Origin of the sequence: Microbacterium sp. MYb45 (assembly GCF_002979655.1) — a bacterium.
Taxonomy (GTDB): Bacteria; Actinomycetota; Actinomycetes; order Actinomycetales; family Microbacteriaceae; genus Microbacterium.
The window spans coordinates 220,661-276,355 of the sequence record NZ_PCPG01000002.1; the positions used below are offsets into that span (position 1 = coordinate 220,661).

Below are 55,695 nucleotides of genomic sequence, written 5' to 3' on the forward strand. Positions count from 1 at the left end.
GGCGTGGTGTCGTGGATCGGCATCCGCCGCAACCCGGCCGAACCGGCGCCGGCCGACGTCGCCGCGTCCGGCGCCCCGCAGTGACCGTGCCCTCGGGGACGCGCCGGGGCGGGGCGCTGCTCGCCGCCGCCATGCTGGTGCTGGCGCTCGGCGGATGCGCGGCGCCCGCCGCTCCCCCCGCGTCCGGCGAATCGTCGGCACCCGCCGCGTCGTTCAGCCTTCCGCCGTCCGGCGCGACCCCCGACTACCAGCTCGGCGGTGCGTACGAACCGGCGTCCGAGGTCGGGATCGTCGGCCGGGACCGGAGCGCGGAGCCGGCCGAGGGCGTGTACTCGATCTGCTACGTCAACGGGTTCCAGACACAGCCCGACGAACTCGACTCCTGGCCCCGCGACCTGCTGCTCCAGCGCGACGGCGAGGTGGTCTTCGACCCGGACTGGCCCGACGAGGCGTTGCTCGACACCTCCACAGCCGAGCGCCGCGACCGGATCGCCGCCACCGTGATCCCGTGGATCGAGGGGTGCGCGGATGATGGCTTCGACGCCGTCGAGTTCGACAACCTCGACTCGCACACCCGGTCGGACGGCGCGCTCTCGTTCGACGACAACCTGGCGCTGGCCACGCTGCTCGTCGACGCCGCCCACACCGCCGGCCTCGCGGCCGGGCAGAAGAACACGGCCGAGGATGCGGCCGTGCTGCACGAGCGGGCCGGCTTCGACTTCGCTGTCACCGAGGAGTGCGCGGTCTACGTCGAGTGCGGCGCCTACGCGGCGGTCTACGGCGATCACGTCATCGACATCGAATACGCCGACGAGCTGCCCCGCCCGTTCGCCGAGATGTGTGCGGACCACGACTCCCCGGCATCGATGGTGCTCCGCGATCGCGACCTGGTCACCCCGACCGACGACGACTACGTGTTCGAGACCTGTCGCTAGGCTGACGGCGTGACGAGGACAGGCGGAGTGGTCGATTCCGTACGCCAGGCCGCCTCCGGTGCCTTCAGCCGTGCGGCGGTGCCGCTCTGGGCCGTCGTGGTCGCGATCGTCGGCCTGCTGGGCGCGTTCGTGGCATTCGGCGGCCTCGCTCCGGCGACGACGCAGCCGTTGCTCGTTCCCGTCGGCAGCGAGGTGCGCACCTCGCTGTACACCGTGACCGTGATGGACGCCGAGGTCACCGACGAGGTCGAGGAGCAGTATCTGGAGGCGGAGCCGGGCGAGACTCTGCTCATCGTCACGGTGCGACTGGAGAACCTGTCCGACCGCGCGGTCGGGGTGGAGGGCACGGCCGACCAGGTCGCCTCACGGCTCCTCTCGTCGAGCGCACCGCTTCTCGAACTCTCCGGGGTGACCGTGACCGACACCGCGCGCTCCTGGCGGACGGACGGTTCGCTGCGCGCGGTGGTGCTGCAACCCGGCGTCCCCGCCGACGTGCGCATCGCCTTCCCCGTCGCCGACGATGCGCTGGACGAGCACGAAGCCCACCTCGATGTGTACGACGCCAGGGAGCAGTCCGGCCAGGTCATCCTCTCGCCGTCGGCGATCACGTGGCGGCGGACCGACCTGATCGCCCGCACCCCCGTGGAGGTCGATCCGTGAGCGCGCGCGGCGGATGGGTTCCGTGGGTCGCGGGTGTCGCACTCGTCCTCGCGGCCGGCGTGGTGACGGCGGTTACACCGCCCGAGGATGCGCTGACCGATCCCTTCTTCACGAGGGTGGCCGTCGACGATACGGCGACTTCCCGTACCCTCATCGCCGCGGTGCAGGAGACCTCGTTCGCCGACAGATTGACGGTGGCGGACAAGTGGGAGGCTGACGGGAACTGGCTCGTGATCGAACTCGCCGTGTCCGCACCGACGACGGAGGAGGACGCCGTGATCGGCGTCGCCAGCCTCGTGGTCGACGGGCAGGTATTCCTGGCGAGCGAGCGTCCGCCGACATCGCTGCTTCGGGCCAAGCTGCGAGTGGGCACCGACACCGTCGGGACACTGGCGTTCGAGCTTCCGGAGGGCCTGCGGACCGGGAACGGAGAGCTGCGCCTCACCGGTGAGTACCCGACGCCGCGTCTCGACGACGTCATCACCTTCCCGCTCTCGCTCGATGAGGTGCCGCAGGAGACCGACAGGGAACTCGACGAGCCGCGATTGGGGGCGCCATGACCTGGTGGCGGACACAGCGCTTCGCGCTGGTGGCGCTCGTGGTGGCCGCGGCCGCCGCGATCGCTGTGCACGTCTGGTTCGATGTGCTGCCTGCCGCCCCGAAGAGCACGCAGGTGCAGGATGCGGAAGAAGGGAGGGCCGAGGTCGCCGGGCAGACACTCCGTCTGGACTCCGCCCGCTGGGATGAGTTCGAGGCACCGGCGGGATCGCGGACACTCAGCATCCGGATCGATGCCAGGGCGGAGGGCGAGTCCGCCGGATGCGGGATGTTCACCCTCGCCGAGACCGACGGCGCGCGCGTCTGGACCAACGCCCGGTCCGTGCTCGACGTGCCCTACGACGAGGGCGAGTCGGGCTGCCAGAAGGAGTCAGGCTCCTCCGTCATCCTCGCGGTGTTCCTGCTCCCCGACGACGCCGACGGGCCGTTCGTGCTCGACATCCCCGGCACCGACGAGATCGCGCGCTTCCCCATCGAACCCTGATTCGCGTGTGCCCATCCGTGCTTCCGGGCGACCCACCACGGTGTCGAAGGCGGTCGCCACGATCGCGACACGCAGCGGCTCAGCTACGGCGGCCACGGCGACGAGGAGAAGCGGGAAGAAGCCCGACCAGAACGCGGTGTCGTGCGCGCCGATGAGTTGCAGAACGCCGCGCGAGCCGACCTGCTCGGCCCACGACCACACGGCATACGCCAGTGCCGTGCAGCCGAACACGACGGGGCCGCCGCGCCAGATCAGGGCCAGTGCCGCCCACAGCCCTTCGAGGCGGAGTGCGAGGTTTCGCGCGAGGTTCGACACCGCACCAGGGGGCGCTTGCTCGATACGCCCCAGCACCGCCGGAGTCGCGTCGAAGGTCGTGCCGTAGATGACGCCGGCCACGGTCAACCATGCCGCGGGCACGACGACCGCGGCGACCACCAGTCCGACCAGCCACAGCACCGTCTCCCACAGCGTCGCCACCGGGAGCACGTGGGCTCCGAACCAGTCGCCGATGCCCTCGAACCAGGCGATGCCCGCTCGCTCGGCGATCCACTCCTTGGCCTGCGCCCACCACTGGCCCACCAGGGTGAAGAGCATGAAGGTCCAGACCACCTCGGCGTACGCGGCGAGCGCGAGCGTCCACGACGGCAGTCTCCCGCCGATCCGAGCGAGGAGCACGCGCACGACGAGCGCGATGACCAGCACGGCGACCGGCAGCACGCCGACCGCGATGAGGCCGCCGCGGTCGCCGAGCTGGGCGGCGTCGTAACTGGCGTCGCGCAGGGCGATGCCGCTCGCGATGTTGAAGAACGCCTTAATGTCGACGTCGAGCATTCCCCAGGCGGCATAGAACGCGAAGAACGGCAGGATGGCGACCAGCGTCGTCTGCGCGAACTGCCGGTAGCCCGGGCGGTGGTCGGATGCGCTGTGCGGCAGCGACCGCTGCACCGTGAGGTACATGGCGACGTACGACACCAGGCGCGCGGCCACGGCGAGCGGCAGGAGCAGGAGTCCGCCGAGCGTGGTGAGTCCGCCTACGAAACCCGCGAGCTGCACGAAGATCTCGTGAAGAGCCTCGCCGGCGAGATACCAGGCCGCCAACGCGAGACCGTGCCGTGCGAGGAGGCGCCCGAAGGTGCGCACGGCCGGGATCATGCCCCCACGGTACCGGTTCGCTGACCGCCCCTGCGGAGCGGATGTCGACACCCCGCCCGCGCCGCGGCGCGTATGCCCCGCACGCCCGTCTGCGTCAAGTCCCTGGAGCGGATGATCCACACGCGGCAGGATGCGAAGCATCGCACCGATGGGAGCCCTGTTCATGACCGTATCCGCCCCGGCATCCGCCCCGGCCGCAACCCTCCCCTTCGTCGACAGAGGGCCGCTGAGTCACGCCGTCATGTCGCACCTGACGGGCGACGACGACGCCGCTGCCGCCGACCACACGGGCCTCGCGACCGCTGCCGTGGCGGCGAGCGCTGACGTGGTGCGCGACGACGACATCCAGCTCGCGCTCTTCGTCCTCTACGCCTCGTCCTACGGATCGCTCCCGCAGCTCGATGCCGACCTGGAGTGGGACCCCGCCCTTCTCACCACCCGCCGGATCCTCGAGGAGGCGTTCGAGAGCGCGCTGCGCGCGAGGGTGCCGATGCCGGAGTCTCCCGAGCCGACCGTGGACGCCGTCGGCCGCGCGCTCTTCGCCCTGGCCGCCGCCGACACGGGACCGAGCCTCTCGCGGCACATCGCGAAGAAGGCCACCAGGGAGCAGGCGGAGGAGACCCTCATCCAGCGCTCGGTGTACACGCTGCGCGAGGCGGATCCGCATTCCTGGGCCATCCCGCGTCTGGAAGGACGCGCCAAGGCCGCCCTCGTCGAGATCCAGTCGGACGAGTACGGCGGCGGGCGACCGCAGCGCGTGCATGCCGAGCTCTTCGCCCGCGCGATGCGTGCCGCGGGCCTCGATTCCACGTACGGGGCGTACGTCGACGATGTGCCGGCGATCACTCTCGCCTCGCACAACATGATGTCGATGTTCGGGCTCAACCGCCGCCTCGTCGGCGCGATCGTCGGGCACCTGGCCGCATTCGAGATGACCTCGTCCATCCCCTGCCGCCTGTATGCCGACGGCCTGCATCGTCTGGGGTTCGACCCGGATGTGGCGGCCTATTTCGAGGAGCACGTCGAGGCGGATGCGGTGCACGAGCAGATCGCCGCGCGAGACCTCGCAGGGAGCCTCGCCGAGGACCACCCCGAGCTGCTGCCCGACATCCTGTTCGGCGCGGCGGCGTGCCTGACGGTGGACGGTTGGGGCGGCGAACACATCCTGGAGTCCTGGCAGGCGGGCACCTCGTCGCTCCGGCCGCGGGTGGCGTCATGAGCGCCCGGACCGAGCCGCCGTCGATCACGCCGTATCCCGACGGACCGCTGCTCGTGCGCGGCGACGTCGAACTGCGCACCGCCGACGGTGAGCCGATCGAGCCGCATCGCCGCACCGTGGCCCTGTGCCGCTGCGGGCTCTCGACCCTCAAGCCGTTCTGCGACGGCACCCACAAGGCGGCGGGTTTCCGCACCGACGACTGATCGCCGCGCCGACGTCGTCGCCGGTCAGGCCTCGGGCCAGTAGTAGCTGTCGGGGAGGGCGCGGGCGCCGAAGATCGCCTGTCCGACGCGCACGCAGGTCGCCCCCTCCTCGACGGCGATCTCGTAGTCCCCCGACATCCCCATCGAGAGCTCGCCGGTGCCGATCAGGTCGGGGGCGTCTTCCCTGGCCTGGTCTCGCAGTGTGCGCAGGAGGGAGAAGCATTCACGCACACGGTGCTCGTCGGGCGTCAGGATGGCGAGCGTCATGAGTCCACGCACGCGAAGGCTCTGATACGAGGGCAGCGCCTCGAGGAACGTGGGGAGTTCCTCCGGCGGCATCCCGAACTTCGAGTCCTCCGCCGAGGTGTTCACCTGCACGAAGACGTCGAGGCTGCGTCCTGCCGCCTGCAGGCGCCGGTCGAGCGCTTCGGCGACACGCAGCCGGTCGAGGGCCTGGAACTCCGTGGCGAACCCGGCGACGTCCCGTGCCTTGTTGGTCTGCAGATGTCCGATGATCGACCAGGACACGTCGAGGTCGGTCGTCTCGCCGTGCTTGCGCACCGCCTCCTGCACCTTGTTCTCTCCGAGCAGCCGCATGCCGGACTCGATGGCGACCCGGACGCGCTCGGTGGGGACGGTCTTGCTCACCGGAAGCAGCGTGATGTCGTGCGGGTGACGCCCCGCGCGACGGGCCGCCTCGTCGATGCGTGCGCGGACCGCTGCGATGTTGGAGCGGAAGTCTTCGACGGTGAACGCCGTGGGGTATCGATCGTCGGCCCCGTCCGGCCGTTCCATTTTTGACATAGGCCAAAGACTAACATAGTCTTAGGTCGATCTGATGCGAGGCTGGATCGCCTCGCGCCACACCCGACAGATCGCTCCGGATCCTCACCACCCCCGAAAGAACTCCATGCCCACGAAGATCGCCATCAACGGACTCGGGCGGATCGGGCGCAACCAGCTCCGCCTTCTCATGACGCGCAGGTCCGACCTGGAGCTGGTCGCGCTGAACGACCCGCGCGGCGCTCGCGGGATCGCCGACCTCCTCGAGAGCGACCGGGGAAGCGGCCGGCCGACAGCCGCGACCCGACATGACGACAAGCATCTCTTCCTCAACGGCCACGCGATCCGGGTGTACGCCGAACACGACCGCCGATCCCTGCCGTGGGACGAACTCGGCGTCGACATCGTCATCGAGTCGACCGGCCAGGCCGCCCGCGCAGACGCCGCGAGGGAGCACCTCGCCGCCGGCGCCGAGAAGGTGATCATGACGTCGCCCGCTGCCGGCGACGACGGGACCTTCGTGCTCGGCGTGAACGACGGATCGTACGACCCCGACCGGCACCACGTGATCTCCAGCGGCTCGTGCACCACGCTCTGCCTGGCGCCGGTGCTGCAGGTGTTCGATGACGCCTTCGGGATCGACGCGGCGCTGATGACGACGGTCCACTCAGGCTCCGTGGACGACTGCGTCCAGGACATCCCCCACGCCGACCTGCTGCCCGCGGGAACCCGAGACGCGAGGATCACCGCGAGCAGCCTGGGCGCCGCCGAGGCCGTCACCCGCGTCCTCCCGCACCTCGACGGGCGGCTCGAGGGCACGGCGCTGCGGGCTCCCACGCTCAGGGGGTCGATCACGCATCTCACCGTCACGGCGACGCGGACCGTGACGGCCGACGAGGTGAGAGTGGCCTTCCAGACGGCTTCGGAGGGAAGACTCAAAGGGATCCTGCGCTGCGCCGACGATGAGATCGCCGTCTCGGACTCGGTCATCGACCCGCACTCGTCGATACTGGACACCACGCTGATCCGCGCGACCGGCTCCCAGGTGAAGATCTCGGCCTGGTACGACGACGAGTGGGGATACTCGCATCGTCTCGCCGAGCTCATCGCGCACGTCGCAGAAGGACGGACACCATGACGATCGATTCCTCGCGGTCGCGCAGCGCCCTCGCATTCCGGCACGTCCACTTCGAGGATCTGGGAATCCTCGAGCCGCTCCTGATCGAGCGCGGGTATCACGTGGAGTACGTCGACCTCGGCGTGCAGGCGATCGACATCGAGCGGGTCGACGACGCGGATCTGCTGATCGTGCTGGGCGGTCCCATCGGGGTGTACGACACCGTGCACTATCCGTTCCTGCACGCGTCGAAGGAGGCGATCGCGCACCGACTGCGCCAGGACCGGGCGATGCTGGGCATCTGCCTGGGCGCACAGCTGATCGCCGAGGAGATGGGAGCAGTGGTCGCTCCGACCGGGTCCGTGGAGATCGGCTACGCGCCGCTCGAACTCACGGCCGAGGGGCTCGACTCTCCCCTGCGCCCCCTCGACGGGCTGCCCGTCCTGCACTGGCACGGCGATGCCTTCGCCATCCCAGAGGGCGCCCGCCAGCTCGCCCGCACTCCGGACTTCCCGAACCAGGCGTTCGCCACCGACACCGTGCTCGCACTGCAGTTCCACCTGGAGGCCGACCATCGCACGATCGGGAACTGGCTCATCGGGCACGCGCACGAGCTGCACCACCACGACATCGACCCGCGCACGATCCGCGAGCAGGCGAGGATCCACGGCCCGCGGCTCGAGACCGCCGCTCGCACCGCGATCGCCGCCTGGCTGGACGAGGTCGACAGCCCAGCGCACCACGCCGACGCGAACTGAGACGGCACGACGAAGGGCCGGGACCTGATGGTCCCGGCCCTTCGTCGGTGGCGGATCAGCTCGCGCGGCGCAGTGCCACGCTCGGGAAGTCCACCGGCACATCGAGGGCGATGTTCACGTAGTTCGTGAACAGGTTCAGCGCCACCTGGCCGATGGTCTCGACGATCTGCTCGTCGTTCCACCCCTGCGCGCGGACCGCGTCGACATCGGCCGAGGACACCTGTCCGCGGGCGTCGACGAGCTTCAGCGCGAATGCCAGCAACGCGGCCGTGCGCGGATCGTCGGACTCGCCGACCTGTGCTGCGGCGAGCGTCTCGCGCGTCAGACCGGCCTTCTTGCCGAGTGCGGTGTGCGCCGCAAGGCAGTAGTTGCACGAGTTGCGGTCGGCGACCGCCACGGCGATCTGCTCACCGAGGGCCGCCCCGAGGGTGCCGCCGCCGTACGCGCCGAATGCGCTCCACATGCTCGTGAGGGCAGCCGGGGAGTTCGCGACGGCGCGGAACATCGCCGGCACGGTCCCGAAGGCCCCGGCGATCTGGTCGAGCTGCTCCTTGACGGGTCCGGTGGCCGATTCGCGTTCGATGAGAGAGACGTTGGGCATGTGATGCTCCTTCGTTAGCAGGATGAGGCCGATCGGCCTCACCTCAAGCCTTCCGGGAATCGCCGGACGATGCGCACCAGAACGTCTTGCATTCATGACTGATCGTCCAGATACTGGAACCATGCCCTCTGTCGACCGCCTCACTCCGCTGCTCGAGCGCTTCCGCGTACGCACGCGCCTGTTCCACACCGGCCCCCTGTGCGGCACGACCGCCTTCCCGGCGAGCAGCGGTCACGGCTACCTGCACGTGCTGCGTCGCGGAGAGATGGAGGTGACCCACCGTCGCCCCGACGGCAGCACCGAGCGCGAGGTCATCACGCGGCCGAGCCTGCTGTTCTTCCCGCGTCCACTCGATCACACCTTCCTCAACGCGCCGACCGACGAGTCGGACTTCGCGTGCGCGACGTTGGACTTCGACGGCGGGGCCACACATCCGCTCGTGCGCACGCTTCCTTCGACGATCGTGCTGCCCCTCGATGAGGTCGCCGCGCTCGCCCCGGCGCTCGACCTGCTGTTCTCCGAGGTCGACAACGTCCGCTGCGGACGCCCGCTCGTCGCCGACCGCATGTTCGAAGTGGTCCTGATCCAGCTGCTGCGGTGGATGCTCGACAACAGCGGGCGCCTCGACCTCCCGCCGGGCCTGCTTCCCGGGCTCGCGGACGAACGGCTCGCCCCGGCACTCGTCGCGATGCACGAGGCGCCCGGCGATCCCTGGAACCTGGAGTCGCTGGCGCGCCGGTCGAACATGTCGCGGAGTGCGTTCGCCGCGCGGTTCAAGGACGTCCTCGGACGATCGCCCGGGGACCACCTCACCGAGTGGCGTCTCACCGTCGCACAGGAGCAGCTGCGCGCCGGGATGCCGGTGAGCACCGTCGCCGCGGAGCTCGGCTACGCCAGCGCCTCGGCCTTCTCTCGGGTGTTCGCCCAGCGCATCGGCCATTCGCCGAGAGCGTGGCTCGCCCTGGCCGCCTGACCCGCAGCGGAACCCCGGCGATCAGCCGCCGGCCGACATCACGGCCTCGAGACCGTTGACGACCCGGTCGAGGTCCTCGCGCGTGAGCGACGGGTGCACCGGGATCGAGAGCACCTCCTGCGCCGCCCGCTCGGTCTCGGGCAGGTCGGCCCCGGGGGCGTATCGCTGCAGCGAGGGCAGCCGATGGTTGGGGATCGGGTAGTAGACGCCCGCCCCGACCGCGTGCTCATCACGCAGAGCATCTCGCACCCGGTCGCGCTCGCCCCCGGCGATGCGCACCGTGTACTGGTGATACACGTGCTCGGCGCCGTCGGCGACCCGCGGGATCGTGAGCCCGTCGATGCCGGCGAGAGCCGCATCCAACAGCGCCGCATTCCGCTGACGCTGCCGGGTCCACTCCCCGACCTTCCGCAGCTGCACGCGTCCCACCGCGGCGTGCACCTCGCTCATGCGGTTGTTGTATCCGACGATCTCGTTCGCGTACTGCGTCTCCATCCCCTGGTTGCGCAGCAGCCGCATGGTGCGGGCGATGTCCTCGTCGGCGCACGCGACGATGCCGCCTTCGATGGCCGTCATGTTCTTGGTGGGATACAGGCTGAACATCCCGAATGCGCCGATGGTGCCGGCGGGACGACCGCGCCAGGCCGCGCCGTGCGCCTGCGCCGCATCCTCGTAGATCGCCAGACTGTGCTCGGCCGCCACCGCTTCGATCTCGTCGACGAGGAACGGATGCCCATAAAGGTGCACCGGCATGATGCCCTTCGTCCGCGGCGTGATCGCCGCGCGTACCCGTGCCGGATCGAGGGTGAAGTGCACCGGCTCGATGTCGACGAAGACGGGGGTCGCGCCCGCGAGGACGACGGAGTTCGCGACCGCCGCAAACGTGAACGACGGCACGATCACCTCGTCTCCCGGTCCCACTCCCGAAGCGATCAGGCCCAGCAGCTGCCCGCTCGTGCCGGAGTTGACGGCGACCGCCGTGCGCCCCTGGAGGAACTGGTCGGCGAACTCCGCCTCGAACGCGGCGACCTCCGGGCCCTGGGCGAGCATCCCGCTGCGCAGTACGCGCTCGACAGCTGCCACCTCCTCGTCGCCGATGAGCGGTTTGGCTGCGGGAATGAATGCGCTGTCCATGGCGGGATGCCCTTCGTCGGCGTCGGCTCTCTCGAGCCCGGTCTGAGGTGGAGGCAGGAATCGAACCTGCGTGCACGGTCTTGCGGACCGCGACCTGGCCACTCGGTCACTCCACCGGGTCGGAGGCGCTCAGCCCCCTGGCGGTGAGTATCCGCTCAGGAAGGAGCCGAAGCGCCGGAGAGCATCGGTGAGCACATCGGTCTCGGGGAGGAAGGCGATCCGCAGGTGATCGGGGGTGCGCAGGTGGAACGCCCTCCCGTGCACGAGGAGGATGCGCTCCGTGTCGAGGAGGTCGAGGACCAGCCGTTCGTCGTCGTCGATGCGGTGCAGCTCCGGATCGAGGCGCGGGAAGAGATACAGCCCACCACCCGCGACCTGGGTGCGGACACCCGGAATCGCGTCGAGCGCGTCGAGCGCTGCGTCCCGCTGCCGCGTGAGCCGGCCATCGGATGCGACCAGCACGTCGAGCGAGTCATCCTGCGTCAACGCGGCCGTGATCGCGTGCTGCGCGGGAACCGACGCACACATCCGCATGGATGCCAGCAGTCGCACGCCGGAGAGGAACTGGTCATCGGCATGGAACCCGGTGGCCGTCATCCAGGCAGCGCGGTAGCCCGCGACGCGATGGGTCTTCGACAGCCCGGCGAACGTCACGCAGGGCACATCCGGCGCGACCTGCGCGGTGGAGAGGTGCTCGAATCCGGGATAGACGACGCGGTCGTAGATCTCATCGGAGAGCAGGAGGAGCCCATGTCGTCGCGCGAGCTCGGCGATCTGCTCGAGCACCTCGCGCCCGTAGACCGCACCGGTCGGGTTGTTCGGGTTGATGACCACGATCGCCGCGGTGTGCGGGCCGATCAGCGCCTCCATAGCCGCGATATCCGGCATCCAGCCGTCGGACTCGACGCAGGGGTAATGCACCGGCTGCCCTCCGGAGAGCACGGTCGATGCGGTCCACAGCGGATAGTCCGGGCTCGGGATCAGCACCTCGTCGCCCGGCTCCAGCAGCGCCTGCAGCGTGAGCCCGACGAGCTCGGAGACGCCGTTGCCGACCGTGATGTCGTCGATCGAGAGAGCGGGGAAATCGCGGCGGTGGGCGTAGTGCGCGGCGATGGCCTCGCGGGTCTCGGGCAGACCCGCCGATTCCGAGTAGCCGTGCGCGTGCGGGAGCGCGGAGCGCAGTGCCTCGACGATGGCCGCCGGAGCCTCGAACCCGAAGGGGGCCGGGTTGCCGATGTCGAGCCGCAGGATGGACTCACCACTGCGCTCGAGTTCGGCTGCGCGTGCCGCGACGGGGCCGCGGAGGTCGTACAGCACGCCCTCCAGCCGGGAGGAACGCCCGATCCGGTACTCGGCGCCCGCCATACCGCCCGCCCTCACGCCCCCTCCCCCGTCGCACGGACACCGGCGATGGCCGTGGCGAGGTCGTCGACGAGGCGCTGCGTGTCGGCGTCGTCGAGGTCGTGCACGGTCAGGCGCAGGTGCGAGTCACTCGTCGAGCCGTCCGGATCGAGCGCGAACTCCGCACCGGAGCGGGCGAGCCAGCCCCGCAGGGCGAGACGACGGGCGGCCTCGGCGGTATCGCCCTGGACATCGACCCAGACGTTGAGTCCGTCGTCGCCCTGCGCGTGCACTCCCCGCTCGGCGAGCAGCGCGACGAACGCGCGGTTGCGTGCCGCATAGTGCGCGCCGGAGTCGGCGATCAGGTTCTGGGTCGCCGTATCGCGCAGCATCCCGGCGGCGAGCCGCTGCATCACATGGCTCACCCACATCGTGCCGGGGCTGAGTCGCAGGGCCAGCCGGTTCGCGGTGACCGGATCGGATGCTGTGACCGCGAGGCGCATGTCGGGTCCGAGGAACTTGGACACCGAGCGCACCAGCGCCCATCGGTGATGGGTGGGAGCGATGATGCTGGAGTAGGGCGTCGTCGAGAGCAGCGAGAAGTGGTCGTCTTCGACGATCAGGACATGCGGGTGCTCGGCGAGCACCTCGCGAAGCGCCATCGCCCGCGCCGCACTGATGCCGACACCGGTCGGGTTGTGTGCGCGCGGCGTGCAGACGATCGCGCGGGCGCCGCTCTCCAGTGCGGTGCGCAGCCCCTCGACGGTCATCCCCTCGCGGTCGACGGGGATCGCGACGGGCGCGTACCCCGCCAGGCGTGCGGTGTGGATGCTGGAGAGGAAGCACGGGTCTTCGAGGCCGACGCGGTCGCCCTGCACCAGGCTCTGGGCGAGCAGGCGTTCGACGGCGTCCACGGCCCCGGCGGTGATCGACAGACGGAAGGGTCGAGGGTGGTCGGCGGCGATCCACTCCGTGGCCCATTCGGCCAATGCGGGATCGATCACGGATTCGCCGTAGAGCACGTGGGCGGGCTCGACACCGGCGAAGGCGGCGGCGAGATCGGGCAGATGCGCGGCATCGGGGTTGCCGCTGCCGATATCGCGGAGCACGGTCCCCGCGGTGAAGCCCTCGTCGGGGTTCTGCGCAGGACCGAGCACCGTCGTACCGGTGCGACCGCCCGTGATAGCGATGCGTGCGGTGACCAGCGCGCGGTAGGCCGCGAGCACCGTGTTGCGGTTGACGCCGAGACGCGCGGCGAGGGCCCGGACCGAGGGGAGGTGATCGCCCGGGGCGAGCTCTCCGCGATCGACGAGATCGCGCACGCTCTCGGAGATCTCGGCGGCGGTGGAGCCCGCGATGCGGTCGGAGACGTCGTCGCGATCGCGTGCCTGAGCCATGGCTCGACGCTATTCGAGATTTTGGCCTATGTCAAAGTCACGCCGGCTCGACAGAGGAGCGGGTCCGGCATCGCCGGCCCCGCTCCTCCCCTGCTCCCGCGCCGTTACGACGCGACCAGCACCGCCTGCGCCGCTTCGAGCCCGCTGGAGTGCGCGCTCGCGATCGAACTCTTGATCGCGCCGGCCCAGAACAGCGTGTCCTTCGCCGGCCGGTAGATCGTGTCCTGATCCCGCTCGCCGGTCGCATACGCCCCGAGGGCGAACTCGTCGTCGCGCCAGTCGTAGTTCGACGCGTTCACGTAGTTCAGCCCCTGGTCGCCGGCGAGCTTGCGCACTCCGGCGAGCGCCGCGTCGAACCGCTCCTTCTCCGGAAGCGCGAGCAGCTCCCGCGCACGATCCCCGGCGTCCCAGGCCACGATGAGCTGGCCGTCGTAGCCGGGCATCCCGGTGGACTCGTCCCAGAACTGGCAGGGACCCTCGTCGTGCTGGTTCACCATGTCGAAGCTCTCCGGGCGCACCGGGTGGTCGAACTCGAGGATGGTCTTGTACGCGACGGTCTGCTTCACCGCGTCGATGGCCGCCATCCGGTCGTCCTCCAGCGGCGGCGAGAAGGCGATCGACTTCTGCTGCAGCACCCCGATGGGCACCGTGACGACACAGGCATCCGCCTCGAAGGTCTCGGATCCCGCCTGCACACTCACTCCGGATCCGGAGTAGTCGATCGTCTCGATCGGCGTCTCCAACCGCACCTCCACGCCTTCCCCCACGGCGTTCAGGATGTCGACGTACGGCGCGAGCAGCTTGTAGTCACCGGCGTACCCGTCGGGCTCGATCACCCCGGTCTTCGACACTGTCAGGCAGGCGGTCAGCGTGTCGACGACACCGTAAGCCGGGTAGACGGCGAACTGCTCGGTGTCGACCTGGATGCCCAGGAGCGCGAGCGGGTAGTTCGTCGGTGCGATGCCGAGGCGCTCCAGGTACTGCAGCGCCGACTCCTTCGCCGTCGGTTCCGGCAGCGGCACCACGAGCGCGGGCGTGCCCTCGGGGAAGGCGTAGAAGTCGGGGGTGTCCCAGCCGACCCACGGCGTGCTCGGGCTGTAGCGGGAGAACTTGTTCTCGAACTTGCGCCCCTCGATGCCGAGCTTCTGCGCCCAGGCCCAGGTCTCGGTGTCCGGCCCGCCGTGACACAGCGATGCACCGCGCTCGTGCGGGATGCTCATCAGGGTGCGGTCGGTCCACAGGCGTCCGCCCACGCGGTCGCGCGCCTCGAGCACGATCACCTTCTTGCCGGCGTCCATCAGCTCCCGCGCGGCGGCCATGCCGGCGGAGCCCGCCCCGATGACGATGACGTCGTAGGACCCTCCTCCGCTTCCCGCGGACGGCGAGGGCGATGCCTCATCCGGCCCGCACCCGACGAGCATGATCGCGCCCGCCCCGAGCATCCCGCCCAGCACTGCACGCCGCGAGAAGACGACGTCACTCATGCGCTTCTCCATCAACGAACTCCTTTGATCGTGGAAGACCGAAAAACTGCTGTGTGCCTGACTGCAGCCCCCTGCAGTCCCCCAGATCTGAGCGAGCGCCGCATCCGGCGACGCCCGCGTCCGCGTCAGTCGCGCTCGTCGACCTCCTTCCCGAGCCGCTGTGAGATCCACACCGGGATGAAGGACGCGACGATGACGACCGTCGCGACGACGTTGACGACGTTGGCCTCATTGGGCCGCGCCATCTGGTTCATGATCCACAGCGGCAGGGTGTCGACGCCGGGAGGAGCCGTGAAGATCGTCACGTACACCTCGTCGAAGCTGAGGGCGAAGGCGAGGATGGCGCCGGCGATGAGCGCGCTGCGGAACTGCGGCAGCGTCACCAGCACGAACGTCTGCCACGGGCTCGCCCCGAGGTCTTTCGACGCCTCCTCGATGCCGGGGTTCATCCGTCGCAGCCGCGCGAGCACGTTGTTGAACACCATGACGATGCAGAAGGTGCCGTGCGCGATGATCATGCCGTAGAACCCGACCTGGATGCCGATGGGCTCCAGGATCTGGTTGTACGTGTTGTTCAGGGCGACGCCGGTGACGATGCCCGGCAGGGCGATCGGCAGCACCACGAGGAGATTCACGGCGCGCTGACCGAAGAACGAGTACCGCTGCAGCGCGAAGGCCACGAGCGTTCCGAGGATCACGGCGATCACGGTGGCACCGGAGGCGACGAGGACCGAGTTCAGCAGAGCCGCGCGCACCGGCTCGCTGGTGAACGCCTTGCCCCACCATTCGAGCGAGAACCCGGTGACCGGCCAGCTCACGATGCGCGCGGAGTTGAACGAGTTGAGCACGACGAGCGCGAGCGGGATGTACATGAACGCGAGCACGATCGCGACGATGATTCCGAGCACGACCTTGGAGGTGCGGGACAGTCTCAGCATGCGCGACTCACATCCTTTCCAGAGCACCGGTGCGCTGCACGCTCACCAGGTAGACGACGACGAAGGCGATCGGCACGAGCGAGTACGCGGCCGCCAGCGGCGGGTTCAGGTTGATGTTCGACGCGATCACGCTGCCGATCATCTGCGTGTCGCCGCCGACGAACCGGGCGACGAGGTAGTCGCCGAGGCTCAGGGAGAACGTGAACACCGAACCCGCGATGAGGGCGGGCTTGATGAGCGGGAGCACGACCGAGACGATCGTGCGCCACGACCCCGCACCGAGGTCGGCGGAGGCGTCGAAGAGGTTGGGCGGCAGCTGTCGGATCGCGGTGTAGACGGGCACCGCCATGTACGGCAGCCACAGGTACGTGAGGGTCAGCACGACGGTCAGGATGCTGAAACCGGGGCCGGAGAGCCCGAGGGGTGCGAGCAGCCAGTTCGCGAAGCCCTGCTCGGTGAAGGTGATGCGCATCGCGAGCACCTTGACCAGGTAGCCGGCCCACAGCGGCAGGGTGATCGAGACCGCGAGGAGTGCCCGCAACCAGGGCGAGGCGACCTTCGCCATGAAGATGCCGAGGGGGACGGAGATGAGCACGGCGAGCAGCGTCACGGCGAGCGCGATCCCGAGGGTGCGCAGCGACGTCGACAGGTAGGCGGGGTTGACGAAGAGCTGCTCGAAGTTGCGCAGCGTGAAACCGGGCTTCACCTTCGAGGTGAAGGGGTCGGTGATCCAGAAGGCGGTCACGAGGAGCATGACCAGCGAGAAGATGTAGATCCCGATGAGCCAGGTCATCGGAAGAGCGAGGAGCCCGGCGATGCGGAGGCGGCGCTTCATGTCGATCCCGTTCATGGTGGCGGAAGATCTGCGGAGGTGAGGGGCGGGCCGGAAGACCCGCCCCTCGATGCGGCTCAGCCCTTGACCGAGAGCCAGGCGTCCGTCCACTGCTGGAAGTTCGTGCAGGTGACGTCGGTGCGGCCGTCGATGCACTGCTCGATCGGCGTCGTCCAGAACCAGACGTTCTTGAAGTACTCCTCGTCCGTGGCGTTGAAGTAGTCGCAGTGCGCCTTCGCCTCGTCGCTGGTGTCGCAGAAGGCGGCGTTCGCGGGCGCCATACCGAAGTTCATCGCGATCGCGCCGTTCACCTCCGGCGAGGACGAGTAGTCCATCCACGCGTAGGCGCAGTTCGGGTTCTTCGACTCGGTCGCCATCATCCAGGCGTCCGACCACCCGGTCGAGCCCTCTTCCGGCAGCACACTCTTGAACTTGTCATCCTCGGTGAGCTTGCGCAGCACCTCCCACGACGTGCCGAGCACCGTGGTGCCGCCCGCAAACGAGGTGATCTGCGCGGCCGGGTCGGACCAGTACTCCGAGACGATGTCGTTCTGCTGCTTGAGCAGGTCGATCGCCGCATCCAGCTGCTTCTGGTCGAGCGCGTACGGGTTCGTGATGCCGAGGTCGGGCTCGTGCGCCATCAGGTACACCGCGGCGTCGGCGATGTAGATCGGGGCGTCGTAGGCGATGACCTTGCCCGCGTAGGGGCTGTCCTTCTCCCACGCGATGTCCCAGCTGGTGGGTTCCTCGGTCACGACCTCGCTGTTGTACTGGAGGATGTTCGCGCCGCGACCGATCGGGATGCCGTAGGACTTGCCGTTGATGGTGTCGTAGATCTGGCCCTTCATGCCCTCGACGATGTCGTCGCCGAAGTTCGGGATGAGCTCGAGGTTGAGCGGCTGCACGTCGCCACCGGCGATCAGGCGCAGGCTCGCGTCGCCCGAGGCGGAGACCAGGTCGTAGTCGCCGGTGCGCATGAGCTGGACCATCTCGTCGCTGGTGCCGGCGACGCGGCGGTTCACGACGCAGCCGGTCTCGGTGGTGAAGGCGTCGCTCCAGGCGGGCTCGACGAATCCACTCCAGGCGACGATGTTGACCTCGCCCTCGTAGTCGCCGAGCTCCTCCTGCATCGCGATGTCGGGAACGTCGATCTGGAGTCCGCCGCCCCCTTCGGCCGGCGTCTCCTCTCCGCCGGTGGAACAGCCGGACAGTGCCAGGGCGGCGACCGCGGTCATCGCCGCGGTGGCCAGGATCTTCTTACGCATGGATCGCTCCTTCGTGATCGGTGCTGCTGTGTTCTCAGGTGTTCGGGTGTTGCGGTGTTTCACGTGCGGTTCTTCAGGGAAGCCGGGCCGCGTGGTCGGGTGACCAGACGGCACGGACGTGGTGTCCGCGGGCGAGGTCGTCGTCGGCGGAGTGGCGTGCGTTCGGGCGTTCGGCGATGAGGTCGAGGCCCGCATCGGTCGTGACGAGGTAGCGGGTGGCGGGGCCCGTGTAGACGACCTCGCTGATGGTGCCGGTGAGCGAGACCTCGCCTGCGGCGAGCGCCGCATCCGGTCCGATCAGCCGCATCCGCTCCGGGCGCACACTCATGGTCCGCCGGTCGCCGGTCAGGCTCTCGGCCAGCTCTCCGCCGATGAGGTTCGAGAGTCCGAGGAAGCGTGCGACGAACTCGGTCTCCGGGCGCTCGTACACATCGCGTGCGGTGCCGACCTGCTCGATCCGGCCGCCGTTGAACACCGCGACGCGGTCGCTGAGCGTGAGGGCCTCCTCCTGGTCGTGGGTGACGAAGATGAAGGTGATGCCGACCTCGCGCTGGATCTGCTTGAGCTCGATCTGCATCTGCTCACGGAGCTGCTTGTCGAGCGCACCGAGCGGCTCGTCGAGCAGCAGCACCTGAGGGCGCAGGATGAGGGCGCGGGCCAGGGCGATCCGCTGCCGCTGACCGCCGGAGAGCTGATGCGGCAGACGGTCGGCGACGTGATCGAGCCGCACCTGCTCCAGCGAGGTCTGGACCCGCGCGGCCCTGGCGCTCTTGCCCTCGCCGCGGACGCGCAACCCGTAGCCGACGTTGTCGGCGATGGTCAGGTGCGGGAACAGCGCGTAGTCCTGGAAGACGGTGTTGACCGGACGGGCGTGCGGAGGGGTCCTGGTCACGTCGACGCCGGAGAGGCGGATGCTGCCGGAGGTGGTGTCTTCGAACCCGGCGATCATGCGCAGCACCGTCGTCTTGCCCGAGCCCGACGGACCGAGCATCGACAGGAACTCGCCCGAGGCGACCTCGAGGTCGAGGTCGCGGACGGCGGTGAACTCGCCGAACGACTTCGTGACGCCGCTCAGGGTCACCGTCCCGTCGGGGCGGGCGGCCTCTGCGGCTGCGGGTGCTGCGGGTGCCGTGGCGATCATCTCGCGCTCCTCGGTCATCGTCGAACTCGGAAGATTCCCCAAAACATATAAACCCAGAGGTAATATGTCAACAGCGAGTTTCTTGGGTATGGTGAGCGCGGAAGGGAGAATCGCAGAATGGCATCGAGCTCGACGACGCATCCGACGCACGCCCCTGCCGACCCCTCCCCCGACGCGGAGCACGAACAACCGCACCGCCTTCAGGGCGCACTGTTCCAGCCCATCGGCGACGAGGGCAGGGCGGAGCTCGTCGAGCGCCGCCTGGTCGACGCGATCACCCGCGGGCACCTCCGCGCCGGCGAGCGTCTCCCCTCCGAGGCCGACCTCAGCAAGAGCCTCGGCGTCGCTCCGGTGACCGTGCGCGAAGCGCTGCTCGCGCTGCGCGGTCGCGGCCTCGTCGTGACCCGACGCGGACGCAACGGCGGCAGCTTCGTCGCCGCACACGCCGACCCCCTGACGTTCGCGCGGGAAGCGGTGCGGCGCACCTCGCGCGTCGCCCTGCGTGACCTCGGCGCGCACTACGCCGCCATCACCGGTGCGTGCGTCCGCCTCGCGGCGAGGCGCGCCGACCCCAGCGAGACGCAGCGGGTGCGCCGTCGGATGGACCGGATCGACGAGCTCGACACCGAGGCGCAGCGCCGGCTGCTCGACGACGTGCAGATCGAGATCGTGGCCCTCAGCCAGTCCGCGCGACTGACCCGTGAGCAGATGAAGCTGCAGGCGGAGCTCTCGCCCTACCTGCGTCTCGTCGCGCACGAGACCGAGAATCTTCGACGGCAGGGCGCGCACCTCGCCGCCGTCATCGACGCCGTGGAGGCCGGAGACCCCGACGCCGCCGGGGCGAGGACCGAGCTCATGGCCGCCGAGACCATCGACGCGCTGATCCGGCTCCAGGCCGCGAACGGTTAGTTCCGAAGACCCGCATCGACGTGCACAGGAGGACGCGATGAACACAGCAACCGACACCGCCACCCAGGCCGCGGCCGCGATCGTGGAGGACTACTTCGCAGCGCCCGTGCGGGCACTGGTCGACTGGGTGGGCCCGTTCGCCACCCAGGTCGCCGAGGCCAGGGCCAGCGGACCGCTCACCCGCTCGAAGATCGATGCCCTGGTGCGACCGCATGCCCTGAAGACACTCGACCTGCGCGGCGTGCCCGTGTACGGCGCCGGGTTCATCGCGGCGATCGATCTGCTCGCCGACGCCCACAGCCACCTGGCGTGGTGGCAGGGCGACGACCGGCGGCAGCTCGTGCTCGCCTCGCAGTCGCTCAACAAGGAGAACATCGACTACAGCGCGCTCGAGTGGTACCGCGTGCCGATGACCACCGGGGAGCCGCATGTGGCCGGCCCTTATGTCGACTACCTCTGCAGCGACGAGTACACGATCACGATCGCCGTGCCCGCCGATGTGGACGGACAGCGGATCGGCGTCGCCGGACTCGACCTGCTCGTGTCGGCGGTCGAGCGGGACCTGACCCACCGGTTCGCCGCGCTGGGCAGCGAGGTCACGCTGACGAACGGCGTCGGACGCGTGGTCGTGTCGACCGATCCGCGATGGGCGACCGGCGACTCGGTGCGCGGCAGCGGTCTCGCCGACCTCCCGCGGGTCGCCTGCCCCACCGTCGCGCTGGACGTGATCGTCGGCTGACGACGGAGGGTCGCTACCCGAGGATCCCGGACAGGAACGTCGCCTGCCGCTCCCACTGCACGCCGAGTCCGCCCTCGTGGCCGTTGAAGGCGTACTCCTCGATGTCGGCCGTGCCCGCCCACGTGTTCCGCGCCGCGTACACAGTGGAGGGAGGGCAGACCTGGTCGAGGAGAGCCACCGAGAACAGGGCGGGGGCCGTCGCGCGCTTCGCGAAGTTCACGCCGTCGAAGTAGGAGAGCGTGTCGAAGACGGCCGCGGCATCGCCTCGCCGCACCGAGAGATAGCGCACGATCTCCTGGTACGGGTCACGCTCGGTCATCCCGACCGCGCGCTCGAAGTGGCACAGGAACGGCACATCCGGCATCGCGGCCGTCAGACCGCCGACCAATCCCGCGACCGCGATCGCGATACCGCCGCCCTGACTCGTGCCGGTCACCGCCACGCGGTCGGGATCGATGCCGTCGAGGGTGCGCACGGCATCGACGGCGAGCGCCCCGTCGGTGAAGACACGGCGGTAGTAGTACTCGGCGGGATCCAGGATGCCGCGGGTCATGAAGCCCGGCGACGACGGCCCCGCTCCGTGGGGATCGGGAGTGTCGCCGCCCGTGCCCCACCCCGCGCCCTGCCCCCGTGTGTCCATGAACAGATGCGCGAATCCGGATGCCGCCCAGGCGAGCCGCTCGTGCGGGAGCCCCCGCCCGCCGCCGTAGCCGTTGTACTCGACGACCGCGGGAAGCGCCTCGCGGGCACCCGCGGGCCGGGTCAGCCAGGCGCGGACGGGGTCGCCGTCGAATCCGGAGAAGGTCACGTCGTGCACCTCCACCGCCCGCAGCGGCGACTCCACCCGACGCAGCCGCACCGGCTGAGCCCGCTCGCGCGACTCCCGCAGCGTGGCCGACCAGAAGTCGTCGAAGTCATCGGGTTCGACGACCTCGGGCCGGTACGCGCGCAGCTCTTCAGGGCTCAGATCGAAGCGAGGCATGACAGCATCCTTCCAGGCCGAGCCTCAGCCCTTGAGCCCCGTGTTCGCCAGGCCCTGCACGAACTGCTTCTGCGCGACGAGGAACACGAGCAGCACCGGCACGACCGTGAGTGTCGTCGCCGCGAGCTGCACGTTCCACATCGGCCCGCCGTAGGCGTCCACATACTGCGTCAGCGCCTGCGGCAGCGTGAACATGTCCTTGCTCGAGAGGTACACGATCGGCTCCAGGTACAGGTTCCACGACTTCAGGAACGTGAAGATCGCGACGGCGGCCAGCGCGGAGCGGGAGAGCGGGAACGCGATCCGCCAGAAGATGCCCCAGCGACCGAGCCCGTCCATCCGACCGGCCTCCTCGAGCTCGCCGGGGAGCCCCAGGAAGAACTGCCGCATGATGAACACCGCGAGCACCGCGGGCGCCCCGAAGATCGGCACGACGATGAGCGGCCAGTGCGTGTCGATGAGTCCGAGCCCGTTCACGAAACGGAACAGCGGCACGATCGTCACTTCGCTGGGCACCAGCAGCCCGACCAGCACGACGAGGAACAGCGCGTTGGCGCCGGGGAAGCGGATCCTCGCGAACGCGTATCCGGCCATCGCCGCGACCAGCATCGTTCCCACCGTGACGAGAGCCGCGATGTAGAGGCTGTTCCAGTACTGCTGGGCGAACGGCTGCAGACGGAAGACCTCACCGTAGGCGGAGACGGTCGGATCCTGCGGCCACAGCGTCGGCACCTTCTGCAGGATCTCGCTCATCGGCTTGAAGCTGCTGGTGACCATCCACAGCGTGGGGAACACGAACGGAATGCTCAGCACCGCCATCAGCGCGATCAGACCGGCACCGACCCAGCGGCGCTTCGTCTTCGCCCCGCTCGGGCGGATGCGGCGCCGATCGTCCCCGGTGACGACGGCACGCGTGGTGATGTCGTCGGTCTGCACGCGGTCGTCGATGTCAGTTCTCATGGAACACCCACCTCTTCCTGGTCTGCCACTGGATGAGGGTCAGCACCAGGACGATGAAGAACAGCAGCACCGCGATCGCACTCGCGTAGCCGAAGTCGTTGAAACGGAAGGCCTGCTGATACAGGTAGTAGACGAGCACGGTCGTCGAGTTGCCGGGGCCGCCGCCAGTGAGGACGGCGATCTGGGCGAACACCTCAAGCGAGCCGACGATGGTGAGGATCATCACGAGCAGGATCGTGGGACTGATCATCGGCATCGTGATCGAGCGGAACCGCCGCCATGCGCCGGCACCGTCGATGCGCGCGGCCTCGCTGATCTCCTCCGGCACCGCCTGGAGTGCCGCGAGGAACAGGATCATGTTGAGGCCGACGTTCTTGAACACCTGCACGACGATCACCGCGATCATGGCGGTGACGTCGCCGCGGAGCCAGTTCGGTCCCTCGATGCCGAGCAGGGAGAGGAAGCCGTTGATCCCGCCGTCCGCCTGCAGGAGGAAGCTCCAGACGATGGTCCAGGCGACGAGCGAGACGACCACGGGTGAGAAGAAGAACGTGCGGAAGGTCGTGGTACCCGGAAGCTTCTGGTTGAGCAGCACGGCGAGGAACAGCGCGAGGGTGATGTTCAGCACGACGAGCCCGATCGAGAACCAGAGACTCACGAGCAGCGAGTTGTGCAGGCCGGGGTCGGTCAGCATCCGCTCGTAGTTGTCGGCGCCGGCGAACACGAAGGTGTTGGCCAGCACGTTCCAGTCGTGCAGCGAGAACCAGACGACAGCGACGAGCGGTGCGATCACGAAGGCCAGCGAGCCGAGCACCACCGGCGCGACCATGGTGTAGCCGACGATCCAGTCGCGGCGGGCCAGCGCGGAGCGGCGAGGACGTGGTCCCCTCCGCTCCGCGACGGCTACCGCCTGGAGGGCGGATGCGGTCATCCGATCAGCCCTCCAGCAGCGGTGCGATCGCTTCGCAGGTCGAGGTGAGCACCGCTTCGACATCGGCATCGGCCACCCAGAGGGCGTCGAGTTCGGCGCGCACCGCATCCTGCAGCTTCGCGAAGTTGACGTGCGCGGGCTTGGTGATCGCACCCTGGATCCCGTCGACCACGACGGCCTGCAGCTGCTCCTCGCTCAGTCGCGGGTTCGCCGCGGCGAGGGTCTCGGCGTTCAGCAGCGACTCGCGGGGCGGCGGGAAGTACGTCGCGAGCTTCTCCGCGTTCTCCGGGGCGGTGAAGTAGGCGAGGAAGTCGGCGGCGATCTCCGGATGCTCCGCATTGGCGAACACCCCGATGCCGGCCTGTCCGATCACGTTCTGCTGACTCTCGGGACCGGCGGGGAGAGGCACGATGTCCCATGCGAACGAGTCGTCGAGCGCCGAGGCGCGGCTGATCTGCGTGATCGTCATCGCGGCGTCCCCGGCGAAGAAGTCGGCCGTCACACCCGGGCCGGGCATGGCCTTGTCGACGAACGCAGCATCGTGAATCCAGGTGAGCGCGTCGACCATCTCCGGATCGGTCAGCGTGCATTCGCTGCCGTCCGCGCTCCACGGGGCTGCTCCCCAGCCACCCCAGATGCTGGCCAGGTTCTCCCAGACGCGGTAGTCGAAGTCGCGCACCACGAGGCCCTGCTTGCCGGAGGACTGCGCGGCGGCAGCCGAGATGTCCCGCGCGGCGTCATAGGTCCAGTCGCCGGATGCGACCAGATCGGCCGGGTTCGGCTGTCCGGCGGCCGCCACCTGGTCGGTGTTCACGAACATCGCGAAGGGGCTGTTCGAGAACGGGTAGGCGTACAGGCGATCGTCCTGCTGCCACAGGGCGAGGGACGACTCCACGAGATCGTCGTAGTCGTAGCCCTCGGTCTCCTTGAGCGTGTCGGTGATGTCGGCCAGCGCACCCGACGAGACGAATTCGGGGGCGTAGCTCTCCAGGATCCAACCGAGATCGGGGGCGTTGCCGCCGGCGAGCTGGGTCGTGAGTGTGGTGGTGTAGTCCTCGAACGGGATCGGCTCGAAGGAGACCTCTGAGACGAGTTCCGGGTTGTCGGCGACGTAGGCGTCGGCGATCTCCTGGAACATCGCCAGCTGGGTCTCGTCGGCCGTCCAGACGGTCATCCGCAGGGCGACGGGCTCGTCGGGGGTCTCGGCGGCGTCAGGGCTGCCGCTGCATCCGGCGAGGACGAGGGCGGTGGCGGCGATGCCGCCGCCCAGGGCCATCGCGGTGCGCGCGCGGCGCTTCATGTGGGGGGTCATGCTCACTCCTTCGTGGTGATGATCGGGTTCACGGTGATCGGGCAAGTGCTGCGGGAGGGGGTCGGCGTCGGTTCAGTAGGCGTGGGCTCGTCCCTCCGGCCAGTGCCGCTCGACACCGGTCTCGTCGAGCTCGCGCTGGTAGTCGGCGAGAAGGGCGTCGTCGGCATGAACGGCGTGCGGGGCGGTGTCCTCGGCGAGACAGTAGGCGGCGAGGTGCCCGGCGGCCTCGCCGATGTTCCACTCCACGGGGTGCAGTCGGTAGCAGCCGTTGGTGATGTGCGTGGTGCCGATGTTCTTGTTCGCCGCGAGCAGGTTCGTCATCCGCTGCGGGATGAGGGCGCCGAGCGGGATCTCGAACGGGGTCGAGGCGACGTCGATGTACGTGTCGCCCCCGGTCGAGGGGTGGAGGTCGATCCGGTACATCCCCACGCCGACGGAATCGCGGTAGCGCGTCGCCCCGTCATCACCGCGGACGGCATAGGAGACGTCGTTCTCGGTGATCGTGGTGAGCGCGCGGATGCGGCGCGACTCCCGGTGGTACGGCGCCTGGGCGAGGCCGTCGTCCGAACCCATCACATCGGGTCGGAGACGCAGCCCGGGAAAGCCGAAGCCACCGTCGGGTCGAGGAGCCTCGGTCTGCATCCAGTGCACCATCGAGAGGCTGAGCTGACGGGCGCGCTCGTAGTGCGCGATCTCCTCCTCGCGGTCGGCCGTCAGCACGGGAGCGAGGAAGTAGTCGATGCTCGGCCAGTTGACCAGGCAGATGTCGCTCTCGTAGAACCCGTCCGCGAAGAGGTCGCGGGCGGCGATCCGCCGGAAGGTCCAGAGGTTCGCGTCACCGGCGTTGCGGGACTGATCGGCGTCGACGTCGAGCGCGTCGTCTCCGGGGTTCGGGGCGAAGCCGCGGGTGCCGATCTCGAGCGTGCGCGGATTCGGCGCCTGCCAGGAGAGCATCCGCTCCCCCTGCCACGCTGCCGGCGCGTACTCGCGCCAGAAGTCGTACTCGGCGGGGCGGGGAACGGTGTGATCGCCATCGACGTGATCGATCGCGAAGCAGACGCTGAATGCCTGCACGTTGTCGGGCTGCGCCTGCTCGGGCGCACTCGGCTCCCCGGTCTCGGCGCGGGACTCGAAGCCGGTGACGTGCTCCACGTCGGCCAGCGGCAGCAGCTCGCCGGTCTCGGTCGCGTCCAGCACGAACCGGGCGCGCACGACCGTCTCGCCGCCGTCGACCACCGAAGAGAGGGTCACCGAGCGGATCGCGTCGCCGTCGGCGGTCGCCGCGATCGGGCGCACCCGCTCGAGGAGCCGGATCCGCCCGGTCGAGCGGTGGGGTGCCAACATCTCCTCGAGCACGCCCACCGCGATCCGCGGCTCATGACAGAGCTTCGACACCCAGCCGGCGCCGGGGTTCAGCTCGTCTCGCTCCCGCGCGGCGTCGGTCAGCGGGTAGCGGCGTCGGTACACGTCGCGGATGCCGTCGCGCAGGGCGCGGTAGCGCGCCGTGATCCCGAACTCCTCGACCCACGGGTGCTCATCCGGCGGCACCGCCTGCGAGGTGAGCTGCCCGCCGATCCACGGGAACTCCTCCGTCAGCACGACGCGGGCACCTCGATCCGCGGCAGCGAGGGCGGCGGCGACGCCGCCGAGTCCTGCTCCGACGATGAGGATGTCGGTGTGGATGTCGTGCTCGGTCACGCGGGGTTCCTTTCGGAGGATGAGGAGACGGCGGCGGCGATCGTTGCACCGTCGACGTCAGGGCAGGGAAGAAGCTGGTGGTAATCCGCGTCGTCGAGCACGGGCTCTCGGCGGGAGGCGCCCTCGGCACGAGACTCCTGCTCGACGATCCGGGAGAGCAGCACGACGGCGCGAGCGCCCATCTCCTCGCGGGGCACGACGAAGCCCGACCAGGAGCGACCGCCCTTGCGGGGATGCAGCGGCTGGCCGAGCAACAGCATCGAGACGTGCTGCGGGACATGTCGCCCGCGCACGGCGAGCTCGTCGGCGAGCTCTTCGGGGTGGTGCTCGGGAGCCACGAGGATCGCGGTGAGTCCCCGCTCGACGATCTCGTCGGCGGCGTCGGCGACGTCGTCGACGTCGACGAACCGCAGGGGGAAACCTGCGTCGCGCATCGCGCGGGTGTAGCCCTCGATGCGGTCGAGCGTGGGCTGATCGGTGCCCCGCGGTCCGGCGTAGCCGATGCGGGTGTGGCCGCGCTCGGTCAGGCGCGACACCTGACGGGCGGAGGCTTCGACGTAGTCGGCCCCGACGAACGGCAGCATCCGCCCCTCGCTGGTCCGCTTCCCGATGAACACGAACGGGTAGTTGGTGTCGAGGAGGTGCTGCAGCTCGCTCTGGTCCTCCTGCTGTCCGAGTAGCAGGCAGCCGTCGGCGATGCCCAGTCGCTGCCACCCGTCGCGGGTGAGCCGACGGCGGCCGTCGACCACCCGCGCCGACGTGAACAGCAGCATGTCGACGCCGAGCTGCTCGGCCGCCTGCTCGATGCCGTTGAGGAATCCGCCGTAGAAGTCCTGACCGCCGCGCGGGAACGTCTTCTCGTAGGTGAACACCCCGAGGATCTGATTGCGTCCTCCCGCCAGGCGCTGAGCCATCGGGTTGGCCGAGTATCCGGTGATGCGCATCGCCTCGATCACCCGGCTCCGCGTCTCCTCCGAGATTCGCACGCCCGCGGGGGCGCTTCCGTTGAGCACGAAGCTCACCGTCGATTGGCTGACGCCCGCCATGGCGGCCACATCGGCCTGGGTGAAGCGACGACGCGGCATCGATCCTCCTCGATCAGGTGTCGGGTCCCTCACCCGAACGACACCTGAGTCTCGGCGCTGCGGTCGAGGCAGGTCAAGGTGATAATGCGCATTATTTGTGCTGCGTCGCGGACCTCGGCCGCGGGTACCCACTCGTTGCGGGGCACGGCATCCCTCGGCGGTCGGTCGACGCGCGGGGGGATCATGCGCATTATGAGGCCGCAGGTGCGCGCGTCGGCGGCACCGGGCACGATGAGGGCATGACCGACGGCTACGATCCGGCGTTCCTCGGAGCGACTCTCCCCCTCCCGCGCCCCGCGCAAACGGTGCGCCCACTCCCCTATCCGCGCTTCACGGTGCTGCTCGATCCTGCACGGCAGCTCGCCGCAGTGACCGCGGTGAACATCGACGGCGCCTCGCTGCAGGATCTCCCGCGCACCGGCGACTGGCGGCTCGACGAACGCGTGCCGGCCGCCGAGCAGACCGGGCCGGAGGTCTATGCCCGCAACGACCTCGACCGCGGGCACCTCGTGCGCCGCCGCGATCCGGGGTGGGGGTCGGTCGACGCGGCTCGCGCCGCCACCGAGGCGACCTTCTCCTACCCGAACGCCGCACCGCAGGCCGCCGGCTTCAACCAGTCGAAAGAGCTCTGGCTCGGCCTCGAAGACCATGTGCTCGCCTACGCCGAGACGACCGATCAGCGGGTTTAGGTGTTCACCGCGCCGGTGCTCGCCGACGACGACCCGCCGTACCGCGGCATCCGGATCCCGTTGCGGTTCTGGAAGATCACCGCCTGGCAGGGGCCGGACGGGCTCGCCGCCGCCGGTTTCGTTCTCGATCAGTCAGACCTCGTCGACACGCGGGAGGGGGTGCTCGCCGTCCCTCCTCTCGGGGCCTTCCGCACGTTCCAAGTGCCCGTCGCCGACATCGCCGCCCTGACTGGTATCGACCTCGGGCCCTTGATCGGGTCGGATGCGCTCGGCGCTCAGACCGCACTGCCGGAGCGGTGGCGGACGTTGACGAAGAACAACGACATCGCTCTCTGAAGCCTCCATCGACGTGATTACGACGTTGTATCATCAAGGACGGTGATGACGTCTGGGAGGTCGTATGGCAGCCACCCTCCACGACGTGGCGAATCTCGCGGGCGTCTCGATCAAGACCGTCTCCAACGTCGTCAACGACTATCCGCACGTCAAGGAGTCGACCAGGACCCGCGTACGGCAAGCGATCGACGAACTCAACTACCAGCCGAATCTGTCGGCACGCTCTCTCCGCTCCGGACGAAGCGGCGTGATCGGGCTGGTGCTCCCCGAACTGAGCCTCAGCTACTTCGGAGAACTCGCCGACGCGGTCATCGCCGAGGCGGAGAAGCATGGTCTGGTCGTACTCATCGAGAAGACCGGCGCCGATCGTGACCGCGAGATCGCCGTCCTGACGAGCCCGCGCATGCAACTCACCGACGGACTCATCTTCAGCCCGCTCGGCATGGGCCAGGCGGATGCTCAGCACTTCGAGGTCGACTTCCCGGTCGTGCTGCTCGGCGAGCGCATCTTCGGCGGTCCCGTCGATCACGTCACCATGCGCAACGTCGAGGCCGCGCAGGCCGCGACGGAACTCCTCCTGAAGGCCGGCCGACGACGCATCGCTCTCGTCGGCGCGCACGTCGATGAGGATGTCGGATCCGCCGCTCTGCGCACGCAGGGCTATGAGCAGGCACTCGCCGCCGCCGGCATCGAGGTCGATCCGTCGCTGGTGCGGTACACGACGCTCTGGCATCGATCGAACGGCGCTGCGGCCATCCGAGACCTTCTGAATGACGGCGTCGAGTTCGATGCCGTGTTCGGGCTCAACGACGCGCTCGCACTCGGGGCGATGCGCGCCCTCCAGGAGGCAGGGCTCCGCATTCCCGACGACGTCTCGGTCGTGGGCTTCGACGACATCGACGAGGCCCAGTACACGCTCCCGAGCTTGTCGACGATCAATCCCGGTCGGGAGCAGATCGCCGCTCTCGCCGTGGAGCTGCTCCTCACCCGCATCCGTGACGGCGGCGGTCGGCCGTCGGACCCCCGCGAGGTTCTGGTCGACTTCGAGGTGGTCGTCCGCGAGTCCGCCGTCCCGTCGGACTGACCCGGGCCGGGACACAGGAGCGGAGCGGCCGATGTCTCCGACCGCCCCGCGCCCTGCTTCACTCCCGCATCACTCCCGTATCACTGGATGCCCTCCTTGATGAGACGCCATTCCTGGCACGCCGCCCCGGTCGGGCCCCACTGCTGCGCGACTGCCCCGTCGGCCGTCGAGCACGAGTCGACCTCGAGGAGCTTCGCGCTGTTCGCGTTGGCGACGGTCCAGTAGCCCGCACTGTTGGGCGACAGGTTCCAGCGCTGCGTCGCGGTTCCGCTCGCCGACCGCTGGACTGCGTCGGTGCCGTCAGCGGTGGAGGCGCCGGGGATCTCGAGGAGCTTCCGGCTGTTCTTGTTCACGAGTTCGAACGTTCCCCCCGTCGCGGGCTGCACCTTCCAGATCTGCGTGGCGTTCGCCGTCGGACCCCACTGCCCGGCAGGGGCACCGTCGGTCGTGAGCGCGGACAGGATCTCGAGCACCTTGCCGCTGTTGCGGTTCTGCACCTGGAAGGTCGCCGGCAGGGTCGTGCCGCTCTTGTGGAGCTGGATCTGGTCGATCTCGGCGAAGGTGCCCGAGTAGGCGAATCGCACGGTGTTGGATCCGGCGTTGAGAGTGACGGTCTTCTGCGCCCAGAGGTAGCGCCCCCAGTCGGCGGTGGCGGGATAGCTGATGTTCGTCGCCGTCCCTCCGTTCACCGACACGGCATGGCCGCTCGTGGACCCCGTGCCGTTCGCATACCGGACATTGAGGTCGTACGTTCCCGCTTGCGGAGCGTCGACGGTGAAGGTCACCGCGCTGTCCGCGAAGTTGATGTTGCCGACCTTGCTCCCGTTCGAGGCGTCGCCGTGCGTCACGAGAGTGGTGTTCGTCCGCGCGGCGTTCTCGGCCTCGTATGCGGTCGCCGTGAGCGGGATCGTCCCGACCCGGATGTCGTTGTATAGGTAGGTCTGACTGGGGTTCGACGGATTCGCGCGGTAGTTGTCGACATTCACCGCCTGATACAGCGTGCGACCATCCGGGCTGTAGTCGATCCCCTGCGCGAAGCCCGTGATCGAGCTCGGACCGTTGAACGTCACGGCGAAGGGCAGTCGCTCCCACGGACCGGCGCCGAGGTTGTAGTTGACGAAGAAGTTCTGGCCGCCATCGAGGTTGCCGGCGGCATCGAGCCCCCACTTCGAGGCGACGACGACCATCCCCTTCGGTCCTCCGGTGGGAACCCACTTCACCGTCGGGGACGATCCGATTCCGCGACCGTCGGCGAGTTCGACCGGCGTTCCCAGACTCGTCGTCGTTCCCCAGTTGAGGCCATCGGGCGACTTCTTGAAGAAGACCGGTGATGCGTTCGAGAACGCGTACCCCTGGGCATTCACCACTTCGTACGTCGCGATGTAGGAGCCGTCGGGCAGCTTGTCCACCGTGATCATCCCAGGACGGTGCGTGGAGTCGGTCGGTGCGGACACGTTCGAGAGCGCGCCCCACGTCTGGCCGCCGTCGAGCGAGCGCCTGTAGGACACGGCCTGGAGAACGCCGTTCGCCTTCTGCCGCTCATCCGAGAAGTAGGCGACGAGTCCGCCCCCGCCGTCGATCGCCAGCGTCGGCTCCCAGACGGTCGTGGTCGTGGAGGTCGACGAGGGGTCGTAGATCGCCGGTCCGCCCGTGTCGATCGTGCTCACGTAGCTCCAGGAAGCGCCTCGGTCGGTGCTCTTGTAGACGACGAGCTTGGTCACCGACGACGCGGCGTTGCGGTCAGCGGGCCTGATCTGGCCGGTGAGCAGGATCGTGCCCGCTGCGAGGTTTCCCGTCGTCTGCGGAACCTCGAAGAGGAACGGCTGCGCCAGACGATCGAGTTGTGTCGTGCTCTCCTGCCCGGCGATCCCGGGGAACTGCAGTCCGGGGTTGACCGCCGAGATCTTCTGCCAGCTCGTGCCGTCGTTCGTGCTGCGGAAGATCGGCCACTCCTGGTGGCATGCCAGCGCCGGGTTCGCGAGGCAGGCCTGCGTGTCGGTCGTGGGGTTGGAGCTCGGGTTGACGTCCTTGATCAGACGCCCGTCATCGAACGTGTTCAGGAGCGTCCCGTTGGAGGTTCCGTTGTGCTTGAGCGCGATGATCTTCGCGTAGGCCGTGCCGGTCGCGTCTCCGCCCTCATCGTTGAACGACGAACCGTTCGGCGGGGCGTACACGAGCGATCCGTTGCCCGTCGTCACCGCCTGAGCCGATGTGGCGACGAATCCCGTCGCCACGAGTGCCAGCGTCGCGGCGATGGCGGACAGTCCTGCCAGCCTTCCGCGAGATCTCTTTGCCGATAACCGCTTCATTGCGTCCTCCGAGGTCGTGGTCCTGACGTGGAGCTCCCCATCAGGATTTACATCGTTGTAAATGGAGAATTGCACAACGTTGTAAATCAGTCAAGAGCCGCGGCGATCAGGCCTGAGTATGCCGCAGGAACGCGTCCGCGACAGGCGTGCGATGCCGCTGGAGCACACCGTCTGCGTCCTCCTCGAGAGCCCACAACCCCATGGAGAGGCGGTAGTCCATCGGTTCGCCGACGCCCGGGCGATAGGACCACTCGACCATGTCCGTGATGCACCACCACGTGTATCCGATGACGTCGACGCCGGCACCGCGGAGATCCTCGACAGCCGCGATCGAGGCATCCATCCAGGCGATCCGCTCTTCGACGGTGCCGGTGTAGCTCGTCTCGGTCAGGAAGACGGGCCGCTCGTAGCGCGCGGCGAACGACTCGATGACGTCGGCCAGCCCTTCGGTGCCGGCATCGAGGCGCGGCCGAAGATCGCGCGGACCCCCGGTGTGCACCACCCCCGCTTCGAACACCTCCGTGGAATGCTGCGGGTAGTAGTTGATCCCGACCACGTCGGGGATCGCCGTGTTCTCGATGGCCCAGGCGAAGTCCTCGTCGGTGAACCCGTTCTCCCGCAGGTATTCGGTGAGCGGGTGGCCGTCTGCGACGCGTCCCATCACGAGATCCTGCACGATGTACGCGCGATGCCGCAGGTGCTCATGAGTGTCGCTGTGCGCAGCAGTGTCGCCCGCGAACCGGAAGGAGGCCTCGACGTGCACGAAGTCGGCATCCGGATCGACGGCGGCGATCGCCCGCTGCGTTGTGACGATGCCGCGGGAGATCCCGCGGAGCACCTCCACGAAGCCACGATCGCCGGAGCGGTACGGCGGCCACTGCGCGAACTCACCGCAGTACATGATGTTCAGAAGCGGTTCGTTCAGAGGCGTGTAGTGCCGGATTCGACCTCGATACCTTTCGGCGACGGCAGCCGCGTACTCGGCGACGCGCTCCGGGTACTCCGGGTTGACGAACTGATCCTCGAGCCAGAGCGGTGTCCCGTAGTGGACGAGGTCGGCGATGAGTTCGATCCCCAGCTCGTCGAAACGGTCGATGACCCCATCGAGCCACTCCCAGTCCCACTCACCGGGCGCCGGGTTGACGCGGTACCAGGGGATCCCCCATCGCACCATCTCGCTGCCCACGTCGGCGCAGTAGCCGAGATCCTCCGACCAGAAGCGGTAGTGCTGCATGAGTTCGTACTCATCCAGCGCGCGCTCACCCGGCCGGGTCTGAGGGATGAAGGTGTCTTCCACTCCCATCGCGAATCGCAGGCGTCCGTCCTCGAACCAGTTCACGTCGTCGTTCTCCTTCTCGGATCCGCGGATCCGTTTCGATCTCTCTGCCGCGTGTCGGCGACCGACACACGGCGACCCGCACCGATCGGGAGCGTCGGTGCGGGTGGTCGTGCAACGGAGTCAGCCCGCCAGGGCCGCCTCCATCTCCTGCTGCGCCGTGCGGAGCAGCTCCGCGGGGTCGCCCCCGGCGAGCGCTTTCTGCGTGGCGGTGTCGAGCGCGGTGAGCACATCGGTCGACGGGATGACACCCGGCAGGAGTGCGGCACCGTATTGCGACTGCTCTGTGAGGGCCGACACGACGGGGTTCTCCGCCACATCCTCGGCCGTAACCTCCGACGTGAGCGGGGGCCAGCCGGAAGCGAGCGACCACGTGACCATGTTCTCCTTCTGGTAGAACCAGGTGAAGAACTTCTCGGCCGCCGCCTTCTCCTCCGCTGACGCCTGAGCGGTGATGCTCATGTCGACGGCGAGAGCGGAGGCCACGATGCCGTCAGGCCCGGCCGGGAGCGGCGCGATGCCGTAGTCGATGCCCGATTCTTCGGAGACGGTGGCGAGCCACGGCCCCCCGAGGGTCATCGCGACCTTCCCCGCGCTGAAGAGTCCGTCGGCGTCGGCGCCCGTGATGCCCGTCGGCGAGAACTTCCCGGCCGCGACGGCATCGGCCCAATAGGTGAGCGTCTCGACGTTCTCGGGCGAATCGACCACGACGTCACCGTCGGCGGTCACGACATCACCACCGCCGCTCTTGAAGAGAGACGGCCAGACGCCGTTGCCCACGGTCGCGTTGTCCTGGAGGGCGAGCCCGTACTGCTCGGGCTCACCGTCTCCGTTCGCGTCGACGGTGAGCGCGGTCGCGGCAGCGACCCACTCGTCCCACGTCGTCGGCACGGAGACGCCGGCAGCCTCGAACATCGCGGTGTTGTAGAACATCGTCAGCGGGGTGAAGCTCAGCGGAGCCCCGAAGCGCTCGCCGTCGACGATGCCGGTATCGACAGCACCGGGGTTGAGGACGTCCGCGGCGCTGTCGCTCTCGTACCAGTCGTCGAGAGGCTGGAGTGCGCCTTTCGACGCGAAGACCGGGATGTTCTCGGGAGGGATCGCCATGAGCTGCGGCCCCTTCTTCGCGGTCAGCGCGGGCAGAGCCGAGTCCAGGAGCGTCGCCCAGGGCTTGACCGACGGCGTGATCTTCACCTCGTCCTGCGACTTGTTGAACTCGGCGACGAGGTCATTCAGCACCTCGCCATCCGCTTCCGTGTAGCCGTGCCAGAAGTCGAGCTCGATCACTCCACCTTCCGCGGAGGGGGCGCCGGCCGACGAGCAGCCGGCCAGGGCGAGCAGAAGGACGCTCGCGAATGCTGCGGGTAGTGCTTTCTTCATCAGGGGAACCTCCACTGTTCGACCACTCTGTCGGCGCGGAGGACGGGTGTCCTCATCATCGCTTTACAACGTTGTAAGTAAACGTTATAGACGTTATGGTTCTCGATGTTCCGGCAAAAGTCAAGCCGCTCCATCCGTGTCCGCACCGGCGCCCGCTCGCGATCATCCGCCACCCCGGGACGGAGAGTTGACGAGCCGCCCTCGAGGTCTTTACTGTGTGGGTTACAACGTTGTAGAAAGAAGTGACAATGACCGCCACGGCTTCCCCACCCGCCCGTCGCCGCCGTCCGCCGGCGCAGCTCGGCGGACGCGGCCCGATCGGAGGAGCGGCGAAGCGCCGCCTGACGATCCTGGCCTTCCTCGTGCCGGCTCTGACGATCCTCGCCCTGTTCGTCTTCTGGCCGATGCTGTCTGCGCTCAGGCTCTCGTTCACCGATGCGAGCGGCTTCGGACTCGAGGAGTACGTGGGCTTCGCGAACTACGTCGAGGTCTTCACCGACCCCGAGATGCTGCAGGCGATGAGCAACACGGTGCTGTACACCGTCCTCTTCACGCCGGTGGCCGTCGTGCTCGCGCTCCTGCTCGCCCTCGCGCTCAACAGCCCGAATCTGCCGCTGCGAGGCATGTTCCGCACGTGGCTGTTCCTGCCGTTCATCGTCTCCCTCGCCGTCGCCGCGTTCGCCTGGCAGTATCTTCTCGACCCGCAGGTGGGCCTCCTGAACTACTGGCTGCAGGCATTCGGCATCCGCATCGGCAACGTGCTCCAGGATCCGGTACTCGCGATGCCGACCGTTGTCCTGGTCGCCGTGTGGAAGAACTTCGCGTTCTACATGATCGTCTTCCTCGCCGGGCTCCAGGAGATCCCGAAGAGCCTGTACGAGGCGGCCAACATGGACGGAGCCGGCCCCATCGCCCGCTTCCGCAACGTCACCCTCCCCCTGCTGGGCAACACCACAGGATTCGTACTCATCATCGCGACCATCGCCGCGCTCCAGGCCTTCGACCAGATCTATGTGCTCACCGGCGGTGGACCGTACCGCAGCACGCAGACGATCGTCATGCAGATCTACCAGTCCGGGTTCCGTGACCTCGAGCTCGGCTTCGCCTCTGCGGTGTCGTACGTGCTGCTCATCGCGACGCTCCTGCTGAGCCTCGTCCAGTTCGCCCTCTCGGGCCGTCGAGCGAAGGACGCCGCATGACCGACATCGCCACATCCCGACGCCGCCCCACGCGACTGCGTGTCGGACGCGGGCTCTACTTCCTGGCGATGCTGTTCGTCACACTCCTCATCCTGCTGCCGATCCTCATCATCGTCTTCACCGCCTTCAAGCCGGTGTCCGAGGTCAACGCCTTCCCACCCTCGCTCGTTCCGGGGACGTGGACATTCGATAACTTCGAGCGGATCTTCACGGACCTGCCGTTCGCCCGACTGATCTTCAACAGCTTCGTCTTCGCGGGCGGAGTCACGATCTGCGCACTCGTCTTCGATTCTCTGGCCGCCTACGTCCTCGCCCGCATCGACTTCCGTGGAAGTCGTGTGCTCCTCGTCGTGATCGTGGCGAGCCTCATGATTCCGTTCCAGGCGACGCTCATCCCGATCTACCAGCTGGTCTCGGACTTCGGCTGGGTGAACACGTTCTGGGGCCTCATCATCCCCCGCGCGGCAGACGCCTTCGGGATCTTCTTCCTCCGCCAGTTCTTCCTCTCCCTCCCGCGCGACCTCGACAACGCCGCCCGCATCGACGGAGCTTCGGAGTTCCGGATCTTCCGCAGCGTCGTGCTCCCCAACGCTGTCCCCGCCCTTCTCACACTGGGCATCTACACGTTCGTCAACAACTGGAACGATCTGCTGTGGCCGCTCGTCTTCACGACAGAGCAGGAGATGGGCACCATCACCTCCGGGCTCACACTGCTCACGGGACCGAGCGGGATCATCCCCTACGGCGTCATGATGGCCGGCTCCCTGATCGCCGTGGTGCCCCTCGCGATCATGTTCCTCTTCGTCCAACGGCGCTTCATCGAGAGCGTCGCGAGCACCGGACTCAAGTAGACCCACCATCCGCACGCCGGCCGCGACCCGCTCGAAGGGCCGCGAGAATCCGACCGAAAGGCAGAAATGACCGCCGCACGATTGACCTTCGACCCCCAGCTTCCGGTCGGAGCTGTGAACCGACGAGTCTTCGGCTCCTTCGTGGAGCACCTCGGCCGATCCGTCTACGACGGCATCTACGAGCCCGGACACCCGAGCGCCGACGCCGAGGGCTTTCGCTCCGACGTGAAGGCGCTGGTGTCCGAGCTCGGGGTGAGCGCGATCCGCTACCCCGGTGGCAACTTCGTATCGGGGTTCCGCTGGGAGGACAGCGTGGGCCCGCGCTCGCAGCGCCCCGCCCGACTCGACCTCGCCTGGCATTCGGCGGAATCGAACCAGGTGGGCCTGCACGAGTTCGCGACGTGGCTCGACTCCGTCGGCAGTGAGCTCATGCTCGCCGTGAACCTGGGCACACGCGGCACACTGGAGGCGCTCGACCTCCTGGAGTACACGAACCTGCGATCGGGCTCGGCACGGGCGGTGGAGCGGGCAGCCAACGGCCGCACCGAGCCGTTCGACGTGCGGATGTGGTGCCTCGGGAACGAGATGGACGGCCCATGGCAACTCGGTCACCGCTCGGCGGACGACTACGGCAAGCTCGCCGCCCAGACTGCTCGCGCCATGCGGATGTTCGATCCCACGCTCGAGCTGGTCGTCTGCGGCTCTTCGAGTCGCTCGATGCCGACCTTCGGCGACTGGGAACGCGTCGTCCTCTCGCACACGTACGACGACATCGACTACATCTCCTGCCACGCGTACTACGAGGAGAAGGACGGAGACCTCGCGAGCTTCCTCGCGTCGTCGGTCGACATGGACGAGTTCATCGAGTCGGTGATAGCGACCATCGATCATGTCAAGGCGGCGAAGCGCAGCGATCACGTCGTGAACATCTCGTTCGACGAGTGGAACGTCTGGTACAACACCCGGTTCGAGACCGTGGACAAGATCACCGGTGCGCAGAACTGGCCGACCGCGCCGAGGCTCCTCGAAGACGCGTACTCCGTGGCGGACGCCGTGGTGGTGGGTAGCCTCCTCATCTCACTGCTGCGCCGGGCGGACAGGGTGACCAGCGCCTCGCTCGCTCAGTTGGTCAATGTGATCGCCCCGATTATGACGGAGCCCGGCGGCATCGCCTGGAAGCAGACGACGTTCTTCCCGTTCGCCGTCACCTCGGAGCTCGCATCCGGGCAGTCGATCCCCACGCACATCGAGTGCGATCTCTATGAAACCGACGCCTACGGGAGCGTGCCGGTCATCGACGCCGTGACCACGTTCGACGCCGCCACAGGCAGCGTCAGCGTGTTCCTGGTCAACCGATCGCAGACCGACCCGGTGACACTCTCTTTCGATATCGCGGACTTCGGCACGGTCCTGGAAGCGTCTGCACGCACCCTCAGCGACGACGATGTCTACGCCGTGAACACGCTCGAAGATCCGGAGCGCGTGACCCTTCGCCAGAACGAGACTCTCGTCCACTCCGAAGGCGTCGCGGTCGTCGAGCTGCCGCCCGTCTCGTGGACGGCCATCAGTCTGCGCGTCGCACCGGCAACTGCCAAGGAGGGCGCATCCCGATGAGCCCTCAGACCCCGGCGCGCACGCTCTCCAGCGAGGGGTAGTCCGTGTACCCCTCGGCGGTCCGCCCGTAGAACAGCTGCGGGCGCGGGTCGTTGAGCCCGGTCCCCTCCCGCCACCGCTCGACCAGGTCGGGGTTGGCGATCACGGGGCGTCCGGCGGCGACGGCATCCGCCCATCCGTCATCGACCAGCGTCTCGGCATCCTCCCGGGTCGTGACGACACCGAAGCCGGTGTTGATGATCAGCGGCGTGCCCGCCGTGCGCCGGATGTGCTGCACGAGCTCGCTCGTCGGTGCGGCACTCAGCACATCGATGAAGGCGAGACCGAGCGGGGCGAGGCCCTGGGCGACGGCGGCGTAGGTCGCGTGGACGTCCGCGTCGTCCTCTTCGAGCACGCCCTGGATGTTGTGCTGCGGCGACAGCCGGATGCCGGTGCGGTCGGCTCCCACCGCCGCCGCGACGGCTGTCGTGACCTCGATCGCGAAGCGGGCGCGGTTCTCGGGCGACCCGCCGTACTGGTCGTCACGGATGTTCGACACCGGCGAGAGGAACTCGTGGACCAGGTAGCCGTTCGCGCCGTGCACCTCGACGCCGTCGAAGCCCGCGGCGATCGCGTTGCGCGCGGCCTGCGCGAACTGCTCGACGACCTCGGGGATCTCGTCGAGGGTGAGCGCGTGAGCCACCGGCAGATCGACCTTGCCCACGGGCGTGTGCGTCTGACCCGGTGCGGCGAGCGCGCTCGGGGCGACCACGCGCGGCTGCCCCGAGATCTCCGGGTGCCCCACTCGGCCACCGTGCATCAGCTGCATGACGATCGTGCCGCCCGCCTCGTGGACCGCCGCGGTGACGGGCCGCCACCCCTCGATCTGGGCGGGCGTGACGATGCCCGGCTGGCCCGCATAGGACTTGCCCTCGGCAGCCGGCCAGGTGCCCTCGGAGATGATGAGGCCCTGACCCGCGCGCTGCCGGTAGTACTCCGCCATCACCTCGGTGGGCACGCCGTCGTCATCCGCGCGGGTGCGGGTGAGCGGCGCCATGACGACGCGATTGGACAGCTGCAGGGCGCCGAAGACGGCCGGATCGAAGAGAGTCACAGTGGGAGGTAAGGCTCGGGGCGAGCCTCGTATTCCCCTCAGTTGCCACCGAGGGCCGACAGCAGGTCGGCGAAGTGGTCGAGGTCGGCGGCCGTCCACTTGCGCAGCCGCTCGCCGATGCGGCCCTCGTAGCGGGAGCGGGCGACGGCGATCCGCTCCTGCGCCAGGTCGGTCGCGACGAGGACGCGTGCGCGGCGGTCCTCCGGATCGTGCACGCTCTCGACGAGTCCGAGCTGCTCGAGCTGACGCACCTGACGACTCACCGCCGACTTGTCGGTCTGCAGGTGCTCGATGATCGCACCCGCCGAGGTCGCCTTGCCTGTCGCGATCGACGTGAGCACCTGGTATCCCAGCGGCTGCAGTTCGGGGTGGACGGTCGCGGCGGCCTCGCGCCAGCTGATACGGATCCGCGCGAACAGACGGCCGAGTTCCTGCTCGACCCTGGTGACGGCCTGGTCGAGATCCGCCCCGCTCAGACGGCCCTCTTCAGAGGGAGATGCGGGGGCGTCGGCGGGGGCGTCGGACGAGGCGCTCATGCTCGCCAGTGTACGGCGAAGCCCCACTGTCGAACGTGACAGCGGGGCTTCACTCAGACCTCGGCGAGGAGTCGGAACACCTTGGATGCGGCCTGGATCTCGTCGGGCGTCAGCTCGTCGACCACGGCCTGCAGGCGTGTGCCGTATTCGCGGCGGACCTCGGCGAGCGCCTCGCAGGCCGACGGCGTCGCGCTCAGCACCCGGAGCCGCCCGTCCCGCTCGTCCGGCCGGGACTCGAGGAGTCCTGCCTCCTCCAGCATCCGCACCTGACGGCTGATGACCGACTTGTCCATCTCGAACCGCTCGGCCAGCTCATGCGCGTTCGCGGTGCCCGCCCGGGCGATGAATGTCAGCAGCTTGTACCCGGCCACCTGCAGCTCGGGGTGCACCCGAGCTGCAGACTCCTTCCAGAGCGACCTGGTCCTCGCGAAGATAAGGTTCAGGTGCGCCTGGAGGTCACCGAGCGCGCTGTCGACATCCGCCTGCTCGACCGCTTCGGGGGCGAGCATCTCAGCGCTCCTGGTCCCGATCTTCGCGTTCGAGGACGCGCACCGAACCGGTCGCGGGCGACGCGGACTCCGCACCCCCGAGCCGGATGGCCCCGGTGGAGAGCGACGCGCCGACCTCGGCCTCGGAGACCTCGATGACGGATTCCTCCGCCTGCTCGAGCATCTGCTCGGCGGCGTTCTTCGTCGACAACGGCTTGTTCTTGATGAACGCGATCGCGATGATGGCGATCACCGCGAGCGGGATGGCGATGATGAACGAGTCGGCGATGCCGTGGCCGTAAGCACCCTCGACGATCGTGCGGATCGTGTCGGGCAGCTGTCCGACCTTCGGCACATCACCCGAGGCGAGGTGCTTGAGCGCATCGACCTCGGCGGGGGTCGTCGGCGTGAAGCCCTCGAGCGAGTCGGTGATGTACGACGCGACGCTGGTCGACAGCATCGCACCCATGACCGTGACGCCGATGGTGCCGGCGATCGTGCGGAAGAAGTTCACGTTCGACGACGCGGCGCCCAGCTGCTGCGGAGCAGTGTCGTTCTGCACGATGAGCGTGAGGTTCTGCATGACCATGCCGAGGCCCGCACCGAGGATGAACATGTAGACGGCGACCAGCGGGAACGGGGTGTCGTAGCGCAGGGTGGCCATCAGGCTGACGCCGATGGTGGCGAGGACCGAGCCCGTCAGCATCCAGCCCTTCCACTTGCCGAAGCGGCTCACGAGCTGGCCGATGATGATCGACGCACCCATCTGGCCGATGATCATCGGGATGGTCATCAGGCCGGACTCGGTGGGCGTGGCGCCACGAGCCAGCTGGAAGTACTGCGCGAGGAACACCGAGGTGGCGAACATCGAGACGCCGATGGCGATCGAGGCGATGACCGACAGCGTGAAGGTGCGGTTGCGGAACAGCGACATCGGCACGATCGGTTCCTTGACGAAGAACTCGACCGTGATGAAGGCGGCGATCGCGACTCCGGCGATGACGGCGAGCATGATGCTCGTCGAGGAGTCCCAGTCGAACTGGCTGCCGCCCATCGAGACCCAGATGAGCAGGGTCGAGACGCCGACCGCGAGGAGCACGATGCCGAAGTAGTCGATCGAGACCTTGCTGTCACGCTGCGGCTTGGGCAGGTGCAGCGTGAACTGCAGCAGGACGAGGGCGAGGATCGCGAACGGCACGCCGACGAAGAAGTTGGAGCGCCAGCCCCACACGTCGGTGAGGAGTCCGCCGAGCAGCGGGCCGCCGATGGTGCCGAGGGCCATGATGCCGCCGACGACGCCCATGTACTTGCCGCGCTCACGCGGGGAGATGATGAGGGCCACGGCGATCATGACGAGCGACATCAGGCCGCCGACGCCGATGCCCTGGATGACGCGGACCGCGATGAGCATGTTCGTGTCGGTCGAGAAGCCGGCGATCACGGTGCCGACCGTGAAGAGGATGAGCGAGATCTGCACGAGGACCTTGCGGTCGACGAGGTCGGCGAGCTTGCCCCAGATGGGGGTCGAGACGGCGGTGGCCAGAAGGCTCGCGGTGATGACCCAGGTGTACTGGGACTGGGTGCCGCCGAGGTCGGCGATGATGACCGGCATCGAGGTCGACACGACGGTGCCCGAGAGCACGGCGACGAACATGCCGACGACGAGTCCGGAGATCGCGGTGAAGACCTCGCGGGCCGAGCGGGTGGCTTCGGGTGCTGAGGATGGGGTGTGTGTCACGGGGGTAACGCTCCTGCGTAGAAAGTTGATCGAGGTCAACCATACTCCGATAGTTGCGAAAGCGCAACTATCGGAGGGTGTTCACAACTCCTCAATGAACGCGCGCGAAACCGAGCCCAGAGCCCCGGATCGCGAATCTCCCGACGATTCTGAGGAGTCATGCACGGCGCGCGTCTCGCTCACGAGCACCGCGGTCACACCGGCGGCGCACAGCACGAAGCCGAGGACGGTGAGCACCGTGAGCGGCTCACCCAGCAGCAGTGCTCCGGCCAGCGCGGTCGTCGGAGCGATCAGGAAGAGCAGCGCGTTCAGAGCCGTGATGCCGACCCGGCGCAGCAACCACCAGTAGAGCCCGTACGCGGCAAGCGTCGGGAAGACAGCGGCGAATCCGGCGGCGATCCAGAACGAGGCGGACGCCGGCGGCGCGAGGGCACCGAAGACTGCGGCGACCGGCACGAGAGCCAGTGCGGTCACGCTCACGTGGATGGTGAGCGTGACAAGCGTGCCCGTACGCGGTTCCGAACGGCGCTGGAGGAAGGTGCCGACGATGAGGCTGGCCATGGCGAGGGCAGGCCAGACGTAGGCGGCGGGGTGCGCCGCGGAACCCTCGAGCTGTGAGCGCACGACCAGCAGGACTCCCACGGCCCCGAGCAGGAGTCCAGCCCACTGCGCCGCGCGCACGCGAAGTCCGAGCAGCGGCCCGACCAGCGCTGCGACGACGAGGGGCTGCACGGCATCGATCAGCGCCGTGGTGCCGGTGGCGACGCCCGAGGCGATGGCCATGTACACCGCCGTGCAGTAGCCGAACTGGGCGAAGAGCCCGATGAGCGCCTGGCGCCCCAGGTCGCGCCGCGTGACGCCGCGAGCAGCACCGGTGGAGAGCACGATCGCGAGCAGGATCACAGCGAGAGGAACGAAGCGCCAGACGAGCAGCGTCAGCGGCGGCACCTCGACGGCGGCGATCGCCGGCACGAGGAATCCGGAGCTCCACGTGACGACGAACGCCACGGATGCCGCGACCGTCACCCCGACACGAACTATACCGATCTGTATACCCATTCCCCCGACTATACAGGTTGGTATAGTCGGGGACATGGCCGTCCCCGTTCCCGACCTCGCCCCGCTCACCCCTGGCGCGTCCCGCGTGCTCGACGCGGCGTCGCTGCTCTTCTACGAGCGCGGCATCCACGCGGTGGGCGTCGACACGATCGCCGAGGCCGCTGGCGTCACCAAGAAGACCCTCTACGACCGCTTCGGCTCCAAGGAGGCGCTGGTCGTCTCGTACCTGCAGCACCGGGATGCACGGTGGCGGACACACGTCGCCGAGCACCTGTCCCGCGTACCGGAGCCCGGCATCGAGCGCGTGCTCGCCGTGTTCGACGCGGCGATCACCTGGTCGGACGAGAACAGCCCGAAGGGGTGCAGCGCGATCAACGCACGCGCCGAGATCGGCGACGGCCACGACGGCCACCCGGTCTTCCCCGAAGTCGCGCGGCAGAAGGCCTGGCTGCTCGACCTCTTCGCCGAGCTCTGCCGGGAGGCCGGCGCCGCGGACCCCGACCTGATGTCGAAGGCCCTGATGCTGCTCTACGAGGGCGCCATCGTCACGGTCGGCATGGAGACGTTCGGCGCGCCGTTCGAGGTGGCTCGCGGACTGGCTCGCACGACGCTGGAGCGCGATCGGGGACTCCTCTCACCGGAACGATGAGAGGAACCCCCGACACACGGAGCGGAACCGCCGTCAGCTGGCGATCCAGTTGCCCTCCGAGTCACGGACGTAGCCGGAGATCTCCGCCTCGTGGACGAACATCGTGCCCGACGTCATCACGGCGAGGTTCATACCGGCGAACCGGGTGATGCCGCCGTCATCGGCGATCGCAGGGAGCCAGAACTCGGTGCTGTTGTCGTAATCCGATGCGGATGCCGCACAGTCCTGCACCAGCGTCAGGGTCGCGTAGTCGTCGGAGTGGTAGAGCCCGGGTGCGGCATCGGCGTCGTCGAGATCGGCGACCGGCACGGCGGCCATCAGCGGAGCCCACGCCGGCGTCGGCGTGAAGGGTGCGCCGATGCCGGCGACCTCCTTCAGCTCTTCGATGTGCGCGGGATCCGCGCCGTTCGCGAGCGCCTCCTCCTCGGTGCTCACGCCGAAGTCGCCGGTCAGCCGACGCTCGAACTCGTCCTCCGCCTGCGCCTCCCGCTCGGCCCGGGTCATCGACGGCTCCGTGAGCACGTCGGGCGCATCGCCCGCGTAGGTCATGGCGAGGTCGACGGCACAGTACTGCGCGCCGTCGAGCTCGCGGGGCGTGGCCCGCACCTCACGCACGAGCAGTGCGTCGGCATCGCTGCCCGCGGCCTCGATGAGAGCCTCCGGAACGCGGATGAGCAGCTCACCCGTGGTCGAATCGCCGTAGGCCGACTCGAACTCGAACACGCCCTGCTGCGGGCCCGCCGATTCCCCGGAGCATCCGGCGAGAGCGACCGCCGCGATCGCGGTGATCGTGAGGACAGGGACAAACTTCTTCGGCTTCATGGGCCGCCTTCCTTGTGCGCATGACCGGGCGCAGAGTCGCCCGGCGGCCCCGAGGGACTCTCTGCCCACTGTCGGCAGTGCAGGGAGATCCGACAGTGACGGCGCTCTTCCTTCTCGGCGGGCACCCCGAGCGGTACCGTGTCAGCGTGTCGACGGAATCGCGGAGTGAGCGGGCGCACATCGCCCCGGCAGACCTCGACGCGGCGATCGGCGACGTCGACTGGACGGTGCCGCCGCCCGGGTCGACGGCCTCGCGGTTCTCAGCGCCGAGCGGCGAGCTGGCCGTGGTGTCGCTGGGCGATCCCGCGCATCCGCGCGTGGTCCTGGTCCCCGGGGCGACCGGCTCCAAGGAGGACTTCGCCCTGATGCTGCCGCTCCTGGCGGAGGCCGGCTTCTTCGTGCAGTCGTTCGATCTCGCCGGGCAGTACGAGTCCCACGCCGCCGGCGCGCACACGAGCTACACGTACGAGCTGTTCATCGGCGACCTCATCGCCTTCCTCGAAGCCGACAGCCCCGCTCATCTGCTGGGGTACTCCTTCGCGGGCACGGTCGCGCAGCTGGTCGCCGTCCGTCGCCCCGACCTCGTGCTGTCCCTGGCGCTCCTGACCACTCCCCCCGGCGTGGGCAACGTGTTCGCGACCATGAAGTGGCTGGGCCCGATCGCGCCGATCGCGAGCCCACGTCGCGGTGCCGGTCTCATGATCTGGGGGATCGTGACGAACAAGAACCGGGTCCCGCCCCGGAGGCTCGAGTTCGTCCGCTCCCGGTTCGCGCTCACGCGCAGGCGCAGCGTCGACGAGATCGTCGGGCTCATGATGGCCGCCCCGGATGTACGTGACCGCGTGCGGGCGCTGCCGATCCCCAAGCTGGTCGTCGCCGGCTCGCACGACCTGTGGCCGCTGGCCGCCCACGAACGCTACGCCCACGACATCGGCGCCGACTTCCGCGCTTACGCGACCGGACACAGCCCGAGCGAGACCACTCCGCATCAACTCACGGCCGACCTGCTCGATCTCTACGCGCGCGCCGACGGCTGACTCAGCCGCGGAGGGCCTCCGCATCAGCCTCACGCCGCGCCCGTCGCCGCACGCGCAGCGGCTCCCGCGCCAGATGCAGCCGGACCGTGGGGAGCACGTAGCTCAGCCGACGTCGAAGCGACGCCCAATCCCGGAACGGGCGCGCCGACACCTCGACGACGAGACTCCGGTCCCGCAGCACCGTCATCTCCGGACGCACATGGAAGGACAGGTCGAAGTCGTCGTGGATGTTCTGCGGCTCCCGGTGCACCTCGCCGCTCAGCAACCGCCAGGTCTCGGCGCGCATCGCCATGTTGGAGCCGAACAGCGGGGCATGCCCGAGCAGCGGCGTGAGCACCGTGTACATGCCGCCGATGTAGAGGTGCTCCCCCATCCAGTGCACCAGCGGCGTGGAGCCGTAGAAGCTCGGGTCGCCGGTGAGGAAGTCGAGGCCGTCGCGGCTGCGGAAGATCCGCTCGATCCGCTCGATCCAGTCGGGCCTCGGGCGCGAGTCGGCATCCAGCCGCGCGATGATGTCGCCCGTCGCCGCGTCGTACCCCGCCGCGGACGCCCGGGGAATCCCCCGCACGGGCTCGGTCACGACGCGTGCGCCGAATCGCTCGGCGACCGCCACCGTGTCATCCGTGCTGCCGTTGTCGACGACGACGACCTCGTCGGCTCTGCGGGTCTGCCGCTCGAGAGCGCGCAGACACTGCTCGAGAAGGACGGCGTCGTTCCGCACCGGGATCACCACCGAGACGGAACGGGGGAAGACGGTCGTCATCGTTCTCCTCTCGTGCGTGCAGGCCTCGGAGACAGTCTCCCGCGTGCAGCCCCGTCAGACGGCGATTGAGAGAGGATGGATGGATGATCCGTGACGAGATCGGCAGATCGCTTCGATGACCGGCACGCGCCTGACCGGGAAACCCCTCGTCGCCATCGCGGCGGCGGTCGCTGCCTTCGCGGCCGTCGTCGGCGTCGTCTACAGACGCGTCATGTACCCGCCGCTGCCCCGCCCCCGGGAAGGCCGGATCCGGCTCGCCGCCGTCGGTGACAGCAACACCTATGGTGCAGGGATGCTGTTCCGAGGCCGGGGCCGCCGGTCCTACCCGGGCCGCCTCGAGCGGATCCTCGGCGACAGATACCAGGTGCTCAACTACGGCGTGAATCGGTGCACGCTGCAGCAGGAAGGCGACTGGCCGTACGACGCGACTCCCCAGGCCACGGCATCTCTGCACGCGGGGGCGGACATCGTGCTCGTCATGCTCGGCTCGAACGACGCCCGCGGCGATAACTGGAACGCGGAGCGCTACCAGACCCAGCTCGCCGCGTTCGTCGAGCGCTACCGCACGCGCGGCGCGACCGTCTTCCTGCTGACTCCACCCGTCGCGTTCCCGAATCGCCACGGGGTCCACGAGCGGATCATCGCCGAGGAGGTGGCCCCGATCGTGCGCGCCGTCGCGAGCAGGCTGGGGGTCGACCTGATCGATGTCTTCGACGTCACCCGCCGATCCGTCACGCGGCATCCGGACGGCATCCATCTCGATGCCCGCGCCAGCGCGATCGTCGCGGAGGCCGTCGCCGAAGCCCTCGTCCCGCCGACTGCGCCGCCGCTCGCCACTCACCCGGAGGGGTGATCCGCCGCCGCGAAGCCGCGTGAGAACATGAGGGCGATGCGGTCCGAGGCCTCTGTCGCGAGTCCCCGTCGGCACGCCTGGCTGCGTGTCGACGTCATCGTGGCGCTCATCGCCCTCGTGATCCTGCTGCCGTCGAGCATCGCGATCCTCACAGAGCCGGCCACGCGCCCCGAGCCCTGGATCCTCGCGCTCATGATCGCCCTGTACGTGGTGCTCCACCTCACGACACTGCTCGCCGTGCGGCACCCGGTCGCCGCGATCGTGATCGCGAACGCCGTCATGTGCGCACTCGTGCTCGTCCCGGGTATCCGCGCGGCATCCGGAGCCTTCCTCCCCTCGGCCGCGGCCTACCTGCTCGTCATCGGCCAAGTCGCCGCGCAGACCCGCTCGAGCGTGCGGATCGCGGCGCTGGCGGGCGGCATCTTCGGCGCCGGCCTCATCGCCTTCACCGAGCTTCGACTCGACGATCCGGAGCTCCGCCTCGGGGCGTTCCTCGGACTCAGCGGTGCGATCGCGGCGGCCTGGGCGCTGGGGCTGGTCCTGCGGGTGCGGCGTGACCAGGCCGAGGAGCGGATGGCGGCGCGCGTCTCGCAGGCGATCGCGGATGAGCGCGGACGGATCAACCGCGACCTGCACGACATCGTCGCGCACTCGATGACGGTGATGATCGCGCAGGCCGAGGTCGCCCGCACGGTGCGCGCCGACGACCCCGACCGGAGTGACGCTGCTCTCGGGATCGTCGTGGACACCGGCCGCGAGGCTCTGCGCGGAATGCGTTCGGTCGTCGCCGACGATGCCCCGCGTCAGCCGTTGCCCACCATCGACTCGCTGGAGGAGCTGGTCGAGGGCGTGCGCACTCCCTCGACCGACGTGCGGCTGAGCGAGTCGGGCACCAGAACTCCGCTTCGCGCCGATGCCGCGTTGGCCCTGCATCATGCGGTGCGCGAGGCGCTCACGAACGCGATCCGTCACAATGCGCCTCCGGTCGCCATCGAGGTGCGGATCGACTGGCGACCGGAAGGGGTGCAGGCAACGATCGAAGACGACGGAGGGTCGGGCCCGGTCGTGACCGATCTCGGCAGCGGCGTGGGCCTGGTGGGCATCACCGAGCGGGTGCGGCTCGCCGGCGGCACGCTCACCGCGCACGGACGGGATCTGCGGGGATGGGTCGTCACAGTGGATCTTCCGACCGAGAGGAGCATCGGATGACCCTGCGCATTTTGATCGTCGATGACCAGGAGTTGTTCCGCACCGCCATCGCGCTGATGCTCTCGCGCGATCCGCGCCTGTCGGACGTCGCCACCGCCTCGTCGGGAGAAGCGGCGATCGAGCACGTGCGGGCCCATACCGTCGACGTGGTTCTGATGGACATCCGGATGCCGGGGATGGACGGCATCGCCGCTACACGGGAGGTGCTGCGGCTCCGCCCGGCCACCCGGGTGCTGATCCTCACCACCTTCGACCTGGACGAGTACGTGTACGCCGCGATCCGCGAGGGGGCGAGCGGCTTCCTCACCAAAGACGCCAGCCCGGCGGAACTCGCGGATGCCGCCGTCGCCGTGGCCGCCGGCGAGTCGGTGATGTCGTCGCGCGCCACCGAGGCACTGATCGGATTCGTTCGCGACGGCGCCCCCGGAGCAGACCCGGCGTCGGCGCTCGCCGCCCTCAGCCCTCGCGAGCAGGAGGTCGCCCGCGCTCTCGCCACCGGCGCCTCGAACGACGACATCGCGCGCAAGCTGTTCCTCTCGGCGAACACGGTGAAGACGCATGTGAAGGCCGTGCTCGCGAAGCTCGGCGTTCCCGATCGGGTGCACGTCGTCATCTGGGCGTACGAGAACGGTCTGCTGCGCCCGGGACGCTGACCGCTCTGCGCCGGCAGGTTCACTCCTGCGGGTGAGGAGGATGACCCCTGCGGTCGAAGTCGGCGGCGGAACGCGTTCCTAGCGTGGAAGCATGTCCATTCCCACACGCATCATCGTCCTTCTCGCCGCCGCTGTCGGCGCCCTGGCCGTGACCGTCACCAGCCTCGTGAGGATGCTCACCCCCGGCACCGACGCACTGCCCTCGAGCCTCGTCGGCAACCTCGGTCACGGCGTCGAACTCGCACTCTCCCTCACGGGGGCGCTCGCCGCGCTCCTCGTATCCGTGTCCGCATTGGCGACTCGTGACCTCGCGAACCGCGCCGTGCCGCGGTGGCTCCTGCACGCGGTCGGTCTCGTGGCCGCGGGGATCCTCGCCGTCACGATGCCCGGAGGCGTGATCGCCGCGGCGGGTTACACCTTCGCGATGATGGTCATCGTCGGCGCCCTGGTCCTCATCATCCTCACGGTGCTGCGCCGTCCGCTGGTCGGCCTCCTGGTCGCCGCGGTGCTCGTCGGCGCCCTCACTTACGCCGCCATCGGGCTCGGGGCCGGGCCGCTCGTCCCACAGATCCTGGGCAGTTACGGCATGATCCTTCCGCAGGCCGGTCTCGCACTCGCCCATGTCGCCGCGGCCGCCGGCCTGCTGATCTGGATGATCGCCGACCCGTCGTCCCGCCGGAGCCGATTCGCGCGCGAGGTGCTCCGGCACCGCCGCGCGATCACGATCGTGGCGGCCGCGTGCGCTCTCCCCTACGCATTCGCCCGCGCGAGCTGGCTGACGCCCTGGCCGCTGTTCGGCGGAGGCGCGGAGATGTTCGCCGCAGACCCGTCCGTCCGTGCGCTCGGTCTCGCGCTCGGCGCGGCCATGCTCACCGGAGGCGTGCTCACGCTGGGCCTGATCCTGCCCTGGGGCGAGCGGTTCCCTCGCTTCCTCGCGGGACTCGGCGGGCGATCGGTGCCGCCCGGGCTGGCCATCGTCCCGGCGAGCGTCGTCAGCGTCCTGTTCACGGCCGCCGGCGTCCAGTTCGCGTTGGAAGGGGTGGGCACCGTGGAGAACTCCGTGTACGTGCTTCTGATGTTCCCGTTCTGGCTCTGGGGACCGCTCCTGGGTCTCGCCACCTGGGCCTATGCGATGCAGCGGGCGACGCCGGCCGCGGCGAAGCGATCGAACTCCCCCGCGGCGCGGGTCGCGGCCTAACCGGTCGGCGCCTCGGATCCGTCTTGGCGACGGCCCGGACTCGTCTCCCTCTGGCGGTCCTTGCGGAATTCGCCACCCGGGGCAAGAACAAGGGGACGACCAGTCCGGTCGTCCCCTCCTTCTGCGTGCTCGTCCGACTTGAATCAGTTCGGGGCTTTGCTGATCTTCGAATTCACGCGGTACCAGCGTGCGATGAGACAAATCCCCCCGACAACGAGGATTGCCCCAAAGACGAGAAAGAAGACCCGAAATCCAACTTCGGTTGCGATCGTCGCGTTGAGAAACGCGAGAGCTCCGCAGAAGAGAACTGCCACCCAGCCAGTGATGACTGCGCCTGATGGACGCGTGGTGCGCGCTTCGGTCACGTTGAACTCCTCACAACCTCGGAAATCTCTTGATCCAATTCCCGAATGACCCCGAAGTATAATGTTAGCGACTGGACTCAGCGTCAGTTCGCGCATGCATGCGGGCGTTCAGCGGTGATCAAGCTCACCATCCTGACCGAACGTCTCAACTGAGGCGTCGGCCAGGAGCGCGGTCAGCCGTCTTCGGGGTCCTCGGCGAGGACATCGGCGTCGTCGGTGTCGCCCCCGTCGCTCGGGACCACCGTGGGCGGGTTCCCCTTGCCGTCTTCGGCGCCGAGGTTGTCGTTCTCCTCTGCACCCGGGCCCGGCTCCGTGCTGATGTCGTTCCGGTCGGTGCGGATGTCGTCGCTTCCACCACTCATGTGCGTTCCTTCCCGTGGGCAGACGCCGCAGGCTCCGCGCATGCGGGGCGGCGTCCGTGTCGGTCCGACGCTACGGCGGTGCAGGCGCAGTGGCACGCCCCTTGACACCGATGCGATCGGCGAGCACCTCTCGCGGTCAGCCGCAGAACGCGGAGGCGGAGTTCTTGAGCTGCTCGATCGCCTCAATGGTCTCGGGCGCCTGCAGATCGGTCATCCCGCCGATCTTCTCCGCACCCGAGCGGATGAGGTCGCCCAGCTGACCGTCGGTGTTCTCGGCCAGCCCGTTGAGCGAGGCGACCAGGTCGTCGCGCGCGGCATCCGCCTGCTCGGCCGAGAGCTCCCCCTGATCGAGCAGGGACTGGTACTGCCCGTACGCGTCGTCGATGGTGGTGCAGGCAGCCTGCACGTCGACGCCGAGAGCGTCGCCCGCCATCTGCGTCACCTGCGAGCAGCCCGCCAGGATGAGGCCGGCGGCGAGCACGAGCGGGAGGACGAGGAATCGGCGCATGCCCCGAGGGTATCGGGGCATGCTGAAGTCGACCTGGTGATCAGCGGCGACGCGATGCCCGGATCACGCGGCGACCGTGTCGATCGCCGCGACGACGGTCTCGAACCGTCCACCCGATACGACGTACTGCTCGTCGAGACCCGGCACGCGGATCGTGCCCTCGACACCGGTGGGGACGGAGAGCGAGTACCGGATTCCTTCGGCCACACGCTCCCATGACCCTTCGATGAGTCCGTACGGCGACTCGAATGCCACCCGGGCATGTTCGAGATCACCTCCGGGCTGCGGTGCCCACTCGATCCTCCGGTATCCGGGTGCGGCCGGCGAGAGCCCCCCGATGACGCGGTGCATCCAGTCCGCGACGCTTCCGAGAGCGAAGTGGTTGAAGCTGGTCATCTCGCCGGGATTGATCGATCCGTCCGGGAGCATCGAGTCCCAGCGCTCCCAGATCGTCGTCCCGCCCATGCGCACGGTGTACAGCCACGACGGGCACTCGGTCTCGAGGATCAGGTCGTACGCCGTGTCGACGTGCCCGGTCTGCGACAGCGCATCGCTGATGACCGGGGTCCCTGCGAAGCCCGTCGCGATGCGGTTGCCGGCCTCGCGGACAAGCGCGGCGAGACGCCGACCCGCGACAGCCTCCTCGGTCACGCTCAGGAGTCCGAAGCGGATGGCGAGCGCATACGCGGTCTGCGCATCGGAGGTCAGCGTGCCGTCCGGCCGCACGTATTCGGCGCGGAAGGCATCGCGCGCCTCCTCGGCGATCCGCGCGTAGCGATCGGCGTCGGCCGCCAGACCGAGGAGCCTGGCGGTGTCGGCCAACCGTCGCGTCGAGAAGGCGAAGTACGCGGAGGCGACCAGGTACCTGTCGGTGCGCGCGTCGGCCGGATCGTGCGGCGGTGCCGCCGGGTCGAGCCAGTCACCGAGCTGATGACCGTCGCGCCAGAGCCGCGACGGCCCGGACTGCGTGATCATCCGCTCGACCCACTTCCGGCCGCTGTCGTACTGGCGGCGCAGCACGTCGAGGTCGCCGAACCGCTCGTGGAGCGTCCACGGCGTGAGCACCGAGACGTCTCCCCACACGGCCCCCGTCCGGATCGGGTTCCAGGTGGGGCCACCGGGAATCACCGGGACGAACCACGGGATGGTGCCGTCGGGCAGCTGCTCCAAGGCGACGTCGGTGAGCCAGTTCTCGAGGAAGCCGGCCGAGTCGTAGAGGAAGGATGCCGTGGGCGCGAAGACCTGCACATCGCCCGTCCAGCCGAGGCGCTCGTCGCGCTGCGGGCAGTCGGTCGGGATGCTGAGGAAGTTGCCGCGCATGCCCCACCGCACGTTCTCGTGCAGGCGGTTCAGATCGGGGTTCGACGTCTCCAACCAGCCGGTGCGGCGCATGTCGCTGTGGATGACGCGGGCGACCACGTCTCCCTCCCCGATCTCGTCGAGACCGGTGACCGTCGCGTACCGGAAGCCGTGGAAGGTGAACTTCGGCTCCCAGAAGCGCGGCTCGCCGCCGTCGAGCGTGATCAGATCCTGCGCGTCGGCCAGGCGCAGCGGCCGGATGCCGAGCTCGCCGTGTTCCAGCACCTCCGCATGGCGCAGCGCGACCACGTGCCCGGCCGGCCCGTGCACCCGGACGCGCAATCGCCCGACGAGGTTCTGGCCGAAGTCGAGCAGGTGAGTTGTGTCGTCGATCCGGGTGACGGTGACGGGGGCGAGTTCCTCGGTGCAGCGCACCGGCGGGAGCGCCGGGGCGACAAGCGTCGCCGGGTCGCGATGTCCGACACGCACGGGGCTCCATCCGTCGTCACCGGCTCCGGGGCGCGACCACCCGGGCCGCTCCTCGCGGGCATCGTGCTTCTCACCGTCGTAAAGGCCCGATACCAGGACCGGGCTCGGCGCGGCCGACCAGCTCTCGTCGGTCGCGACGACCGTCGTGGTCCCGTCGTCGTGCGTGACCTCCAGCTGGGCGATGAGGGCCTGGTCCGTGCCGTAGAGATCGCGGTAACCACCGTTGAAGCCGAGGCGGCCTCGGTACCAGCCGTCGCCGAGCCAGGCGCCGACGGTGTTCTCGCCCTCGACGAGCTCGTCGGTGACGTCGAAGGTCCAGTACACGAGACGCTCGTCGTACTTCGTCCACCCCGGTGAGAACTCGTGGTCGCCGATGCGCACACCGTTGATCTCCGCCTCGTAGAGCCCGTGCGCCGTGACGTACAGGCGTGCCCGGGAGACCGGGCGGTCGAGACGGAAGGTGCGCCGCACGAGGGCCGGACGACGGTCGGTGTCGGGCGTCTCGGGCCACGGCGCGCCGACGGGAGCGGCGACCCAGTCGGCGGCATCCATCAGCCCCGCCTCGGCGGTCGTCTGGTCGCTCCACGCGGACCAGCGCTGATCCTCGTCACGGACACGCACGCGCACGCGCACCTGCTCGCGAGAGGAGAGCGGCTCGAAAGGCCACGCCACGAGCACCTGGTCGGCATTCGTACCGGACGCGACGACCGTGCCGTCCGCGCGCTCGCACTCGAGCTGCCACCCGTGCTGCGTCCAGCCCTCCGGGGCTTCGGTCTTCCAGGAGAGTCGCGGCGCGCGAGCCCCCATCCCGAGGGTGTCGTCGATGTGCTCGAACCGGGGAGCGGAGACCTTCACGAACGTCCTTTCAGAGGTGGGCGCGCTCATCCCTTGACCGCTCCGGCCGTCAGGCCCTTCTGGATGCGCTGGTTGAGCACCAGGTAGATGATCAGGAGGGCGAACACGTTGATGCTGATGGCGGCGAACAGCGGACCGTACTGGGTCGTGCCGAACTGGCCGTTGAAGTTGAGCAACCCGACCTGCAGCGTGCGCAGGTCGCCGGAGTTGGCGAAGGTCAGCGCGATGAGCAGGTCGTTCCAGAAGAAGAAGAACTGCACGAGTCCGACCGTGAAGAGCCCGTTCTTCATCATCGGCAGCGCGATGGAGAAGAACTGTCGGTAGATGCTGGCGCCGTCGAGCGTCGCCGCCTCGAACACCTCACGCGGGATCGCCCGGAAGTACGTCGCCATCAGGAAGACCGTCAGCGGCAGGCCGGTGGCCGTGTACGTGATGATCAGCGGCCACAGCGAGCCGGTGAGTCCGAGTTGGAAGTAGGTGCTGAACAGCGGGAGCAGGATCATCTGCGTCGGCACCATGATGCCGGCGAGGAAGATGATGAGCACCCCGTTGCGGCCCTTCCATACGAGCACCTCGAGCGCGAAGGCGGCAGCCGTGCCGAGGAGCAGCATCAGGAAGAGGGACGGCAGCACCGTGATGGCGCTGTTGAAGAGGGACTGGCCGAGACCGGCCGTGTCCCAGGCGACGATGTAGTTGTCGAAGTTCCACTGCTCGGGCAGCGCCCAGGTGGGTGACTCCAGGAACTCCCGCTGGCTCTTGAACGAGCCCAGCAGCAGCCAGATCAGCGGGTAGCCGACGACGACCAGGAGCACGGCGACGAGCAGCCAGATGGGTGTGCGGCGGAGCATCCTCGTCGCACGGCGGGATACGGGTGTCGACGTGCTCATGCCACGCCTCCCTTCTTCGCCGTGCGGGCATTGGCACGGAAGATGAACACGGTCACGACGAGGCAGATGATGGTGAGCAGCATCGCGATGGTCGAGCCGTAGCCGTAGTTGCCGTAGGTGAAGGCGTTGTCGAACATGGAGATCGTGAGCGGGCTGGTCGAGGTACCCGGACCGCCGTTGGTCAGCGCGAGCACGCTGTCGAAGACCTTCAGGGTTCCGTTGATCGAGAAGATCAGTGACGAGATCAGCACCGGGGCGGAGAGCGGCAGCACCACGTGGCGGACGAGCTTCCATCCGCTGGCGCCGTCGAGGCGGGCCGACTCCAGCACATCCTCGGGGATGTCGATCAGCCCGGCGTAAAGGAGTACGCCGTAGAAGCCCATCGAGCGCCAGATGTCCATGATCGCGATGACGATGAACGCGCTCGCGCCGTCACCGAACCA

The 55,695-nt window shown here is 68.7% G+C and carries 55 protein-coding genes, 1 tRNA gene and 1 pseudogene (2 of these 57 only partly in view); 23 read left to right on the plus strand and 34 right to left on the minus strand.

Going from position 1 to position 55,695, the window contains the following annotated elements; all coding sequences use genetic code 11:
- The 5 genes in view from CQ034_RS07475 to CQ034_RS19410 are tightly spaced (at most 47 nt apart) and all read left to right on the plus strand, a layout consistent with a single transcriptional unit that may run on beyond the window.
- Positions 1–84 carry the 3' portion of an MFS transporter gene (locus tag CQ034_RS07475; RefSeq protein WP_105710535.1) on the plus strand. The gene continues 1,314 nt to the left of window position 1, outside the view, so 84 of the gene's 1,398 nt are visible here — the last part of the coding sequence; its start codon lies off the left edge, out of view; the stop codon is at positions 82–84.
- Between the two features lie 47 nt (positions 85–131).
- Positions 132–935 (plus strand): endo alpha-1,4 polygalactosaminidase, encoded by an 804-nt coding sequence (locus CQ034_RS07480; protein ID WP_105710601.1) that lies wholly within the window; start codon positions 132–134, stop codon positions 933–935.
- A 9-nt stretch (positions 936–944) separates the two neighbouring features.
- Positions 945–1,595 carry a DUF4352 domain-containing protein gene (locus CQ034_RS07485; protein WP_146114815.1) on the plus strand — a complete coding sequence of 217 codons (651 nt, stop codon included), beginning with the start codon at positions 945–947 and terminating at the stop codon, positions 1,593–1,595.
- On the plus strand, positions 1,592–2,155 hold the full coding sequence (locus CQ034_RS07490; protein ID WP_105710537.1) for a hypothetical protein: 564 nt from the start codon (positions 1,592–1,594) through the stop codon (positions 2,153–2,155). Before CQ034_RS07485 ends, CQ034_RS07490 begins: the two co-directional genes overlap by 4 nt.
- Positions 2,152–2,637 (plus strand): hypothetical protein, encoded by a 486-nt coding sequence (locus CQ034_RS19410; RefSeq protein ID WP_146114816.1) that lies wholly within the window; start codon positions 2,152–2,154, stop codon positions 2,635–2,637. The genes CQ034_RS07490 and CQ034_RS19410 overlap by 4 nt, the downstream gene beginning before the upstream one ends.
- Here the strand turns inward: CQ034_RS19410 and CQ034_RS07495 are convergent.
- Positions 2,524–3,789 carry a hypothetical protein gene (locus CQ034_RS07495; protein WP_105710538.1) on the minus strand — a complete coding sequence of 422 codons (1,266 nt, stop codon included), beginning with the start codon at positions 3,787–3,789 and terminating at the stop codon, positions 2,524–2,526. The two genes, CQ034_RS19410 and CQ034_RS07495, sit on opposite strands and share 114 nt — an antisense overlap.
- A 148-nt stretch (positions 3,790–3,937) precedes the next feature.
- Between CQ034_RS07495 and CQ034_RS07500 the strand changes: the two genes are divergently transcribed.
- Together CQ034_RS07500 and CQ034_RS07505 are read left to right on the plus strand one after the other, a co-directional pair.
- Positions 3,938–5,008, plus strand: coding sequence for an iron-containing redox enzyme family protein (locus CQ034_RS07500; protein ID WP_374956812.1), 1,071 nt, complete (start codon positions 3,938–3,940; stop codon positions 5,006–5,008).
- Positions 5,005–5,211, plus strand: a complete 207-nt coding sequence (locus CQ034_RS07505) for a CDGSH iron-sulfur domain-containing protein (RefSeq protein WP_029262217.1) — start codon at positions 5,005–5,007, stop codon at positions 5,209–5,211. The genes CQ034_RS07500 and CQ034_RS07505 overlap by 4 nt, the downstream gene beginning before the upstream one ends.
- 24 nt (positions 5,212–5,235) lie before the next feature.
- Here the strand turns inward: CQ034_RS07505 and CQ034_RS07510 are convergent, their stop codons facing one another.
- Entirely contained in the window at positions 5,236–6,015 is a 780-nt protein-coding gene (locus tag CQ034_RS07510; protein WP_105710539.1) for a YggS family pyridoxal phosphate-dependent enzyme, read from the minus strand.
- A 106-nt stretch (positions 6,016–6,121) separates the two neighbouring features.
- On the opposite strand from CQ034_RS07510, the gene CQ034_RS07515 reads away from it, so the two are divergent.
- Together CQ034_RS07515 and CQ034_RS07520 are read left to right on the plus strand one after the other, a co-directional pair.
- A complete protein-coding gene (locus CQ034_RS07515; RefSeq protein ID WP_105710603.1) occupies positions 6,122–7,132 on the plus strand; it encodes a type I glyceraldehyde-3-phosphate dehydrogenase in 1,011 nt (336 codons plus the stop codon).
- Positions 7,129–7,869, plus strand: a complete 741-nt coding sequence (locus CQ034_RS07520; protein WP_105710540.1) for a glutamine amidotransferase — start codon at positions 7,129–7,131, stop codon at positions 7,867–7,869. The genes CQ034_RS07515 and CQ034_RS07520 overlap by 4 nt, the downstream gene beginning before the upstream one ends.
- 55 nt (positions 7,870–7,924) lie before the next feature.
- Here the strand turns inward: CQ034_RS07520 and CQ034_RS07525 are convergent, their stop codons facing one another.
- Entirely contained in the window at positions 7,925–8,470 is a 546-nt protein-coding gene (locus CQ034_RS07525; RefSeq protein WP_029262212.1) for a carboxymuconolactone decarboxylase family protein, read from the minus strand.
- A 121-nt stretch (positions 8,471–8,591) separates the two neighbouring features.
- Here CQ034_RS07525 and CQ034_RS07530 point away from each other — a divergent pair, with 121 nt between their 5' ends.
- Complete coding sequence (locus CQ034_RS07530) at positions 8,592–9,443, plus strand: AraC family transcriptional regulator (protein WP_105710541.1); 852 nt, start codon at positions 8,592–8,594, stop codon at positions 9,441–9,443.
- Between the two features lie 21 nt (positions 9,444–9,464).
- Here CQ034_RS07530 and CQ034_RS07535 read toward each other — a convergent pair whose 3' ends face one another.
- From CQ034_RS07535 to CQ034_RS07575, 9 genes are all read right to left on the minus strand, one after another.
- Complete coding sequence (locus CQ034_RS07535; protein ID WP_105710542.1) at positions 9,465–10,577, minus strand: DegT/DnrJ/EryC1/StrS aminotransferase family protein; 1,113 nt, start codon at positions 10,575–10,577, stop codon at positions 9,465–9,467.
- Positions 10,578–10,622: 45 nt separating this feature from the next.
- A tRNA-Cys gene (locus CQ034_RS07540) sits at positions 10,623–10,693 on the minus strand.
- Between the two features lie 13 nt (positions 10,694–10,706).
- The gene (locus CQ034_RS07545) at positions 10,707–11,942 is read right to left on the minus strand and encodes an aminotransferase class I/II-fold pyridoxal phosphate-dependent enzyme (protein ID WP_105710543.1); all 1,236 of its coding nucleotides are present in this window, start codon (positions 11,940–11,942) and stop codon (positions 10,707–10,709) included.
- Positions 11,943–11,953: 11 nt separating this feature from the next.
- Positions 11,954–13,315: an aminotransferase class I/II-fold pyridoxal phosphate-dependent enzyme gene (locus CQ034_RS07550; RefSeq protein ID WP_105710544.1), complete on the minus strand. Its 1,362-nt coding sequence runs from the start codon at positions 13,313–13,315 to the stop codon at positions 11,954–11,956.
- 104 nt (positions 13,316–13,419) lie between these two features.
- Positions 13,420–14,799 carry an NAD(P)/FAD-dependent oxidoreductase gene (locus CQ034_RS07555; protein WP_219860772.1) on the minus strand — a complete coding sequence of 460 codons (1,380 nt, stop codon included), beginning with the start codon at positions 14,797–14,799 and terminating at the stop codon, positions 13,420–13,422.
- 125 nt (positions 14,800–14,924) lie between these two features.
- The gene (locus CQ034_RS07560; RefSeq protein WP_105710546.1) at positions 14,925–15,737 is read right to left on the minus strand and encodes an ABC transporter permease; all 813 of its coding nucleotides are present in this window, start codon (positions 15,735–15,737) and stop codon (positions 14,925–14,927) included.
- 7 nt (positions 15,738–15,744) lie between these two features.
- Entirely contained in the window at positions 15,745–16,572 is an 828-nt protein-coding gene (locus tag CQ034_RS07565) for an ABC transporter permease (protein WP_105710604.1), read from the minus strand.
- 74 nt (positions 16,573–16,646) lie between these two features.
- Complete coding sequence (locus CQ034_RS07570; protein WP_105710547.1) at positions 16,647–17,834, minus strand: extracellular solute-binding protein; 1,188 nt, start codon at positions 17,832–17,834, stop codon at positions 16,647–16,649.
- A 73-nt stretch (positions 17,835–17,907) separates the two neighbouring features.
- On the minus strand, positions 17,908–18,975 hold the full coding sequence (locus CQ034_RS07575; protein ID WP_105710605.1) for an ABC transporter ATP-binding protein: 1,068 nt from the start codon (positions 18,973–18,975) through the stop codon (positions 17,908–17,910).
- 117 nt (positions 18,976–19,092) lie between these two features.
- On the opposite strand from CQ034_RS07575, the gene CQ034_RS07580 reads away from it, so the two are divergent.
- Together CQ034_RS07580 and CQ034_RS07585 are read left to right on the plus strand one after the other, a co-directional pair.
- The gene (locus CQ034_RS07580; protein WP_029273944.1) at positions 19,093–19,884 is read left to right on the plus strand and encodes a FadR/GntR family transcriptional regulator; all 792 of its coding nucleotides are present in this window, start codon (positions 19,093–19,095) and stop codon (positions 19,882–19,884) included.
- Positions 19,885–19,921: 37 nt separating this feature from the next.
- Entirely contained in the window at positions 19,922–20,623 is a 702-nt protein-coding gene (locus CQ034_RS07585; RefSeq protein WP_029262201.1) for a cache domain-containing protein, read from the plus strand.
- Positions 20,624–20,636: 13 nt separating this feature from the next.
- Here CQ034_RS07585 and CQ034_RS07590 read toward each other — a convergent pair whose 3' ends face one another.
- The 6 genes from CQ034_RS07590 to CQ034_RS07615 all read right to left on the minus strand — a co-directional run bounded on the left by CQ034_RS07590 (position 20,637) and on the right by CQ034_RS07615 (position 27,591).
- The gene (locus CQ034_RS07590) at positions 20,637–21,605 is read right to left on the minus strand and encodes an acetylxylan esterase (RefSeq protein WP_105710548.1); all 969 of its coding nucleotides are present in this window, start codon (positions 21,603–21,605) and stop codon (positions 20,637–20,639) included.
- Positions 21,606–21,629: 24 nt separating this feature from the next.
- Positions 21,630–22,565, minus strand: coding sequence for a carbohydrate ABC transporter permease (locus CQ034_RS07595; RefSeq protein WP_105710549.1), 936 nt, complete (start codon positions 22,563–22,565; stop codon positions 21,630–21,632).
- The gene (locus CQ034_RS07600; RefSeq protein WP_105710550.1) at positions 22,555–23,496 is read right to left on the minus strand and encodes a carbohydrate ABC transporter permease; all 942 of its coding nucleotides are present in this window, start codon (positions 23,494–23,496) and stop codon (positions 22,555–22,557) included. Before CQ034_RS07600 ends, CQ034_RS07595 begins: the two co-directional genes overlap by 11 nt.
- A 4-nt stretch (positions 23,497–23,500) precedes the next feature.
- Complete coding sequence (locus CQ034_RS07605) at positions 23,501–24,808, minus strand: sugar ABC transporter substrate-binding protein (RefSeq protein ID WP_105710551.1); 1,308 nt, start codon at positions 24,806–24,808, stop codon at positions 23,501–23,503.
- A gap of 72 nt (positions 24,809–24,880) precedes the next feature.
- Positions 24,881–26,506, minus strand: a complete 1,626-nt coding sequence (locus CQ034_RS07610) for an FAD-dependent oxidoreductase (protein ID WP_219860773.1) — start codon at positions 26,504–26,506, stop codon at positions 24,881–24,883.
- A complete protein-coding gene (locus CQ034_RS07615) occupies positions 26,503–27,591 on the minus strand; it encodes a LacI family DNA-binding transcriptional regulator (protein WP_105710552.1) in 1,089 nt (362 codons plus the stop codon). The genes CQ034_RS07610 and CQ034_RS07615 overlap by 4 nt, the downstream gene beginning before the upstream one ends.
- 239 nt (positions 27,592–27,830) lie before the next feature.
- On the opposite strand from CQ034_RS07615, the pseudogene CQ034_RS07625 reads away from it, so the two are divergent.
- Both CQ034_RS07625 and CQ034_RS07630 read left to right on the plus strand, forming a co-directional pair.
- Positions 27,831–28,616: pseudogene (locus CQ034_RS07625) on the plus strand (DNA/RNA non-specific endonuclease).
- Positions 28,617–28,680: 64 nt separating this feature from the next.
- Positions 28,681–29,700, plus strand: coding sequence for a LacI family DNA-binding transcriptional regulator (locus tag CQ034_RS07630; protein ID WP_105710554.1), 1,020 nt, complete (start codon positions 28,681–28,683; stop codon positions 29,698–29,700).
- An 80-nt stretch (positions 29,701–29,780) separates the two neighbouring features.
- Here the strand turns inward: CQ034_RS07630 and CQ034_RS07635 are convergent, their stop codons facing one another.
- The 3 genes from CQ034_RS07635 to CQ034_RS07645 form a co-directional block, all read right to left on the minus strand.
- A complete protein-coding gene (locus CQ034_RS07635) occupies positions 29,781–31,934 on the minus strand; it encodes an RICIN domain-containing protein (RefSeq protein ID WP_258134123.1) in 2,154 nt (717 codons plus the stop codon).
- Between the two features lie 181 nt (positions 31,935–32,115).
- On the minus strand, positions 32,116–33,348 hold the full coding sequence (locus CQ034_RS07640; protein WP_258134124.1) for a family 1 glycosylhydrolase: 1,233 nt from the start codon (positions 33,346–33,348) through the stop codon (positions 32,116–32,118).
- Between the two features lie 120 nt (positions 33,349–33,468).
- Entirely contained in the window at positions 33,469–34,725 is a 1,257-nt protein-coding gene (locus CQ034_RS07645) for an ABC transporter substrate-binding protein (protein ID WP_105710556.1), read from the minus strand.
- A 248-nt stretch (positions 34,726–34,973) separates the two neighbouring features.
- Here CQ034_RS07645 and CQ034_RS07650 point away from each other — a divergent pair, with 248 nt between their 5' ends.
- The 3 genes from CQ034_RS07650 (at position 34,974) to CQ034_RS07660 (ending at position 38,389) form a co-directional block, all read left to right on the plus strand.
- A complete protein-coding gene (locus CQ034_RS07650) occupies positions 34,974–35,924 on the plus strand; it encodes a carbohydrate ABC transporter permease (protein WP_105710557.1) in 951 nt (316 codons plus the stop codon).
- A complete protein-coding gene (locus tag CQ034_RS07655) occupies positions 35,921–36,775 on the plus strand; it encodes a carbohydrate ABC transporter permease (protein ID WP_105710558.1) in 855 nt (284 codons plus the stop codon). The genes CQ034_RS07650 and CQ034_RS07655 overlap by 4 nt, the downstream gene beginning before the upstream one ends.
- Before the next feature lie 66 nt (positions 36,776–36,841).
- Positions 36,842–38,389: an alpha-N-arabinofuranosidase gene (locus CQ034_RS07660; protein WP_105710559.1), complete on the plus strand. Its 1,548-nt coding sequence runs from the start codon at positions 36,842–36,844 to the stop codon at positions 38,387–38,389.
- Between the two features lie 4 nt (positions 38,390–38,393).
- Here CQ034_RS07660 and CQ034_RS07665 read toward each other — a convergent pair whose 3' ends face one another.
- From CQ034_RS07665 to CQ034_RS07685, 5 genes are read right to left on the minus strand one after another with little or no spacing between them, the layout of a single operon-like run.
- Positions 38,394–39,482 (minus strand): alkene reductase, encoded by a 1,089-nt coding sequence (locus CQ034_RS07665; protein WP_105710560.1) that lies wholly within the window; start codon positions 39,480–39,482, stop codon positions 38,394–38,396.
- Between the two features lie 38 nt (positions 39,483–39,520).
- Complete coding sequence (locus tag CQ034_RS07670; RefSeq protein WP_029262195.1) at positions 39,521–40,018, minus strand: MarR family winged helix-turn-helix transcriptional regulator; 498 nt, start codon at positions 40,016–40,018, stop codon at positions 39,521–39,523.
- 53 nt (positions 40,019–40,071) lie between these two features.
- A complete protein-coding gene (locus CQ034_RS07675; protein ID WP_105710561.1) occupies positions 40,072–40,527 on the minus strand; it encodes a MarR family winged helix-turn-helix transcriptional regulator in 456 nt (151 codons plus the stop codon).
- Position 40,528: 1 nt separating this feature from the next.
- Complete coding sequence (locus CQ034_RS07680) at positions 40,529–42,295, minus strand: MDR family MFS transporter (protein ID WP_105710562.1); 1,767 nt, start codon at positions 42,293–42,295, stop codon at positions 40,529–40,531.
- A gap of 30 nt (positions 42,296–42,325) precedes the next feature.
- Positions 42,326–43,303 (minus strand): DMT family transporter, encoded by a 978-nt coding sequence (locus tag CQ034_RS07685; RefSeq protein WP_258134125.1) that lies wholly within the window; start codon positions 43,301–43,303, stop codon positions 42,326–42,328.
- Between the two features lie 34 nt (positions 43,304–43,337).
- On the opposite strand from CQ034_RS07685, the gene CQ034_RS07690 reads away from it, so the two are divergent.
- Positions 43,338–43,952: a TetR/AcrR family transcriptional regulator gene (locus CQ034_RS07690; protein WP_105710564.1), complete on the plus strand. Its 615-nt coding sequence runs from the start codon at positions 43,338–43,340 to the stop codon at positions 43,950–43,952.
- Positions 43,953–43,985: 33 nt separating this feature from the next.
- Here CQ034_RS07690 and CQ034_RS07695 read toward each other — a convergent pair whose 3' ends face one another.
- Positions 43,986–44,774 carry a hypothetical protein gene (locus tag CQ034_RS07695; protein ID WP_029262191.1) on the minus strand — a complete coding sequence of 263 codons (789 nt, stop codon included), beginning with the start codon at positions 44,772–44,774 and terminating at the stop codon, positions 43,986–43,988.
- 146 nt (positions 44,775–44,920) lie between these two features.
- On the opposite strand from CQ034_RS07695, the gene CQ034_RS07700 reads away from it, so the two are divergent.
- Positions 44,921–45,811 carry an alpha/beta fold hydrolase gene (locus CQ034_RS07700; protein WP_258134126.1) on the plus strand — a complete coding sequence of 297 codons (891 nt, stop codon included), beginning with the start codon at positions 44,921–44,923 and terminating at the stop codon, positions 45,809–45,811.
- A gap of 1 nt (position 45,812) precedes the next feature.
- Here CQ034_RS07700 and CQ034_RS07705 read toward each other — a convergent pair whose 3' ends face one another.
- On the minus strand, positions 45,813–46,574 hold the full coding sequence (locus tag CQ034_RS07705; RefSeq protein ID WP_105710565.1) for a glycosyltransferase family A protein: 762 nt from the start codon (positions 46,572–46,574) through the stop codon (positions 45,813–45,815).
- Positions 46,575–46,689: 115 nt separating this feature from the next.
- Here CQ034_RS07705 and CQ034_RS07710 point away from each other — a divergent pair, with 115 nt between their 5' ends.
- The 4 genes from CQ034_RS07710 (at position 46,690) to CQ034_RS07725 (ending at position 50,487) form a co-directional block, all read left to right on the plus strand.
- Positions 46,690–47,427 (plus strand): GDSL-type esterase/lipase family protein, encoded by a 738-nt coding sequence (locus CQ034_RS07710; RefSeq protein ID WP_105710566.1) that lies wholly within the window; start codon positions 46,690–46,692, stop codon positions 47,425–47,427.
- Positions 47,428–47,463: 36 nt separating this feature from the next.
- Positions 47,464–48,636 (plus strand): sensor histidine kinase, encoded by a 1,173-nt coding sequence (locus CQ034_RS07715; RefSeq protein WP_181156243.1) that lies wholly within the window; start codon positions 47,464–47,466, stop codon positions 48,634–48,636.
- The gene (locus CQ034_RS07720; protein ID WP_105710568.1) at positions 48,633–49,289 is read left to right on the plus strand and encodes a response regulator transcription factor; all 657 of its coding nucleotides are present in this window, start codon (positions 48,633–48,635) and stop codon (positions 49,287–49,289) included. The genes CQ034_RS07715 and CQ034_RS07720 overlap by 4 nt, the downstream gene beginning before the upstream one ends.
- A gap of 91 nt (positions 49,290–49,380) precedes the next feature.
- Positions 49,381–50,487 carry a hypothetical protein gene (locus CQ034_RS07725; protein WP_105710569.1) on the plus strand — a complete coding sequence of 369 codons (1,107 nt, stop codon included), beginning with the start codon at positions 49,381–49,383 and terminating at the stop codon, positions 50,485–50,487.
- Positions 50,488–50,630: 143 nt separating this feature from the next.
- On the opposite strand, the gene CQ034_RS19415 is transcribed toward CQ034_RS07725, so the two are convergent.
- The 6 genes from CQ034_RS19415 to CQ034_RS07750 all read right to left on the minus strand — a co-directional run.
- Entirely contained in the window at positions 50,631–50,852 is a 222-nt protein-coding gene (locus tag CQ034_RS19415; protein WP_146114817.1) for a hypothetical protein, read from the minus strand.
- 173 nt (positions 50,853–51,025) lie between these two features.
- The gene (locus CQ034_RS07730) at positions 51,026–51,214 is read right to left on the minus strand and encodes a hypothetical protein (protein ID WP_091028620.1); all 189 of its coding nucleotides are present in this window, start codon (positions 51,212–51,214) and stop codon (positions 51,026–51,028) included.
- A gap of 136 nt (positions 51,215–51,350) precedes the next feature.
- Positions 51,351–51,722: a hypothetical protein gene (locus CQ034_RS07735; RefSeq protein ID WP_105710570.1), complete on the minus strand. Its 372-nt coding sequence runs from the start codon at positions 51,720–51,722 to the stop codon at positions 51,351–51,353.
- A 63-nt stretch (positions 51,723–51,785) separates the two neighbouring features.
- The gene (locus CQ034_RS07740; RefSeq protein WP_181156244.1) at positions 51,786–54,395 is read right to left on the minus strand and encodes an alpha-L-rhamnosidase; all 2,610 of its coding nucleotides are present in this window, start codon (positions 54,393–54,395) and stop codon (positions 51,786–51,788) included.
- On the minus strand, positions 54,392–55,252 hold the full coding sequence (locus tag CQ034_RS07745; RefSeq protein WP_105710572.1) for a carbohydrate ABC transporter permease: 861 nt from the start codon (positions 55,250–55,252) through the stop codon (positions 54,392–54,394). Before CQ034_RS07745 ends, CQ034_RS07740 begins: the two co-directional genes overlap by 4 nt.
- A protein-coding gene (locus tag CQ034_RS07750; protein WP_105710573.1) for a carbohydrate ABC transporter permease crosses the window boundary here: on the minus strand, positions 55,249–55,695 show its 3' end. 447 nt of this gene lie beyond the right edge of the window; only the last 447 of its 894 coding nucleotides appear in the window; the start codon falls outside the window, past its right edge — the gene reads right to left on this strand; its stop codon occupies positions 55,249–55,251. Before CQ034_RS07750 ends, CQ034_RS07745 begins: the two co-directional genes overlap by 4 nt.

Bases quoted from the DNA above. Each gene is read 5' to 3' on its own strand.
- CQ034_RS07480 (WP_105710601.1), top strand. From the start codon at position 132: ATGCTGGTGCTGGCGCTCGGCGGATGCGCGGCGCCCGCCGCTCCCCCC.
- CQ034_RS19410 (WP_146114816.1), top strand. From the start codon at position 2,152: ATGACCTGGTGGCGGACACAGCGCTTCGCGCTGGTGGCGCTCGTGGTG.
- CQ034_RS07495 (WP_105710538.1), bottom strand. From the start codon at position 3,789: ATGATCCCGGCCGTGCGCACCTTCGGGCGCCTCCTCGCACGGCACGGT.
- CQ034_RS07500 (WP_374956812.1), top strand. From the start codon at position 3,938: ATGGGAGCCCTGTTCATGACCGTATCCGCCCCGGCATCCGCCCCGGCC.
- CQ034_RS07505 (WP_029262217.1), top strand. From the start codon at position 5,005: ATGAGCGCCCGGACCGAGCCGCCGTCGATCACGCCGTATCCCGACGGA.
- CQ034_RS07510 (WP_105710539.1), bottom strand. From the start codon at position 6,015: ATGTCAAAAATGGAACGGCCGGACGGGGCCGACGATCGATACCCCACG.
- CQ034_RS07515 (WP_105710603.1), top strand. From the start codon at position 6,122: ATGCCCACGAAGATCGCCATCAACGGACTCGGGCGGATCGGGCGCAAC.
- CQ034_RS07520 (WP_105710540.1), top strand. From the start codon at position 7,129: ATGACGATCGATTCCTCGCGGTCGCGCAGCGCCCTCGCATTCCGGCAC.
- CQ034_RS07525 (WP_029262212.1), bottom strand. From the start codon at position 8,470: ATGCCCAACGTCTCTCTCATCGAACGCGAATCGGCCACCGGACCCGTC.
- CQ034_RS07530 (WP_105710541.1), top strand. From the start codon at position 8,592: ATGCCCTCTGTCGACCGCCTCACTCCGCTGCTCGAGCGCTTCCGCGTA.
- CQ034_RS07535 (WP_105710542.1), bottom strand. From the start codon at position 10,577: ATGGACAGCGCATTCATTCCCGCAGCCAAACCGCTCATCGGCGACGAG.
- CQ034_RS07545 (WP_105710543.1), bottom strand. From the start codon at position 11,942: ATGGCGGGCGCCGAGTACCGGATCGGGCGTTCCTCCCGGCTGGAGGGC.
- CQ034_RS07550 (WP_105710544.1), bottom strand. From the start codon at position 13,315: ATGGCTCAGGCACGCGATCGCGACGACGTCTCCGACCGCATCGCGGGC.
- CQ034_RS07555 (WP_219860772.1), bottom strand. From the start codon at position 14,799: ATGAGTGACGTCGTCTTCTCGCGGCGTGCAGTGCTGGGCGGGATGCTC.
- CQ034_RS07560 (WP_105710546.1), bottom strand. From the start codon at position 15,737: ATGCTGAGACTGTCCCGCACCTCCAAGGTCGTGCTCGGAATCATCGTC.
- CQ034_RS07565 (WP_105710604.1), bottom strand. From the start codon at position 16,572: ATGAAGCGCCGCCTCCGCATCGCCGGGCTCCTCGCTCTTCCGATGACC.
- CQ034_RS07570 (WP_105710547.1), bottom strand. From the start codon at position 17,834: ATGCGTAAGAAGATCCTGGCCACCGCGGCGATGACCGCGGTCGCCGCC.
- CQ034_RS07575 (WP_105710605.1), bottom strand. From the start codon at position 18,975: ATGATCGCCACGGCACCCGCAGCACCCGCAGCCGCAGAGGCCGCCCGC.
- CQ034_RS07580 (WP_029273944.1), top strand. From the start codon at position 19,093: ATGGCATCGAGCTCGACGACGCATCCGACGCACGCCCCTGCCGACCCC.
- CQ034_RS07585 (WP_029262201.1), top strand. From the start codon at position 19,922: ATGAACACAGCAACCGACACCGCCACCCAGGCCGCGGCCGCGATCGTG.
- CQ034_RS07590 (WP_105710548.1), bottom strand. From the start codon at position 21,605: ATGCCTCGCTTCGATCTGAGCCCTGAAGAGCTGCGCGCGTACCGGCCC.
- CQ034_RS07595 (WP_105710549.1), bottom strand. From the start codon at position 22,565: ATGAGAACTGACATCGACGACCGCGTGCAGACCGACGACATCACCACG.
- CQ034_RS07600 (WP_105710550.1), bottom strand. From the start codon at position 23,496: ATGACCGCATCCGCCCTCCAGGCGGTAGCCGTCGCGGAGCGGAGGGGA.
- CQ034_RS07605 (WP_105710551.1), bottom strand. From the start codon at position 24,808: ATGACCCCCCACATGAAGCGCCGCGCGCGCACCGCGATGGCCCTGGGC.
- CQ034_RS07615 (WP_105710552.1), bottom strand. From the start codon at position 27,591: ATGCCGCGTCGTCGCTTCACCCAGGCCGATGTGGCCGCCATGGCGGGC.
- CQ034_RS07630 (WP_105710554.1), top strand. From the start codon at position 28,681: ATGGCAGCCACCCTCCACGACGTGGCGAATCTCGCGGGCGTCTCGATC.
- CQ034_RS07645 (WP_105710556.1), bottom strand. From the start codon at position 34,725: ATGAAGAAAGCACTACCCGCAGCATTCGCGAGCGTCCTTCTGCTCGCC.
- CQ034_RS07650 (WP_105710557.1), top strand. From the start codon at position 34,974: ATGACCGCCACGGCTTCCCCACCCGCCCGTCGCCGCCGTCCGCCGGCG.
- CQ034_RS07655 (WP_105710558.1), top strand. From the start codon at position 35,921: ATGACCGACATCGCCACATCCCGACGCCGCCCCACGCGACTGCGTGTC.
- CQ034_RS07660 (WP_105710559.1), top strand. From the start codon at position 36,842: ATGACCGCCGCACGATTGACCTTCGACCCCCAGCTTCCGGTCGGAGCT.
- CQ034_RS07670 (WP_029262195.1), bottom strand. From the start codon at position 40,018: ATGAGCGCCTCGTCCGACGCCCCCGCCGACGCCCCCGCATCTCCCTCT.
- CQ034_RS07675 (WP_105710561.1), bottom strand. From the start codon at position 40,527: ATGCTCGCCCCCGAAGCGGTCGAGCAGGCGGATGTCGACAGCGCGCTC.
- CQ034_RS07685 (WP_258134125.1), bottom strand. From the start codon at position 43,303: ATGGGTATACAGATCGGTATAGTTCGTGTCGGGGTGACGGTCGCGGCA.
- CQ034_RS07690 (WP_105710564.1), top strand. From the start codon at position 43,338: ATGGCCGTCCCCGTTCCCGACCTCGCCCCGCTCACCCCTGGCGCGTCC.
- CQ034_RS07695 (WP_029262191.1), bottom strand. From the start codon at position 44,774: ATGAAGCCGAAGAAGTTTGTCCCTGTCCTCACGATCACCGCGATCGCG.
- CQ034_RS07705 (WP_105710565.1), bottom strand. From the start codon at position 46,574: ATGACGACCGTCTTCCCCCGTTCCGTCTCGGTGGTGATCCCGGTGCGG.
- CQ034_RS07710 (WP_105710566.1), top strand. From the start codon at position 46,690: ATGACCGGCACGCGCCTGACCGGGAAACCCCTCGTCGCCATCGCGGCG.
- CQ034_RS07715 (WP_181156243.1), top strand. From the start codon at position 47,464: ATGCGGTCCGAGGCCTCTGTCGCGAGTCCCCGTCGGCACGCCTGGCTG.
- CQ034_RS07720 (WP_105710568.1), top strand. From the start codon at position 48,633: ATGACCCTGCGCATTTTGATCGTCGATGACCAGGAGTTGTTCCGCACC.
- CQ034_RS07725 (WP_105710569.1), top strand. From the start codon at position 49,381: ATGTCCATTCCCACACGCATCATCGTCCTTCTCGCCGCCGCTGTCGGC.
- CQ034_RS07730 (WP_091028620.1), bottom strand. From the start codon at position 51,214: ATGAGTGGTGGAAGCGACGACATCCGCACCGACCGGAACGACATCAGC.
- CQ034_RS07735 (WP_105710570.1), bottom strand. From the start codon at position 51,722: ATGCGCCGATTCCTCGTCCTCCCGCTCGTGCTCGCCGCCGGCCTCATC.
- CQ034_RS07740 (WP_181156244.1), bottom strand. From the start codon at position 54,395: ATGAGCGCGCCCACCTCTGAAAGGACGTTCGTGAAGGTCTCCGCTCCC.
- CQ034_RS07745 (WP_105710572.1), bottom strand. From the start codon at position 55,252: ATGAGCACGTCGACACCCGTATCCCGCCGTGCGACGAGGATGCTCCGC.